The 57,671-nt window shown below is 46.8% G+C and carries 42 protein-coding genes and 21 pseudogenes; 40 read left to right on the top strand and 23 right to left on the bottom strand.

Annotated elements, in window-relative coordinates:
* Positions 1-196: 196 nt before the first annotated feature.
* Together ACQUTI_RS24405 and ACQUTI_RS24400 are read right to left on the bottom strand one after the other, a co-directional pair.
* The gene (locus ACQUTI_RS24405; RefSeq protein WP_080861635.1) at positions 197-1,753 is read right to left on the bottom strand and encodes an EAL domain-containing protein; all 1,557 of its coding nucleotides are present in this window, start codon (positions 1,751-1,753) and stop codon (positions 197-199) included.
* Positions 1,754-1,998: 245 nt separating this feature from the next.
* Positions 1,999-3,027 (bottom strand): annotated as a pseudogene (locus ACQUTI_RS24400) (integrase core domain-containing protein).
* Positions 3,028-3,940: 913 nt separating this feature from the next.
* Here ACQUTI_RS24400 and ACQUTI_RS24395 point away from each other — a divergent pair.
* From ACQUTI_RS24395 to ACQUTI_RS24385, 3 genes are read left to right on the top strand one after another with little or no spacing between them, the layout of a single operon-like run.
* On the top strand, positions 3,941-5,347 hold the full coding sequence (locus tag ACQUTI_RS24395) for a purine-cytosine permease family protein (protein WP_032413280.1): 1,407 nt from the start codon (positions 3,941-3,943) through the stop codon (positions 5,345-5,347).
* 36 nt (positions 5,348-5,383) lie between these two features.
* On the top strand, positions 5,384-6,973 hold the full coding sequence (locus ACQUTI_RS24390; RefSeq protein WP_080861633.1) for a class I adenylate-forming enzyme family protein: 1,590 nt from the start codon (positions 5,384-5,386) through the stop codon (positions 6,971-6,973).
* On the top strand, positions 6,970-7,962 hold the full coding sequence (locus ACQUTI_RS24385; RefSeq protein ID WP_004118901.1) for a thioesterase, FlK family: 993 nt from the start codon (positions 6,970-6,972) through the stop codon (positions 7,960-7,962). The genes ACQUTI_RS24390 and ACQUTI_RS24385 overlap by 4 nt, the downstream gene beginning before the upstream one ends.
* A 117-nt stretch (positions 7,963-8,079) precedes the next feature.
* On the opposite strand, the pseudogene ACQUTI_RS24380 reads toward ACQUTI_RS24385, so the two are convergent.
* A pseudogene (locus ACQUTI_RS24380) lies at positions 8,080-8,187 on the bottom strand (antirestriction protein ArdA); the annotation flags it as partial.
* A 401-nt stretch (positions 8,188-8,588) separates the two neighbouring features.
* On the opposite strand from ACQUTI_RS24380, the pseudogene ACQUTI_RS24375 reads away from it, so the two are divergent.
* Positions 8,589-8,938, top strand: a pseudogene (locus ACQUTI_RS24375) (IS1-like element transposase); the annotation flags it as partial.
* 11 nt (positions 8,939-8,949) lie between these two features.
* Here ACQUTI_RS24375 and ACQUTI_RS24370 read toward each other — a convergent pair.
* The 5 genes from ACQUTI_RS24370 to ACQUTI_RS24350 form a co-directional block, all read right to left on the bottom strand.
* Positions 8,950-10,178, bottom strand: a protein-coding gene (locus ACQUTI_RS24370) for an IS3 family transposase (protein ID WP_428923394.1) whose coding sequence is annotated in 2 segments (ribosomal slippage) — positions 8,950-9,863 and positions 9,863-10,178 — 1,230 coding nt in all. Because the reading frame shifts where the segments join, the coding sequence is not laid out codon by codon here.
* Positions 10,179-10,424: 246 nt separating this feature from the next.
* The gene (locus ACQUTI_RS24365; protein ID WP_428923393.1) at positions 10,425-11,264 is read right to left on the bottom strand and encodes a fumarylacetoacetate hydrolase family protein; all 840 of its coding nucleotides are present in this window, start codon (positions 11,262-11,264) and stop codon (positions 10,425-10,427) included.
* Between the two features lie 203 nt (positions 11,265-11,467).
* Positions 11,468-12,751 carry an MFS transporter gene (locus ACQUTI_RS24360; protein ID WP_080861627.1) on the bottom strand — a complete coding sequence of 428 codons (1,284 nt, stop codon included), beginning with the start codon at positions 12,749-12,751 and terminating at the stop codon, positions 11,468-11,470.
* Positions 12,752-12,765: 14 nt separating this feature from the next.
* Positions 12,766-13,932: a M20 aminoacylase family protein gene (locus ACQUTI_RS24355; protein ID WP_080861624.1), complete on the bottom strand. Its 1,167-nt coding sequence runs from the start codon at positions 13,930-13,932 to the stop codon at positions 12,766-12,768.
* A 48-nt stretch (positions 13,933-13,980) separates the two neighbouring features.
* Complete coding sequence (locus ACQUTI_RS24350) at positions 13,981-15,204, bottom strand: MFS transporter (protein WP_428923392.1); 1,224 nt, start codon at positions 15,202-15,204, stop codon at positions 13,981-13,983.
* A gap of 294 nt (positions 15,205-15,498) precedes the next feature.
* Between ACQUTI_RS24350 and ACQUTI_RS24345 the strand changes: the two genes are divergently transcribed.
* From ACQUTI_RS24345 to ACQUTI_RS24325, 5 genes are all read left to right on the top strand, one after another.
* The gene (locus tag ACQUTI_RS24345; protein WP_428923391.1) at positions 15,499-16,410 is read left to right on the top strand and encodes an AraC family transcriptional regulator; all 912 of its coding nucleotides are present in this window, start codon (positions 15,499-15,501) and stop codon (positions 16,408-16,410) included.
* Positions 16,411-16,534: 124 nt separating this feature from the next.
* A complete protein-coding gene (locus ACQUTI_RS24340) occupies positions 16,535-18,016 on the top strand; it encodes a glycoside hydrolase family 1 protein (protein ID WP_080861616.1) in 1,482 nt (493 codons plus the stop codon).
* A gap of 5 nt (positions 18,017-18,021) precedes the next feature.
* On the top strand, positions 18,022-18,891 hold the full coding sequence (locus ACQUTI_RS24335) for an ROK family protein (RefSeq protein WP_080861614.1): 870 nt from the start codon (positions 18,022-18,024) through the stop codon (positions 18,889-18,891).
* 306 nt (positions 18,892-19,197) lie between these two features.
* A complete protein-coding gene (locus ACQUTI_RS24330; protein ID WP_428923390.1) occupies positions 19,198-20,868 on the top strand; it encodes a carbohydrate porin in 1,671 nt (556 codons plus the stop codon).
* A 22-nt stretch (positions 20,869-20,890) separates the two neighbouring features.
* The gene (locus ACQUTI_RS24325; protein WP_428923389.1) at positions 20,891-22,465 is read left to right on the top strand and encodes a sugar hydrolase; all 1,575 of its coding nucleotides are present in this window, start codon (positions 20,891-20,893) and stop codon (positions 22,463-22,465) included.
* Positions 22,466-22,486: 21 nt separating this feature from the next.
* Here the strand turns inward: ACQUTI_RS24325 and tnpA are convergent.
* Positions 22,487-22,764, bottom strand: a pseudogene (gene tnpA / locus ACQUTI_RS24320) (IS66 family insertion sequence element accessory protein TnpA); the annotation flags it as partial.
* Between the two features lie 80 nt (positions 22,765-22,844).
* A pseudogene (locus ACQUTI_RS24315) lies at positions 22,845-22,997 on the bottom strand (ATP-binding protein); the annotation flags it as partial.
* A gap of 65 nt (positions 22,998-23,062) precedes the next feature.
* Between ACQUTI_RS24315 and ACQUTI_RS24310 the strand changes: the two are divergent.
* The 4 genes and pseudogenes from ACQUTI_RS24310 to ACQUTI_RS24295 form a co-directional block, all read left to right on the top strand.
* A pseudogene (locus ACQUTI_RS24310) lies at positions 23,063-23,209 on the top strand (transposase); the annotation flags it as partial.
* Positions 23,210-23,291: 82 nt separating this feature from the next.
* Positions 23,292-24,400 (top strand): IS3 family transposase gene (locus ACQUTI_RS24305; protein WP_428923388.1). Its coding sequence is split into 2 segments (ribosomal slippage): positions 23,292-23,553 and positions 23,553-24,400, totalling 1,110 coding nucleotides; the frame shifts between segments, so codons are not numbered across the junction.
* 733 nt (positions 24,401-25,133) lie between these two features.
* Entirely contained in the window at positions 25,134-25,382 is a 249-nt protein-coding gene (locus tag ACQUTI_RS24300; RefSeq protein ID WP_080861606.1) for a type II toxin-antitoxin system Phd/YefM family antitoxin, read from the top strand.
* Positions 25,372-25,656, top strand: a complete 285-nt coding sequence (locus tag ACQUTI_RS24295; RefSeq protein ID WP_109266705.1) for a type II toxin-antitoxin system RelE family toxin — start codon at positions 25,372-25,374, stop codon at positions 25,654-25,656. The genes ACQUTI_RS24300 and ACQUTI_RS24295 overlap by 11 nt, the downstream gene beginning before the upstream one ends.
* A 15-nt stretch (positions 25,657-25,671) precedes the next feature.
* Here ACQUTI_RS24295 and ACQUTI_RS24290 read toward each other — a convergent pair.
* A pseudogene (locus ACQUTI_RS24290) lies at positions 25,672-27,015 on the bottom strand (ISNCY family transposase).
* 797 nt (positions 27,016-27,812) lie between these two features.
* On the opposite strand from ACQUTI_RS24290, the gene ACQUTI_RS24285 reads away from it, so the two are divergent.
* On the top strand, positions 27,813-28,001 hold the full coding sequence (locus ACQUTI_RS24285; RefSeq protein ID WP_225545487.1) for a hypothetical protein: 189 nt from the start codon (positions 27,813-27,815) through the stop codon (positions 27,999-28,001).
* A 180-nt stretch (positions 28,002-28,181) separates the two neighbouring features.
* Here ACQUTI_RS24285 and ACQUTI_RS24280 read toward each other — a convergent pair whose 3' ends face one another.
* The 4 genes and pseudogenes from ACQUTI_RS24280 to ACQUTI_RS24265 form a co-directional block, all read right to left on the bottom strand.
* A complete protein-coding gene (locus ACQUTI_RS24280) occupies positions 28,182-28,652 on the bottom strand; it encodes an RES family NAD+ phosphorylase (protein WP_080861602.1) in 471 nt (156 codons plus the stop codon).
* Positions 28,649-29,092 carry a type II RES/Xre toxin-antitoxin system antitoxin gene (gene parS / locus ACQUTI_RS24275; protein ID WP_032413443.1) on the bottom strand — a complete coding sequence of 148 codons (444 nt, stop codon included), beginning with the start codon at positions 29,090-29,092 and terminating at the stop codon, positions 28,649-28,651. The genes ACQUTI_RS24280 and parS overlap by 4 nt, the downstream gene beginning before the upstream one ends.
* Positions 29,093-29,192: 100 nt before the next feature.
* Positions 29,193-29,869 (bottom strand): annotated as a pseudogene (locus ACQUTI_RS24270) (DUF4113 domain-containing protein); the annotation flags it as partial.
* A 2-nt stretch (positions 29,870-29,871) separates the two neighbouring features.
* Positions 29,872-30,414, bottom strand: a pseudogene (locus ACQUTI_RS24265) (DUF969 domain-containing protein); the annotation flags it as partial.
* 197 nt (positions 30,415-30,611) lie between these two features.
* Here ACQUTI_RS24265 and ACQUTI_RS24260 point away from each other — a divergent pair.
* The 12 genes and pseudogenes from ACQUTI_RS24260 to ACQUTI_RS24205 form a co-directional block, all read left to right on the top strand.
* Positions 30,612-30,971: pseudogene (locus ACQUTI_RS24260) on the top strand (winged helix DNA-binding protein); the annotation flags it as partial.
* A 2,124-nt stretch (positions 30,972-33,095) separates the two neighbouring features.
* On the top strand, positions 33,096-33,470 hold the full coding sequence (gene mobI, locus ACQUTI_RS24255) for a conjugative transfer protein MobI(A/C) (protein ID WP_428923397.1): 375 nt from the start codon (positions 33,096-33,098) through the stop codon (positions 33,468-33,470).
* A 121-nt stretch (positions 33,471-33,591) separates the two neighbouring features.
* Positions 33,592-33,828 (top strand): hypothetical protein, encoded by a 237-nt coding sequence (locus tag ACQUTI_RS24250; RefSeq protein ID WP_428923387.1) that lies wholly within the window; start codon positions 33,592-33,594, stop codon positions 33,826-33,828.
* Positions 33,829-33,972: 144 nt separating this feature from the next.
* Positions 33,973-34,380, top strand: coding sequence for a hypothetical protein (locus ACQUTI_RS24245; protein WP_428923386.1), 408 nt, complete (start codon positions 33,973-33,975; stop codon positions 34,378-34,380).
* Between the two features lie 329 nt (positions 34,381-34,709).
* Positions 34,710-35,213: a TraI domain-containing protein gene (locus ACQUTI_RS24240; RefSeq protein WP_230354602.1), complete on the top strand. Its 504-nt coding sequence runs from the start codon at positions 34,710-34,712 to the stop codon at positions 35,211-35,213.
* 211 nt (positions 35,214-35,424) lie between these two features.
* Positions 35,425-35,707, top strand: a pseudogene (locus ACQUTI_RS24235) (IS3 family transposase); the annotation flags it as partial.
* 151 nt (positions 35,708-35,858) lie between these two features.
* A complete protein-coding gene (locus tag ACQUTI_RS24230; RefSeq protein WP_225545483.1) occupies positions 35,859-36,110 on the top strand; it encodes a hypothetical protein in 252 nt (83 codons plus the stop codon).
* A gap of 129 nt (positions 36,111-36,239) precedes the next feature.
* Positions 36,240-36,590, top strand: coding sequence for a putative holin (locus ACQUTI_RS24225; protein WP_428923385.1), 351 nt, complete (start codon positions 36,240-36,242; stop codon positions 36,588-36,590).
* A gap of 162 nt (positions 36,591-36,752) precedes the next feature.
* A pseudogene (locus ACQUTI_RS24220) lies at positions 36,753-37,124 on the top strand (PLP-dependent aminotransferase family protein); the annotation flags it as partial.
* A gap of 438 nt (positions 37,125-37,562) precedes the next feature.
* Positions 37,563-37,802: pseudogene (locus ACQUTI_RS24215) on the top strand (acetamidase/formamidase family protein); the annotation flags it as partial.
* Positions 37,803-37,850: 48 nt separating this feature from the next.
* A protein-coding gene (locus tag ACQUTI_RS24210; protein WP_104895297.1) for an IS3 family transposase occupies positions 37,851-38,950 on the top strand; the annotation gives its coding sequence in 2 pieces (ribosomal slippage) (positions 37,851-38,103 and positions 38,103-38,950; 1,101 coding nt in all).
* A 261-nt stretch (positions 38,951-39,211) separates the two neighbouring features.
* Positions 39,212-39,748: a hypothetical protein gene (locus tag ACQUTI_RS24205; RefSeq protein WP_032414401.1), complete on the top strand. Its 537-nt coding sequence runs from the start codon at positions 39,212-39,214 to the stop codon at positions 39,746-39,748.
* A gap of 137 nt (positions 39,749-39,885) precedes the next feature.
* Here the strand turns inward: ACQUTI_RS24205 and ACQUTI_RS24200 are convergent.
* Positions 39,886-40,162: pseudogene (locus tag ACQUTI_RS24200) on the bottom strand (IS3 family transposase); the annotation flags it as partial.
* Positions 40,163-40,506: 344 nt separating this feature from the next.
* Between ACQUTI_RS24200 and ACQUTI_RS24195 the strand changes: the two are divergent.
* A pseudogene (locus ACQUTI_RS24195) lies at positions 40,507-41,247 on the top strand (tyrosine-type recombinase/integrase).
* A gap of 821 nt (positions 41,248-42,068) precedes the next feature.
* Here ACQUTI_RS24195 and ACQUTI_RS24190 read toward each other — a convergent pair.
* The gene (locus ACQUTI_RS24190; RefSeq protein ID WP_428923384.1) at positions 42,069-43,079 is read right to left on the bottom strand and encodes a RepB family plasmid replication initiator protein; all 1,011 of its coding nucleotides are present in this window, start codon (positions 43,077-43,079) and stop codon (positions 42,069-42,071) included.
* Positions 43,080-43,819: 740 nt separating this feature from the next.
* Between ACQUTI_RS24190 and sopA the strand changes: the two genes are divergently transcribed.
* Positions 43,820-44,986 (top strand): plasmid-partitioning protein SopA, encoded by a 1,167-nt coding sequence (gene sopA, locus ACQUTI_RS24185; RefSeq protein WP_023287153.1) that lies wholly within the window; start codon positions 43,820-43,822, stop codon positions 44,984-44,986.
* A complete protein-coding gene (locus tag ACQUTI_RS24180; RefSeq protein WP_004117790.1) occupies positions 44,986-45,957 on the top strand; it encodes a ParB/RepB/Spo0J family plasmid partition protein in 972 nt (323 codons plus the stop codon). Before sopA ends, ACQUTI_RS24180 begins: the two co-directional genes overlap by 1 nt.
* A gap of 854 nt (positions 45,958-46,811) precedes the next feature.
* On the opposite strand, the pseudogene ACQUTI_RS24175 reads toward ACQUTI_RS24180, so the two are convergent.
* The 3 pseudogenes from ACQUTI_RS24175 to ACQUTI_RS24165 form a co-directional block, all read right to left on the bottom strand.
* A pseudogene (locus ACQUTI_RS24175) lies at positions 46,812-47,040 on the bottom strand (type II toxin-antitoxin system Phd/YefM family antitoxin).
* A 78-nt stretch (positions 47,041-47,118) separates the two neighbouring features.
* Positions 47,119-47,762, bottom strand: a pseudogene (locus ACQUTI_RS24170) (DUF4113 domain-containing protein); the annotation flags it as partial.
* Positions 47,734-48,620 (bottom strand): annotated as a pseudogene (locus ACQUTI_RS24165) (IS3 family transposase); the annotation flags it as partial. The pseudogenes ACQUTI_RS24165 and ACQUTI_RS24170, both read right to left, overlap by 29 nt.
* 66 nt (positions 48,621-48,686) lie before the next feature.
* On the opposite strand from ACQUTI_RS24165, the pseudogene ACQUTI_RS24160 reads away from it, so the two are divergent.
* A pseudogene (locus ACQUTI_RS24160) lies at positions 48,687-49,692 on the top strand (IS110 family transposase).
* A 224-nt stretch (positions 49,693-49,916) separates the two neighbouring features.
* On the opposite strand, the pseudogene ACQUTI_RS24155 reads toward ACQUTI_RS24160, so the two are convergent.
* Positions 49,917-50,033 (bottom strand): annotated as a pseudogene (locus ACQUTI_RS24155) (transposase); the annotation flags it as partial.
* 133 nt (positions 50,034-50,166) lie between these two features.
* Positions 50,167-50,564 (bottom strand): annotated as a pseudogene (locus tag ACQUTI_RS24150) (transposase); the annotation flags it as partial.
* A gap of 74 nt (positions 50,565-50,638) precedes the next feature.
* Between ACQUTI_RS24150 and ACQUTI_RS24145 the strand changes: the two are divergent.
* The 8 genes from ACQUTI_RS24145 to ACQUTI_RS24110 all read left to right on the top strand — a co-directional run bounded on the left by ACQUTI_RS24145 (position 50,639) and on the right by ACQUTI_RS24110 (position 54,905).
* Positions 50,639-51,202, top strand: a complete 564-nt coding sequence (locus tag ACQUTI_RS24145) for a hypothetical protein (protein WP_225545462.1) — start codon at positions 50,639-50,641, stop codon at positions 51,200-51,202.
* Positions 51,189-51,431, top strand: a complete 243-nt coding sequence (locus ACQUTI_RS24140; RefSeq protein WP_080861588.1) for a hypothetical protein — start codon at positions 51,189-51,191, stop codon at positions 51,429-51,431. Before ACQUTI_RS24145 ends, ACQUTI_RS24140 begins: the two co-directional genes overlap by 14 nt.
* Before the next feature lie 47 nt (positions 51,432-51,478).
* On the top strand, positions 51,479-51,943 hold the full coding sequence (locus ACQUTI_RS24135) for a hypothetical protein (protein ID WP_080861586.1): 465 nt from the start codon (positions 51,479-51,481) through the stop codon (positions 51,941-51,943).
* Positions 51,944-51,952: 9 nt separating this feature from the next.
* Positions 51,953-52,360, top strand: coding sequence for a hypothetical protein (locus ACQUTI_RS24130; RefSeq protein WP_032409750.1), 408 nt, complete (start codon positions 51,953-51,955; stop codon positions 52,358-52,360).
* Between the two features lie 42 nt (positions 52,361-52,402).
* Positions 52,403-53,362, top strand: coding sequence for a DNA replication terminus site-binding protein (locus tag ACQUTI_RS24125; protein ID WP_080861584.1), 960 nt, complete (start codon positions 52,403-52,405; stop codon positions 53,360-53,362).
* Positions 53,359-54,117 carry a hypothetical protein gene (locus ACQUTI_RS24120; RefSeq protein WP_225545463.1) on the top strand — a complete coding sequence of 253 codons (759 nt, stop codon included), beginning with the start codon at positions 53,359-53,361 and terminating at the stop codon, positions 54,115-54,117. The genes ACQUTI_RS24125 and ACQUTI_RS24120 overlap by 4 nt, the downstream gene beginning before the upstream one ends.
* On the top strand, positions 54,114-54,437 hold the full coding sequence (locus ACQUTI_RS24115; RefSeq protein WP_080861579.1) for a hypothetical protein: 324 nt from the start codon (positions 54,114-54,116) through the stop codon (positions 54,435-54,437). Before ACQUTI_RS24120 ends, ACQUTI_RS24115 begins: the two co-directional genes overlap by 4 nt.
* Before the next feature lie 150 nt (positions 54,438-54,587).
* The gene (locus ACQUTI_RS24110) at positions 54,588-54,905 is read left to right on the top strand and encodes a hypothetical protein (RefSeq protein WP_004026552.1); all 318 of its coding nucleotides are present in this window, start codon (positions 54,588-54,590) and stop codon (positions 54,903-54,905) included.
* Between the two features lie 65 nt (positions 54,906-54,970).
* Here the strand turns inward: ACQUTI_RS24110 and ACQUTI_RS24105 are convergent, their stop codons facing one another.
* Positions 54,971-56,107 (bottom strand): tyrosine-type recombinase/integrase, encoded by a 1,137-nt coding sequence (locus tag ACQUTI_RS24105; RefSeq protein ID WP_080861576.1) that lies wholly within the window; start codon positions 56,105-56,107, stop codon positions 54,971-54,973.
* 176 nt (positions 56,108-56,283) lie between these two features.
* Between ACQUTI_RS24105 and ACQUTI_RS24100 the strand changes: the two genes are divergently transcribed.
* Complete coding sequence (locus ACQUTI_RS24100) at positions 56,284-56,538, top strand: Hha/YmoA family nucleoid-associated regulatory protein (RefSeq protein ID WP_004213836.1); 255 nt, start codon at positions 56,284-56,286, stop codon at positions 56,536-56,538.
* A gap of 86 nt (positions 56,539-56,624) precedes the next feature.
* Complete coding sequence (locus ACQUTI_RS24095; RefSeq protein ID WP_225545464.1) at positions 56,625-57,581, top strand: hypothetical protein; 957 nt, start codon at positions 56,625-56,627, stop codon at positions 57,579-57,581.
* Positions 57,582-57,671: the final 90 nt, after the last annotated feature.

The following is a 57,671-nucleotide window of genomic DNA, read 5'->3' as shown; positions in this document are numbered from 1 at the left end:
GCTCTGCTTACATATTCTCCCTCGAATACTGTCGCAAAGAAGAGATCGCAAAAGTTGAGATTGCTCCGTTGTCAGCCTGCCGTTATGAGTAACCTCATCCTGTTTTATTAATAGCAGCAAAATCCAGTCTCCATATGTGATAAGATAACCATCATTTACTGACACTCATTAGTGACTAGTCTTCCTTGCAATTAGATTAAGCTTTCTTATCTAAGTATTTTTTTAACTCCTCAATGTTCATAGGCTTTGCATAAAAATACCCCTGAACATACGCATCAGGAAAGTTAGCCACTAGGTATGAGAGTTGCCCCTCTGTTTCAACACCTTCAAATATGATTTCATTATGCGTTTGGCTAAGTATTGAAACAATTTTGTTCAGAACATTAGCATTAATTGAGTCTGTACAGATTAAGTTCGTTATGAATTTGTCGATTTTAATTTTATCAACTTCCAGCTTGGATAACCAGTTTAAATTGGAATATCCAGTGCCAAAATCATCAAGGGCTATTTTATAGCCCAACACTCTTAATTTAGCCAAACTCTCATTTATTAAGGATGTACTATCAGAACGCCTCTCCGTTAGTTCAAGAGTAACGAACTTAGGGCTAACTTTATATAAATTGGTTGCTTTTTCCAGCACCTCATGGGATAATGGTGAAAATAGATCGCTTGTATTAATATTAATACTCAACTCAATTTTATGAGTATTTATCAATTCGTGCATTTCCTTTATTGATTTGTAAATTACAAACCTTGTGACGTAACTTATAAGCCCATGCTTTTCAGCAATAGAAATAAAAATATCAGGAGATACTCGCCCGTATTCATTGTCATACCATCTTAATAATGCCTCCACACCTATCACTTTATTATCTTTGATGGATAGAATAGGTTGGTAAACTATATTTAACTTATCAGTTTTCAATGCCTGATTGAGACGAAATACAATAGTATCTTTCTTAGATAAGAAAAGATTAATGCTTACAAACATTAATAACCCCAAGGCTAACGAAAGAATAAATAATAATAAATTTATTAATATAGGCATGTCGAATACGCTTTGGATATACATGCCCGATGTTGCGCATAAATTAAATTCATAATTGCATTTTTCTGAAATTATATATCCAATCGGTTTGGGGGTGTAGTGCTCCATTTTATAAAGGTCGTTAGTGTTGTTCCCAATGAAGAAGATATGAGCTTGATGTTTCTCATCACTAACTATTGCACTTATTTTTTTATTTTCAGAATCTAATGAAAACCTAGCAAAAATGAATGGTGAAGGTATGATTGCTAAATTATTTATAACGTATACATTATTACCTCCTAAGATCCCAGGTTTTACATCAAGCAACCAAAAACCATTGCCATACTTTACACTATTATAATTGTTGTTGAGCTTTTCTGGTGCTAGGTCATCACCCCACAAAGCCGTACACAAGAGCGTATCTTGATTAGCATAAGCAATGTCTTTAATATAACGTTGAGGCCAGAGAATTTCACGCAGCTTTTTTATGTGTTCTTTTGTGCAAGCTGCTGATTCATTTACACTCTTGCTTTTACCTTCCACAAACTCTATTTGCTCCATTAATAAAACACTTCTTTCTAGAATGGATTCTGCAAAACCCTCAACATCTCTCTTGTTGAGAATATAAATTACAGCCTTTGTGGATAGGTAGAACATAGAGAGTGTGAAGGTTATACAAATTATTACCGTTACGTATTTATTATTTTTTTTATTGCTATTCATCATGGTATTTTCTCTGCTCGCGAACTAATCTTAGTTTAGAGCAGTTATTGAATGGTTACAAAGATTTTGTGATGCCAAAAGATAGTGTCGACCTGCTCCTCGTGGATGAATACACCCGGTAGGAGTACTGTCCTCATAAGTTACAGGTGATGGCCAGTCCCAGTATCAGATACAACCATCAGTTTGTAATGTCGGTTGGTTGACCCTGGCCCCGAATATGGGCCAGTCGTAATCAGGAATAACAGACTTCATGTTGACTGCATATTCTGCCAACAGGCAGACTTCTCTGCGAATTTGGATGGCGTCATCCAACCGGGTATATAATACGGACGCCTCTGGTTATAGTATATGCGCCAGGCCTCGATTCTACACTATGCAACCTCCAGAGACATGTACCAGTCCTTGTTCAGTCATTCCTGTCGCAGACTGCAGACTGCCATTGAACGACTCCACTGTGGCATTGTCCCTCGGTGTTCCCGGCCGGGAAAAGTCTTTATGGCCCTCCCCTTCATACACCAACTTGCCCATCATTTTCCAGCAAATTCAGAGCCGTTATCAGTTTTCAGCAACTGTGGTAAGAGACGTGTGAGGGCAATGGTGTTCATCTCTACGATCTCCGTTGAGCGCAGATTCTGGCCCACGCAGATCCCAGTAGATTCGCGTGTGTAGAGATCAATGACTGTCAGCTGGCGTAACCGATGCCCGTCAAATAAGGCATCAGACAAAAAGTCCATGCCCCAGGCATGATTCGGATACAGCCCCTGCTCGCTGTAGAGTCGGTAAATACGCTTAAGTTTATCCCGCCAGCCCTCCCGCCTTAGCATAACGTGAACCCTCCGGTAGCAATAGTGAACCCGTGTCTGGGTGATCCCACTGATACGCGAGCGCAATGCGCTGTCGTCTGTCGACACAGAACGGTAGCGTAGAGAGCTGCGGCTGACCCGTAGCGCAAAACAACACCGCCTTATAGCGTACCTGCAGGTCACGGCCCCATTCGCGCAGACGCGCCAGCGTCAGTTCTTTTTTGCCAGCACGTCTTCAGCATGGCCTTGTCGAGGCTCAGAACGGCAACCAGCATCTTCAGCCTGAGATTCTCATCCACAAGCTACCGCATGTGCTTCAGTTCGGTAGGAGATGTTCCTCCATTTTTTTCGTCACGTATAAAACGTGGGATCATAAATACCCTGCTTACGGCAGGCCTCCGGCACGGACGTCACCGGATCAGCCTGCTTCAGGGCAAAAACAATCTGCTCTTCGGTGAATCGTGATTTTTTCATCGGCACGACCTCACCACACTCCGTTCAGGGAGTGTAGAACATGCCGGCATTATGTTTCTGAATGGTGCAGGAGTTCGAGTCAGGGTCAACTCAGTTGTACATACATCACCAGTTTAACGGTTGCCAAGATGGAGTGATATTTTTATAAAACATGAGGATATAATATTTTATTTAAATGAATAGCTAATGGAAAACTTCATTGCTCAATTGTGGTGCAAATGTTAAGTGTTTATCCCTGTAATGGGGCATGTCATGCTTACATTTTATCAACAATTGACTTCTTTGAGGATACTTTACAAAGCTCCTCTCTGGTAAAACCAGCCGACAAAAAAATAACTGCCTTAAATTCAATTTGTTATGTTTTGGTGCGCAATCATGGCATGGCTAATGCAGGTTGTATATGCAGGCCTGTACATTAAATCTTTCTTACAGCTTATACTTTATGAGAAAAATCCAACAACCAAAGTAAAGGGGCGGTTATTACGATGAGTACCTTCAATCACAGAATTAAACATGATGGCTCTGACTTTGTGGTGGTTGATAACCAGAACCCGAGACTGCCGAGTACTTCAGGCGGAGGAAAAAATACATCACGATCGAAGATGATACTACGTCATGCTTAATTAATATCTGAGAGTAGTTAATTTCTGAGGTATTCGAATCAATGATATGAGGTTTATCCCATGAGGAGTAGTGGCGTATGTCGTCATAACACGTTCATCGTCAAGGTATCGGCACCCTAATTTATCAGGGCACTGCAAAAAAACGGGTATTAAAGACTGAATCGCAGAAAGGCAGAGGTTTAAGTCTTCATGTTGATGACAGCAGGCGGCCTATAGCAGAACGAGTAAATGTTGCTAGCAGGCAGCATACCGTTCAGATTATATGCTTGTAATTTTCAAAGGATTCATCTATGAAACATTCCACTAGCACTGTAAAGCACACGGTTATAGAAAGACGGTCAATCGATTATGTTCCTGATAATGAGCGCTTCGGCAGCGCTATGGGACAGTTTACATTATGGCTAGGGGTTAACCTTAATATTACCGCTATTGTGACCGGCGCGTTGGCCGTTGTATTAGGCGGCGATGTTTTCTGGTCATTAATCGGTTTATTTATAGGTCAGATATTAGGCAGTATCATAATGGGGCTACAGGCCATACAAGGGCCAGCTACAGGACTGCCGCAAATGATTCGAAGCCGTATGCAATTTGGTGTTTATGGCGCGGTCATCCCTCTTTTACTGGTAAGTTTTTTATATATAGGGTTCTCTGCTGGAGGCACCTTGCTGGCAGGACAGGCAGTGGCTAAAATTTTGAATGCAGCAGAATGGCAGGGTATCGTTTTATTCGGTGTCATCACGATCTTGGTTGCCACCTTAGGCTACCGCGCCATACATTCTTTAGCACGGATCGCGAGTGTGGTCGGCATCATTGCATTTATTTACATGTTCGTTGCATTATTAGCTGGCCATAATATTAGCAGTCTTCTAGAACAGAGAAAGTTTATTCCCAACCAGTTTATCCTTTCCATTTCACTGGCGGCGGCCTGGCAAATTGCTTATGGCCCCTATGTCGGAGATTATTCACGTTACCTCCCTACGGATACATCAAAACTGAAAGTGTTCTTTGCCGCAGCCTCAGGAACAACGCTGGGCTCTCAGGCAGCCATGACATTTGGTGTTTTTTCCGCCGCTATTGCCGGAGTGGCATTTACCGGACATGAAGTAGAATTCGTTGTAAATCTGGGGGCATCCGGTCTCGTCGCATCTTTGCTTTACTTTGTCGTAGGCTTCGGAAAAATAACCATGATGACATTGAATGCGTATAGCAGTTATATGTCGAGTGCGACGCTGGTGAATGGTTTCAGAGGAAAAGCAACCGTCTCTGTCGGTCATCGATTTATTTATGTATCAGCCATGATTTTGTTAGCTGTTTCCATTGCGTTATGGGGCTCGGGAAGCTTCATTCACGCTTTTTCTTCTTTTTTATTATTTCTACTGACCTTTATTTCTCCCTGGAGTGCAATTTGTCTGGCTGACTGGCAGTGGGGGCATCGTTCAAAATGCGACCTGCAGGCATTAAACGATCCACAAGGAATATATGGCCGCTGGAACTGGAGTGTAATTTCCATTTACTTCATTGGCTTATTAATGGAACTTCCTTTTGTTTCCAGCAGTATTTACACTGGTCCGATTGCAAGCTTGTTGGATGGCGCAGATATCTCTTGGTTAGTTGGCCTGATTGGCACCGGCATAGTGTATTACATTTACAGCAGAATATTGCCCCCCGCTTCTATGAAAATACAGGCTGCTGATTAACAGTAACAATAATAATCCCAAGAAAAGGATCCATACATGAAATATATCGTTGACCCATTTTCCGAAAAAAAGTCACTTAATACGCCATACCGTTTACTGCGTCATTATGCAGAAAAATGGCCTGATAAAGAAGCGCTGGTATTCGATGCTGGTAATCAACGAATGACCTTCAGAGGTTGGCTTGACAGTGTCGACAAGTTGGCGCTAGAGCTAAGTCGTCGTGGTGTAAAAGCGGGTGACCCTGTGGCTCTGTTGGCAGAAAATCGTATTGAGTGGCCAGTTGCCCAGATTGCAATTTCGGCCTTAGGTGCGATACTGGTGCCTGTTAATACACATTTCCGTGATAATGATTTACGCCACGTTCTCGATCACAGCCAAGTGGTTGCCATCTTGCTGTCCGAACGTTTTCGCTCCAGCGAATATTTAGCCATGGTACGAGCGATTCATCCTCAACTCCCTAGCCTAAGAGACATTATTAACTTCGATGATATGGAATATGAAGCAGTAATGCGCCAACCCGTTTTGGCTGAACTGACGGAGTGGGTATGGTCCCCGAGAGAGTTGGCTAGCATCCAATATACTTCTGGTACTACTGGACGGCCTAAAGGCGCAGAACTCTGTATGGAAGGGATAATGATGAATGCCTGGGGCACCGTGCAGCGGCTGGAAGTGACGGCGATGGATCGCTGGACATCCATTATTCCGCTCTTCCACTGTGCAGGTTGCATCATGAATATTCTGGCATGCCTGACAGCTGGTGCGACATATTTGGGTATGCGTGCTTTCGACGCCGGACAAATGCTTTCGCTGATAGAACGGGAGCGCTGTACAGTTCTTACGGGAGTCCCCACGTCCTACTTAGCGATGTTAGAGCATCCGGACAGACCATATTTCGATCTCTCGTCTTTGCGTACCGGTACCTGCGGTGGTGCAGACTGCGATCCGAGACTTCTGGAACAGTGCGCGCGGGCGTTTCCTATTAATGGGTTGGTTCAGGTTTACGGGCAGACGGAAGCCAGCACACTGATAGCGTTAGATTACTGGCAAAGTCCCCAGCGCTTTGCCACTGCTGGCTTGCCCTTACCTGGAGTTGAAGTGCAGGTCTGCGATCCGAATACCGGAGTGGTACTCCCCCACGGGGAAATCGGCCAGCTACAGGTTCGTGGGCCAATGGTCATGTTGGGATATCATCGAGATGCGGAGGAAACCGCTCGCTGCATCGATCCTCAAGGCTGGATGAATACGGGCGATCTCGGTCGGCTAAACATCGATGGTAGGGTCGAACTGGTAGGAGGACGCCTGCGCGATATGATCATTCGCGGTGGTGAAAATATCTATCCTGTAGAGATAGAAAATCTGCTGCGTGAGCATCCGTCGATCACTGAAGTTGCAGTCTTCGCTCTACCCGATAAATTTTACGGCGAAGTGGTAGCCGCCGCTATTGAGTCCACCAAGCCGTTATCCAAAGATGAAATAAGAAAAGCCTGTGTTGGAAAAATAGCTGGTTTTAAACATCCTGCTCGGGTCTTTACCATCGTAGAATGGCCGATGACGTCAAGCGGGAAGATCCTAAAACGCATGTTGAAAAGCGCAGCCCTTGATGGGCAACTGAAGGAGCTTTTATGAAAATGAGTGTGACAGGCTATCCACATACATGCGTCTTCACCCCTGGGCCGCACCAAACAGCAGCTGCAATTGGCAACACGGGTGTGAAAGTGGTGTCGACACCAGCGTTGATCGCTCTATTGGAGGAGACCAGCGCCGATGCTGTAGCAAAAGACTTACCGTCCGGCTGGGTGAGCGTGGGAACCCATGTCGACGTACATCATCATAAACCCGCCTGGCCTTATCAGGAGGTTCGCTGTACGGCGACGTTAATTAGCGCAGATGAGAAAAGGTTGCAGTTTTTCGTACAGGCGCATCAAGCGGGAGCATTGATCATGAGCGGTAAGCATGAACGTGCTCTAGCGCCACTCAGCCGTTTTGAACGTGCTGATGGTAAACTGCCAGAGGGAGCTCCGCTGGAGTTTTTCTTTGATTTTCACAGCCCTTGGTGCTACCTCGCCTTCCCCCGTCTAAGAGAAATTGCCGCTGCGTACGGAAGAATGATAGTACTACGTCCCTTCCATCTGGCTAATTTGATTGACCGCATAGGTGGACGTAGACCGTTGGATGCCTCGCCAGCGTTTGTCAACTGGTTCAAACAAGATATGCAGGACTGGGCGCGCATTCGCCGGCTGCCACTGAGTTATCATCCTAAGTTCCCGTTGCGGCCTTCACGTGCGCTGCGAGCTACCCTGTATGCAGTTGAAGAGGGGCTGGGAGAAGCATTCGCCTTCAAGGTGATGCAGGCGTATTGGTCACAAAGTCTGGATATTAGCGATGTTGCCATCTTAGGCGACTTAGCCACTTCAGTAGGGCTGGATAAAAATGCGTGCATCTCCTCCATCGGCGATGAAGCCCGGAAGCTAGCCATAGTATCGAACACAGATGAAGCTATTGCTCGCGGGGTATTTGGTGCACCAGCAGTGTTTGCCGATGGCAAACTGTTCTGGGGAAATGACCGCCTTGATATGATGGACACTTGGCTGGCATCTGCGGGAGAGCGCTGCTGAGCCACCGACGGAGAGAAGTAGGCTAACGCTTGCTTCTCCCAACTATAGACTCAGACCAGCATAAAAGTTGGGACTTCCTATGTTAAACCCGAAAAGGAGATAAGGTCGGTAAACCACCCTGCTGTCAAACTCCGTTAGGTCAAACCATTTGCCGAAAATACTACCGCAGTTATAATTGTGGTGAATGCCGACCTAGGCAGCAGGTGTGGTGGTCGTGTTGCCCATAAAAAACCTCCGTGGTCAATATCGTCTGGGATCCGGCTTATACTGTGCCGACACAAGTGACGGGAGAACAACGGAGGATGCAAGGGCGTCACCGAAGCCGCTGCAGAGTAAATAGCAGGAGGAGGCTGGGCGGTTTGACGGCGAAAATTGAACCTGAAAACGATGGGAAGATGGCGGTTAGGGCCTTTGAAATAAATGTGGCCGGGTTAAGTTGACAGCGTTTATGCTCCCCTTGCATCAGTCGTGGCCCAGCTATAGTAGCGGCACGTCTGTCAACGTTAAACGGGATGAATGTGGCGCGTAGCAACATCGTTTTTATTGCGTCGTTGATATTCACAAAATCCTGGGTAGTGCTACCAACTTATTGATTTTTGTGTTGGATGGTGTTTTCGAGGTGCTTTATGGCTTCCATTTACGTGGGATCGCCATCTTGTGCTGTGACTGAAGGCGTAGACCGTAACGGCAAAAGTACTGCCGGTCATCAGCATTATCTCTGCAGGCAGTGCCGTAAGCCATGGACACTCACTTTCACCTATACAACCTCACAGCGCAGTACACACCAGAGGAAAATCATTGATATGACTATAAATGGCTCTGGATGCCGTGCCAGTCCACACATTATCGGCATCGGTCTGAACACCATTTTCCGTCGTTTAAAAAACTTAGTCCCCAGTCAGTAACCTCGCGGATAAAGGCTGGCTGGGGTGTTATTGTCTGCGTAAAAAGGGAAGAGCAGAGGGGCTACGTCGGGTGGGTTGGCTCCTATATTTCCATACACTTTTTATCACTTAACCCATTACTGGTTCGCCGCCGCAGATATTCCCGTGGCGAACGATACCCCAGTGCACTGTGCGGATGCCATTCGTTGTAATGTTCGAAGGCCTCCGCGAGGTTCTTTACCGCTGTTAACCCGTCGGGTTTCGGCATGATGCTGATGTAATCGCGCTTCATCGTTTTCACGAAGCTCTCTGCCATCCCGTTGCTTTCCGGGCTACGTACCGCCGTATGTTTAGGCTCCAGTCCTACCATTCTGGCGAACTGACGCGTCTGATAAGAACGGTAGGCTGAACCGTTGTCTGTCAGCCACTCAACGGGGGATGTCGGCAGGCTGTTACCGAAGCGACGCTCCACGGCACCCAGCATGACGTCCTGCACGGTTTCACTGTCATATCCACCGTTACTGGCCGCCCAGTAAAGTGCCTCGCGATCGCAACAGTCCAGAGCGAACGTGACCCGCAGTTTTTCACCGTTATCACAGCTGAACTCGAAGCCGTCAGAGCACCACCGCTGGTTACTTTCTCCAACGGCCACTTTCCCTGTATGCGCCCGCTTCGAGGGCGGTATTTCCGGTTTACGCTCAAGCAGCAGCGCATTCTGACGCATGATGCGGTATACGCGTTTGGCATTGATCACCGCCATGTCGTCAGTTTCTGATTGTCTGCGCAGCAGTGCCCATACCCGACGATAACCATAGGTGGGCAGATCGTCGATAACGGTATGGATAAGGGGCAGCGCGTCAGTATCATCAGGCTTGCGCTTGCACCGACGATCCTGCCAGTCCTTCAACCGACGGGCCATGGCATGCAGTTGCGCACGTGAGACCCGGAGGCAACGACTGACAAGGCTTATTCGCCATCCTCCGGCAACAAGGGCTCGTGCGCTATCCACTTTTTTTGTCGGCCATATTCAACGGCTTCTTTCAGCAGCTCGTTTTCCATGGTTTTCTTGCCCAACAGGCGCTGCAGCTCTTTAATTTGCTTCATCGCAGATGCCAGCTCCGACGCGGGCACAACCTGTTCTCCTGCGGCAACGGCTGTAAGGCTGCCTTCCTGATACTGCTTACGCCACAGGAACAGCTGACTGGCAGCAACGCCATGCTGACGGGCGACCAGCGACACGGTCATTCCGGGCTCAAAACTCTGCTGAACAATGGCGATTTTTTCCTGAACACTTCGCCGTCTGCGCTTCTCTGGACCTAAAACATCAATCATTCGGACTCCAACGACTAGTCTAAAAACTAGTATTAAGACTATCACTAATTTAAGTGATACCAACTGTCTGGAGATTCATGGGGCCAGTCTATCCGGGGTAACCGCTATCCGCAACGTCCAGGTAGCGTTCTGCCAGCTCAGTCAGCAGCTGGCAGAGCGCCGGTAAACATAGACCGTCCTGCTCAGCGACAATGTCCTGCACACCTGGCGGATGCTCATGGCAAGTTGTGCCGTCATATAGTGACGTCAATATCCATCGCTAATAATTGGATTGATTAGACGCCCTATTCGCGAGATTTCAACCTCGACAACATCGCCGGGCCACATAAATAACGGAGGCTGGCGTTTTTTACCGACTCCGCCTGGTGATCCGGTCAAGATGACATCTCCCGGTGAAAGTGCGGTGAACGTACTGATATAGGCAATCAATTTAGCGATAGAATGGAGCATATGACGGGTGTTGGATCGTTGAACTTCGTGGCCATTCAGGCGGGTGACAATCTCCAGACACTGTGGATCCGGAATTTCATCTGTTGTGACAAGCCATGGACCAAATCCTCCGGTGGAAGGCCAGTTTTTCCCAGCGGTAAACCAACTATGTTGCCAGTCTCTAACAGAGCCATCCATATAGCAGCTATAGCCAGCTATATGGCCTAGAGCATGAGCTTCAGAAATATTCGACCCCGGACTGCCAATCACCAACGCCAACTCACCTTCATAGTCAAACTCATCACTTAAGGAAGGTTTACGTAAGCCGCAGTGATGGCCAGTCTGTGAATCAGGGAAACGAACAAATAGTGTCGGTGCAGAGGCCTGTTCGTTAAATTCATCCCGCTTTTCCTGATAATTCAGGCCAGCGCAAATAATCTTATTTGATTGCGTGATTACGGGCAAAAAAGTGATCTCTTCCAGAGGATAATCCGCGGATTTCGTCGCGAGCATGCCGGTGTTCAATTGCTCCACATAGGGGAGAAAAGTTCGTAAATCAGAGCACTGTGGAAAAATAGGGTGTAAATCTATTACCCCATCCGCGGCGAGCAAGCCATATGAAGAACATCCCTCAACAGAAAAACTCAATAACTTCATAGTGTTCCTTTGTAAAAAAAATACTCAAAACTAATAAATTAAATAATTGCAACGCAGTTTGTGGGATTTCATTTCTGCGAAATGACTTTGCAAACTGTGGTTCAAATGGTGTTATTTAAAAACAAAAACACAGCCACGTTGAAGGATACAGAATGTTGACTGACATTATACTCGTCAGTCAAGGGGGGAGATACGACACAATACTATTCTTTTTCTTTCGCTAGCAATAATCCCAACAATGAAATTGCTCCACATACTAAAATATAAATTGCCGGAGCACTGTTATTACCTGTCATCTTAATCAGTAGGCTGCAGAAAAACTGAGCAAACCCGCCAAAGATCACAGTACTGATACTGTAGGTAAACGATAACCCGGTGGCCCGAAACTCCCTTGGGAATATAGTACCTAGCAGTACTAAAGATGGGACTGTGTTAAAAATCAGTAAAATAGTTAGTAAAACGATTACTGCTGCCATTACGGGCGCAACCGGAAAGGACTCAATCAATAAGAATGCCGGATAGATAGTGATGAGCATCACGATTCGAGTCATCAGCACCATCTTTTTATAACCAAACCGGTCGCACACTTTACCCGCCAGACCACAAAAACAGATTTGAATAAATCCGGCGACACAACCCAAGAAGATACCATTGACCATACCGACATTGAGTTGTGAAATTGCATAATTGGCCATATAGTGCAGAATCACATAGTTTGCCGAGGTGCCGCCAATGGAAATTAGTATACCGGCGGCCAATGAGACTTTGTGGCGTACAGCCATGGTCAATAATGAGGCATGCTCCTTCGTTGGTGTATACTGCTCTGGCAGCGTATTACGAATGTATTGCCCCACTGGGATCACTAACAGTCCGATAATAAAAGGAATACGCCATCCCCACCCGCTTAATTGATCAGTTGTGAGAAGAGCAGTTAATCCCAGACCGACTAGTGCACCCATTAACACGCTGAGTCCTTGGCTGAAAAACTGCCAGCTGCTGTAGTAGCCGCGGTTTTTTTTTGTTGCGAACTCCATCAGGTAAGACGTGGATGCGCCAAGCTCGCCACCGATGGCAAATCCTTGTAAGAGTCGAGCTATGACGATTAATACAGGGGCATAAATCCCGATGCTCTGGTATGTTGGCGCCAACACAAAAATAGCTGATCCGATTGCCATAAGCCATAGTGTTAAGGTGAGGGCGGCTTTACGTCCATGTTTATCCGCATATTGCCCAAGAAACACGCTTCCCAACGGACGCATAATAAAACCCACACCGTAGGTGGCAAAAGCCATTAATAACGACGTTCCCGCACTTTCAGCAGGAAAGAAATGCTTACCAATAATTGTTGCGAAAAAACTGAAAATGGTGAAATCATAAAATTCCAGTCCGTTGCCAATGGTAATAGCGGCAATGGTTTTAGCTCGAGGATGTTCTTTTGTCAGTGACGTGGATGGGTTGTGCACATCATCATTAAGTGAATGGCTCATATGAATCCTATTAATTAACTAAGTAAGGTATTAACCAGTGCAATCCAGTAGCTGGCACCAACTGAAATACAGGTATCATTGAAATCATATTTGGGATGGTGAGGCATAATGTCATCACCATTATCACCATTGCCAATCAGCAGATAGCTCCCCGGACAGGCTTCAAGCATAAATGCAAAGTCTTCACTTCCGGTCGATGGAACCATATCGGGAATCAGGCAATCCTCACCGAAAGTGCTGATAGCCACATCGCGTGCCAACTTGGTTTCCTTATCGTGGTTGCATAACACTGGATAACGACGGTGATAATCGATGGTTATGGTCCCTGAATAGGCTTCAGTAATAGCCTGGCTTAATGTAATGATCCGCTCCTGTAACCGATCCCTGGTTTGACTGTTCAGCGCTCTGACGCTGACAACTATTTCGGCAGTATCGGGTACGATATTGGCCGCTGAACCGGCATGCATTTCACCCACACTGACTATAGCCATATCCAATGGATTGATGTTGCGCGACACGATCGTTTGCATCGACAACACGATATTGGCGGCAATGACTAATGGATCCACAGTCTTATGTGGAACTGCGGCGTGTCCGCCGTGGCCCTGAATCGTCATCGAAACGGTATCCGAGGAAGCCATAAACGGTCCGCTCAGGAACCCCAGTTTGCCAAGTGGAAGACCCGGCATGTTATGCATCGCGTACACCCCGTCACAAGGGAAGAGGGTAAACAGTCCATCATCAACCATTTTTTGTGCCCCACCTTTGCCTTCTTCCGCAGGTTGGAAGATTACGTTCAGTGTGCCGGTAAACTGCGGTTCACTAGCGAGTATTTTTGCCGCAGCAAGCAGTATGGCAGTATGGCCATCGTGTCCGCAGGCGTGCATTTTCCCAGGAATTGTGCTCTGATAGCTAAGGGCTGTTTTTTCTTGCAGCGGTAGTGCATCCATCTCAGCCCGTAACCCAATACGGTAACCTTCTCCGCGGCAAATCTGCCCAACAACGCCAGTTCCCCCCAGTCCCCGATGAACGGTATAACCCCAAGAACCGAGCAGGTTGGCAACCAAATCACTGGTTGAAAACTCTTCGAATCCTAATTCCGGATACGCGTGTATGTGATGTCGTATTGCAATCATTTCACTTTCAATTTTCTTAATGCCGGGGTGAATAGTTAATACCATGCTTTCCTCGTTGATGATTCTTTATCAGTATTCTAATAACAATTCGATTTATACGATTTCTGACGATAACGTATCTTTTTTTTCTTGAATCTTCAGTTTAATTCCGAACAGACACACTATCCCACCAAACAAAATGATGGCGGCAAGTGTGTAATAGGCATAGCCAAACGAATTTCCTGAGCTGTCGATAATAAATCCTAAGAGTGTTGGCGCGACGAACCCGCCGAATGAAGAGATAGCTGTAATCACCCCCATGCTAGTACCAATAAATTCCTCGGCAATAATTTTATGTGGTAGGTTTTTGATAGTGATAAAAGTAAACATTGATGTCAGCATACTAAGCGCAAAGCTGGCAACCACCACAATGACCGAAGAGGATAAGGTGAACATCAGGAAACAGGCAGCGGTAATCACAGAACTAATGAAGATGAAAATATTTTCACAATTATTAAACAGCTTGCTGCATAAAAAACCGCACAATAACGGCGTGATAATCCCAATGAATGCATTGATGCTCTGGATATAGCCAATGTCAATCAACGACAAATTGAATTTCTGCTTCAAAAATGAAGGGAACCAGATGCTACCATTTAGTACTAAATTGAAGGCAAATACGCTGACTGCGAGAATAATGACATTACGGTCTGTCAGTAGTGTGAGAATGCTTTTCTTGCGGCCCGGTGTCGATGCCTTTTCATGATTTTGTGGTTGCTTGATATTTTTTAGGGTACAGAGGATCAATAACCCTGAAATAATATAGCAGACAGCAACGAAATAATATGCGAAAGTCCAGTCAATAGTTATTAAACGTGCTCCCACCCATGCTGCTATACAGCCGCCAATGCTACCACCCATAAACCAGATCGACTGAATCATTACTCGTTGTTCGCGACTGTAATTCAGGGCGATAGCTTTTGCCGATGCTGAAGGGATACTGCCATGGCTGACACCAAGTAAGAAGCGAATTAGAATAAAAAGGATAAGTACAGAGCAAAATGGGAACAGAAAACAAAAAATGGCTGCACCTACCATACATCCGACAATAACCTTTTTATAACCGAATAAATCAGAGAGGATTCCTCCTGGCAAACTAATTAATGCATAGCCCAGGGAATAGGCACTCATTAACATGCCCGCCTGAGTTTTTGATAAATTAAATTCATTGCCAATCGGAATGATGGCTAATGAAATAAGGCCTTTATCAATCCACATTGTGGTATACGCCATCATAAGTATAATTAACACATGATAGCGTTTAATATAATCTGGCATTATGTATACCTTTTTATGAAGAATAGGAAGTGCGAGACAAAGTTGTAACGATTCCAAAGTGGACTCGCAAGGGTATCTTAATGACTTTTTTATTGTCAATAGGTGACATTTACGCTGTCATTTATACGAATAAAATGAAGGGAATTGGTGATAATCCGTTGTATTTTATCGTGTTTTTTCTCCGCGCCCTCAGCATTGAACGATGCCGACGCCTTGTCATTGATATTTATTTAGTTTGTCACATATGTTTAACTATAGTTCTCCATCACCGATCTGTTTCTATTATGAGGTTTTATGATAAAGTTACTGCATGAACCCATGGCATTTGATCCAGAATTAGGGGTCCGTTACCGCCACATTGACTATCGTGGACGACAATGCCCGAAGCACTGGCATAATTACTTTGAGTGTTTACTGGTCACGGAAGGACGGCTTGAGTTCTATCTTGAAGGAGATGTTCATCAATTGAATGTCGGTGATTTTGTCATTATAAACCCTTGTGAAGTTCATGGTAGCTATAGCCTGGATCCATTCAGCAAGGCCTATATGCTTCAGTTTCCTGAATCGATGTTTAATGCTGTACAGGGTAAAAAGGTCAAACGCGTCAGGAACGCCTTTATCAGGGCACAAGACGAGTTTCCACCACGTTTCCTACACACGATCTCAAACGCTTTTCTGGCGCTAGAGAGGGCTCAGTTGGAGTCCGGAATCGGATATTATTTACAGATGAAAAGCATCATTTATAGCTTTTTACACTGTTTGATAGACCACTGTGTGGTTGATATAATCAGTGCGGGAACTGCCAGGACAGATAAACATCTGGTCCGTCTGAATAAAATCATGTGTTATATCGAAAGTAATTATCACCTTAAAATTACGTTAGAAGACTGCAGTCAACAGATCCATGTTGATTCGACCTACTTTTCTAGGTTCTTTAAAAAGTATATGGGTGAAAATTTCAGTCGTTATCTCAGTGTATATCGCATGAACCATGCTTATAACGACCTTATTACGACCGATCTCAAGATTACTGAGTTATCAGAACGCAACGGATTTACCAACTATAAGTATTTTTTATCGCTATTTAAAGAATTGTATGGATGTACGCCGCTGGAAGTTCGTCAGAAAATGTATATGTATGAAAAATTTGATGCTGTGACACCTAAAAGCAAATCTGGCAGCTTTCAGCAGATGTATTGCTATTAATAACGTAATAGTCATGTAGATACCACAAATAAGTCAATAGTGTGTCTTTATGGAAATCACCTTTGGCATAATATAAGAACGGACACGATGTTTTTATTGGTTTTTAGCCGTTAAGGGGTTTTTTATGCATGTTAAATTTCCTGACTCTTTTTTGTGGGGCGGTGCCATTGCGGCCAACCAGGCTGAGGGCGCCTTTGATGTTGCTGGTAAAGGACTCTCTATTGCCGACATGGTTTCATTTGATACCAGAATGAATCGTGATGAAATATATAAAAATCGGCGTGTGAACAGTGAGAAACTGTCTATCGCGCTAAACCAACCTGATCAAGAGTTTGTGGTATATCCTAAACGTTATGGAATCGATTTTTACCACCACTATAAGCAAGATATCGCACTGCTTGCTGAAATGGGGATAAAAATATTTCGCACCTCAATCGCCTGGACCCGCATTTTCCCACGTGGTGACGAACTGCATCCGAATGAAGAAGGGTTGGCATTTTACGATCGCTTATTCGGCGAGTGCAAAAAACATGGCATGAAAATATTGGTGACCATGCATCACAATGAAATGCCATTCACCCTTGTCGAAGAGTACGGCGGATGGAAAAACCGTGAGCTCATCGGTTTTTTTGACAGATATGCCCGCAGCATACTCACACGTTATAAAGGCGTGGTTGATTTTTGGGTACCTTTCAATGAAATGAATGCCTCACGTTTTAATCCATATAACGGCGTTGGTTTGGTCTATGACCGTGAAGAAAACTATGAGCAGGCCTGTTTTCAGGCGGTTCATCATCAGTTTGTAGCAAATTCGCTGGCAGTCAAAGCCTGTCGCGAGATCAGTCCAGAAGCTAAAATCGGTGGAATGATCGCACGGTTCACGACCTATCCAGCGACCTGTAAACCTGAAGATGTGATGAAGATGATCCATGACGATCAGTATAATAACTTCTACTACAGCGACATCATGGTCCGTGGTTTTTATCCTGAATATATGCAGCGCTATTTTGAGGAGCGCAATATTGTGCTCCAGCAGGAAGTGTCAGATAAAGCTACTTTAGCGCAGCATACGGTCGATTTCCTGTCATTCAGTTACTACATGTCAATTGTCTCCAGTCATGAAGGTAACCTTGAAAAAAGCTATGGTAATTTGATCCGAGGTAACCGCAACCCCTATCTTGAAGAGTCTTTATGGGGATGGCAAATTGACACCATTGGATTACGTATTACTCTGAATCAACTGTATGATCGTTACCATATTCCACTTTTTATTACTGAAAATGGTCTAGGTGCAGAGGATGTACTAACCGAGCAGGGCCACGTCCATGATGATTATCGTATCAGTTATCACAAAGGCCATCTCCAACAGATGGCAGAAGCGATCCGCGATGGTGTCGAACTGATTGGCTACACCAGTTGGGGCATCATCGACATTATTTCCTGCGGATCATCTGAGATGAGTAAACGCTATGGATTTATCTTTGTTGATCAGGATGACACCGGAAAAGGTTCTGCCAAACGTTATCGTAAAGATTCCTTCTACTGGTACAAGGCTGTTATTGAAAGTTGCGGCGAGTCGCTCTACAAGGATGATTGTGGGAGATAATTTTCATGATTAACCTAGCAGTTGATATCGGCGGGACCTACATCAAATATGCGTTGATTGATGATCGCTATACGATCATCAGAAAATGGAAGGTTCCAACACTGAAGTTTGATGATAAAGACCGATTCTATGATTATCTTTGCCAGAATATGAAGGATATCGATAACATTTCTCGCATTGGTGTCAGTGCCCCTGGACTTATTGACAGCGAATCTTACGTCAAATCAATAGCTGCGCCGAATGTGAAAATAATGTTCGAAACATCCATTCGAGCAGAAATAGAACGTCGAGTGGCAAAACCAACCACAGCGATCAATGATGCAAAAGCTGCTGGAGTTTGCGAGTTTCGTTTAGGTAACGCACAGGGAACCAAAAGTGCAGCATTTATTATTATTGGAACTGGCACTGGCGGTTGTTTATGTGATGAGAACGGCGTCATCAATGGTGCGGATAGTTTTGCAGGTGAATTTCATTTTATTCCTTACTGGGATAATAAAAGCCAACAACTTTTGAAATTAGGTAATCATTCCTCAATTCGCGGCCTGCAGAATGCTTATCAGCGACTATCAGGTTCTGATGCACTGAATAGCGAGAGAATCATTGAAGCTAGTCGTAAGGGGGATCCTCTGGCGCAACAAGCGGTCGATGAGTGGTTACATCATGTTGCATTAATGACCTTGAATGTTCTTTGTTTTTATGACCCTGAGGTCATCTGTTTTGGTGGGGCAATCTCCAAAGCGGATTGGTTTATTGATACTGTCCGGGATAAAGTCAGTAGTATGACAGAGAGTCATGTTAAATCACAAGTATTTACCACTCGTTTATTAGCTTGTAAATATCATAATGATGCTAATCTAATTGGTTCATTGTTATAGTATTTGAATATAGAGCTAAGCTTTTTATTCTATAAGCCATGTGTATTGATACATGGCTTTTTTTATCATGAATTTTATTTTCTTACATTCTTATTATCACTGTGCTTTCAAAAAATGTCAAAATAGCCCATCAAACAAGACAAGTGTCTTACTTGTACTAATCCACTTTACCCTTATTATATTTCTTGTAAGTTCAAAAAACGCACTTCGGTTTGCGTGTCGTACCACTTTATACACCCATTCTCGATGGCTATATAAATCTAAAAAATTATAAATATATTACTATTTGTTAATGAGGGTTCTTACATGTTGTTCAATAAGACTTTAATAGGTTCATCACTTATTCTGTGCCTGATAAATACTGAAGCTTTAGCACAACCATTGACTGTTGAGCAACGACTCGCCGCATTGGAAAATAATGAAGCCACTAGTCAAAAAAAACTGAAGGAGACCCAAAGAAAGCTTGATGGTGCGTTAAAGGAGCTGGCTGTTTATAAAAAGAAGAGACGTTTGACTGCGTTATCTGCAAGCGATCAGGAAATGCAGTCGCGAGACCACCAGAACGGTGATGATGCAGTTCCATTTCGCGCTCAGGTGTATCGTAATATCGATAAAATGGATGAGGCAGAGGATAAGATAAAACCGAAAGGTAGTTCACAGGAAAAGCATCAACAGCCGTTGCTCAAACCCAGCGATATGAACATTGATCAACTAGCAAAAGCGATTGAAAATGAGATCGGTTTTTCATTTCATGGTTATTTTCGTTCCGGGTGGGGAACTTCAAGCAACGGTAGCCCGGAATCCTGGGCAAATGGTTCTTTAGGCCGTTTTGGTAACGAACATGGCAGTTGGTATGATCTGCAGTTTAACCAGAAATTGTATGATAAAGATGGCCGCAGTGCAAAAGCGGTTGTTATGATGGATGGTAATGTTGGCGAATCATACGTAAAAGAACCTTTTGATTCTGATAGCGAAAACATCATGCAGTTTTCCGATATTTATGTCACGACCAAAGGATTTATTAGCGCGATACCGGATGCGGTATTCTGGGTCGGCCGACATAAACTCCGTGGGCAAGAATATAAAATGCTTGATTTTACCTATCATAAAGGCGCAAGTGCTTCAGGCATCGGCTTAGAAAATGTGCCTCTTGGCAAAGGAACATTTGCTATCGGTTTAGGTCGTGAAGATTTAGACAATTATTCCAAAGACAAAACAACTACTCAACAGGTTAATACTAATGCCTTTGACATCCGATTTAGATCATTTCCATTAACAGAAAATACCAGCGGAGATTTTTATGGTCGTTACTCTATGGCGAATAAAAGTGATAGCCAAAAACGAACCCAGGACTCTGGTGAATATTATGATGTTAAGAGTGCATGGATGTTAACCGGAATTATTAATCATAAACAGGAACGTAATGGTTTTACCGAATACAGTGCTCAGGTAGCAAATAACTCTTTAGCAAGTAGCTTTGCTAAAGTTTACGGCGGGTCGACTAACTTCGGAACGGGACGTTATTACTACGGTAACCATACCAATGGCATTAGCTGGCGTTTGGGGGAGCAGGGTGAGTTTTATCCGACACAAAACACTATCGTCGCTCACACCTTACTGTATTCTCATGGTAATGATGTTTATACTTATGAAACCGGTGCCCATACATCATTTGATAGTATCCGTGCGGTGGTACGCCCTGCTTATATCTTCAATGATTATAACCAGTCGGGTATTGAGTTTGGTTATTTCAATCAGAAAAACACTAACTCAGGTGTTTCACTACGAGAGTCAGGGATGAAAACTACTTTATTCCATGACTTTAAATTAGGTACCAGTGCGTTTAACTCAAAAATGGATATTCGTTTTTATGCTACCTGGTTGAAAATTCTCGATAACTCCATCGATGATTATACATTCGCGGACGAAAAGCATGACCAAATTAGCTTTGGCGCACAAACTGAAATCTTTTGGTAAATAAGACTAGTCGAGAATCAAAATGATGAAAATGCATACTAACCACGATAACTATATGACGGCTTATGATATTGCGAACTCATTAACTCCTACATTAAATGTGACCAGGGTTAATGCCATGAACACGGTAATTGCTCAGTCTGAGCCGACTACGTTACTGGGTTACACCATGGTCAATGATGAAGCCCATCCATTGGCCCATATTAAGATTACCCCCCTCCAGGAGAGGGAGAAAATCATTATAGATTTCGGTCGACATGTTACGGGGTATCTCCATTTTACGCTTGGTTGGAAGGGGCGAGGTAATGATGCCCCGACGCGATTACGTCTGGTGTATGGCGAAGTTCCATCTGATGTCGCGGAGTCGTTCTATCCCTATGATGGAAAACTCAGCGCAGGCTGGTTGCCGGACGAAGTGATAACTATCCAGCATCTCCCACAAGCAGTTGTGATTTCCAAGCGTCACGCTTTCCGCTATGTGAGTATTGAAATACAAGCGGCATCACGCAATTTCGGTCTTACCTTTAGCGATATTTACGTGAACGCTGTCAGTTCAGCAGGTGATGATCTCCATAAACCAGCAACCTATGACAGTGCTTTATGGCAACGAATTGATGATATCAGCCTGGAGACTCTCCGTGAATGTATGCAAACCTGTTTTGAAGATGGGCCGCGTCGGGATCAACGCTTGTGGATGGGCGATTTACGTCTTCAGGCGCTCACGAATTATATTAGTTTTGAACAGAACGATTTAGTTAAGCGCTGTCTGTATCTGTTTGCAGGTTCATTGAATGAACAGGGGTTAATGACCGCCTGTGTTTATGAGAAACCCGAACCGCAACCGGGTGAAGGATGTATGCTGGATTATGCGGCCTTATTTGGCCCCACGTTAGCCGACTATTATCAGGCAACAGAGGACAGAGATACCGCAGATAGGTTGCTGGCGGTGGCCATCAATCAGCTCAACATTATCGGTATGCATTATGTTGATAATACGGGGTGTTTTCACGTGCCAGAAAAGCCGTCTTGCTTTGTCGACTGGCAAAAAGGGTTAGATAAACAGGCGGCCATGCAGGGGATTATTATTTATAGCTGCCGCCGTGTGATTGCACTGGCAGAGCAGCTAGGCAACCGTGAATCCTGTCACTCTTTACAATACCTCTTGGAAAAGATGTTGATTGCCGCTAGGACATTTTGGGATGAAACGCAGCAATGCTTTATAAGCGGGCCGCAACGACAGTTGTCCTGGGCATCACAAATATGGCTAGTATTAGCAGATGCCGCATCTCGGCAGCAACAGCAGCAGGCTCTCACCGTGGTAATGCATCATCCGGACGCCGTTCCCCCCATGACCCCATATCTATATCACCATATGGTCTCTGCACTGGTGCATTGTCAGTTACCTGAGCGGGCAAAATCGCTGGTCTTGGAGTACTGGGGGGCAATGGCTGAGGGGGGGGTTGATACATTTTGGGAAGCATTTTCGCTCAGTGATTATGCAATTTCACCTTACGGCAGTAAGCATATTAATAGTTATTGTCACGCCTGGAGCTGTACGCCTGCCTATTTCATTCGACATCGTTTTACCCGAGCCTGAGCTCAGAAAAACACCGCTGCCTACGGCTGCCCGCTTTTGGTCTTTCGTCAGTACTTTCGCCCCAGAGCCACCTGAAGTGCCTCCTTATCAAGCATGGCTTCGGCAAGCAACTTCTTGAGTCTGGCGTTCTCTTCCTCAAGCGGCTTCAGGCGCTTAACCTCGGGTTCCTCCATACCGCCATACTTCTTGCGCCAGGTATAAAAGGTGGCGTCGGAAATGGCGTGCTTACGGCAGAGCTCACGGGCAGAAACCCCGGCTTCAGCCTCGCGGAGGATACTGATGCGTATTCTGGTGAAGATGAACGGTGATTCCGGAGGAACGTGAACGCGTTATTTCCTAACGCGCCCTGACTTCTTTTTATTACACCGACCGTTCACTTTCAGTCAACCTGTGCCAGTCGTTTTCTCATCGATTCGCCTTTCATATCCAGCCGCTGGGCGTTATGCATCAGCCTGTCCAGGATCGCATCAGCAAGCGTGTTATCTCCCACGCAGCCGTACCACTCCTCCGTGGGCAGCTGGCTTATGGTAATCCCCCCTTAAATTAACTGACGTCAAAAGTAGAATTTTCTCGTACGATATGCGCAGGAGATTCTTTATGAAAACATCAAAATTCACCGACAGCCAAATCATGTCGATTCTTAAACAAGCTGAAGCCGGAGTACCAGTTCCAGAACTGTGTCGCGAACATGGCATGAGCTCCGCGACGTTTTACAAATGGCGGGCTAAATTCGGAGGCATGGACGTATGACCCTGACCCAAGATCCTGCTCCATTCAGAAACAGAATTCCGGCATGATCTACACTCCCTGAACGGAGGTGGTGCCGATGAAAAAATCACGATTCACCGAAGAGCAGATTGTTTTTGCCCTGAAGCAGGCTGAACTGGGGACGTCCGTGCCGGACGTCTGTCGCAAACTGGGCATCTCTGATGCCACGTTCTATACGTGGCGCAAGAAATACGGCGGGATTTCTCCTTCGGAGCTGAAGCACATGCGGCAGCTTGAGGAAGAGAATCTCAGGCTGAAGAAGCTGGTTGCCGATCTGAGCCTCGACAAGGCCATGCTGCAGGATGTACTGGCAAAAAAGACCTGACGCTGGCGCGTCTGCGTGAATGGGGCCGGGACTTGCAGGCACGCTACGGGGCCAGCGAGCGGCAGGTCTGTTTTGCGCTACGGAGCAGCCGCAGCTCTTTCCGCTATCGTTCTGTGGCAGCAGACGACAGTGCGCTACGCCTGCGTATCAGGGAGATCACCGAAACCCGGGTCCACTATGGCTACCGCCGGGTTCACGTCATGCTCAGGCGGGAGGGCTGGCGGGATAATCATAAACGCATTTACCGGCTCTACAGTGAGCAGGGGTTGTCCCTGCGTCTCAAACGCCCGCGCCGGAATAAATCGGCACAGCGTCGGCAGCCCCAGCCTCAGGGGTTGTATCCGAATCATATCTGGGGCATGGACTTTGTCTCTGACGCCTTATTTGACGGGCGTCGGTTACGTCTGCTGACGGTCATTGATCTCTACACCCGCGAATGTCTGGGGATCTGCGTGGGCCAGAATCTGCGCTCAACGGAGGTCGCAGAGATGCTGAACACCATTGCGCTCAGACGGTCCTTACCACAATTACTGAAAACCGATAATGGCTCTGAATTTGCAGGGAAAATGCTGGACAAATGGGTATATGAACGAGGGATCCGTATAGACTTCTCACGCCCGGGAACACCGACGGACAATGCCACTGTGGAGTCGTTTAATGGCAGGCTGCGGCAGGAATGTCTGAACGAGAACTGGTTCATGTCCCAGGAGGATGCACGGTGCAAAATCGAGGCCTGGCGCATACACTATAATCAGAGACGTCCCCATTCAGCGCTGGGCTGGATGACGCCATCTGAATTTGCCGAGAAGTCTGTCGGTTGCAAGAATATGCAGCCAACATGAGGCCGGTTATTCCTGATTATGACTGGAGCATATTCGGGGTCAGGGTCATATGAAGACATTACTAACATCGCGGTGTATTAATCAACGGGGAGCAGGTCAGTCGGCTGGGTAATTGCTTTCCTGGGATCAACGGTTCTCTCCACTTTCGTCGCCAGTATACGATTTTGAACCAGGGGAGATTTATCATCATTCCGGGGTGCTATGGCGGTAAAAAACGAAGTGCTAATTCAGTATGACGCTCGTCAGGTGCAAACATCCGATCGGCGCGTGATAGCTAGCCAGCGTTTCGTGATACACCACTTATAAGCGGTAGCTCGATGAACTAGGTCGTTGAAGCCTTTGGCATGGCCAGCGACAGGCTTGGCTCAGACATACTTCGCTGGCTGGGACACATTAGCGCGATGAGGTCACCTTGAACATAAACGCATTACGCGCACAGCTCAGAAGGCGTGAGAGCGTTTCTGACGGAAACCGGGTAAAACAGGCAACACCCCCCCAAAAAAACCGCCAGAAACGCAGGAGATGAATTTTACCTCACTGCATATAAACGCACAAAAGTGCTTAGCCTCTGATTACAATACATTTGCCTCCCCTACCCCCTGTTTCTGCAACTTTTCTCAGTAAGTCATATCACGCTATCCAGCCTTGTTACCGGATAAGCCCCAACAAAAAGCACCTTTAAAGGTGCGTTTAAATGATCTACAATTAACACTCAAACTGAGGAGGTAACATTATGGCATTTCAGGTTCTGACCACTACGGCAGCCAGCATTACTGAGCTTAAACGTGACCCTATGGGTACTTTTCACGCCGGGGATGGCGCTCCGGTAGCCATTCTTAATCGTAATGAGCCTGCTTTCTACTGCGTGCCACCGGCACTCTATGCCCAGTTGATGGAACTTCTGGAAGATGAAGAACTGGGACGGATGGCTGATGAGCGAAGTGGAGAAAGGATTATAGAGGTCAATATTGATGACCTATAAGCTGGCTTTCAACGAATCCGCTCTGAAAGAATGGAAGAAGCTGGGTCATACACTACAGGTGCAGTTCAAAAAGAAGCTCAAAGAGCGCCTGGAGAACCCCAGAGTACCAGCATCACAGCTACATGGACGTAAGGACCAGTATAAAATTAAACTACGTGGTGCCGGATACCGCCTTGTCTATCGTGTAGAGGACGACATTGTCACAGTCACTGTTATCGGCGTAGGCAAACGCGAAAACGACGACATTTATAATGCAACACTTAATCGCGATTGACTAATGCTCTAAGTACTATTTTGGCGTCGTATCCGGGCCAGCTTTCTTTCTGGGTAACGTTGGCGGCTTGACATCATCTTTGCTCTGCGTTCGCCGCGTCATCCAGGGATGGTCAGCAGCAGGTTTGACGTAATATTTTGAGCGCAAATTATACCTCGCATTATCCACACGCTCATTTACGCTCTTTTCATCATCAAGCGGTATTGGCTCAGGCCCATCGACATATTTTTCGTAGCCCAACGGCCGGCTTTCATTAAGCACCGTTATTTCACCGTTAAAGTTTTCGCATACCGTGACAATCGCATGCCTGAGACGTTATCCCTGCCCTTCTGAACGGATCTGATATGCACTCGTTTTATACTGAAAGGTCAGATTCTTGGAAAGCACCCGACGGGACTGATAACAAAGTATGTAGTTAAGTTCTGCCGGAGAATGAAGAATCTCCCCGTGGGCGTTACCATTTTCACGGGGGACTGAAGCGAAGCGAGAGTTGTAATCCTTCACAAACTCAGACAACCACAGGTTAGCTGATTCGATATCACTGATATTGCGAAGACGTAATTCTTTAACCAGTCTGTCCTGTAACGTCTGATTGGCACGCTCAACCCGGCCTTTAGCCTGAGGGGTGTTAGCGTGAATTGGCTCGATCCCAAGAGTTTTAATTGCACGGGTAAATTGCGTTAGCTCGCCTTCACGTTCCGGGTTATTCACACGGAAAATACTGTGTCTGTCAGAATACAGGGCAAGAGGACGCCCATATTTGTCGAGATAATCACGTAACGTTTCCATGTAAGCGCGGGTCGTTTCTGCAGGAGCGAAGCGGAGCGCCATAAGCGCACTGGTGGCGTCATCAATAAAGACAATTAATGTACAACGAGGCCCTCGCTCTTCAAACCAGTCATGCGGAGAACCATCAATCTGGATAAGTTCGCCATAGCATGGCCGCCGTTGCCGACGCTGATAAATGCGGGCAATTTTTCGGCGTCGCTCACGCCATAAACCTTCCTCAACCATCCACTTGCGCAAAGTTTCGGCCGACAAAGCCAGCCCATGAATCTCCCGTAACTTCTCACAGGCAAACGTGGGGCCGAAATCCGGATATTTATCTCTGACAAGTGAGATGACGAGAGTCCGAAATTCCGACATAAAAGCATTATTGGGACGTTGTCCTCGGCGACGAGAAATCAGTCCCTGAGGACCTTCAATCCGGTAGCGCTGAACGAGACGTTTCACCTGCCGGATTGATATGCCTATACGGTCCGCGGCCTGCTCCTGGGTGATCTGGCGGCTGACTGAATCCCGAATTATCTGGAGACGGTCAAGTTCTTTAAGGCTCATGCTAATGGTCTCTTTTGTCATGAAATATCCTGCCAGAGAATCTACGGGGACATTTCAGAATGGGTCAAAAGGGACATTACTGCATAGGATTAACATAGCCTTTTTCTCCTTGCCTTACGGTAGCTAAGAGGCTACGCTGTTGGTGTCTAGTCAAGCAGATGGCCTCGTGTGGTTGGTTAATGAAAATTAACGTCCTACGGGGCTTTCTTCTTTCTGCCTCACAACAACAAAACACTCAAATATCATGAGGCAAAAAGCCTCAAGCGCCGACACCATTATACCCTGTTCACTCCCATCCTCCCAGGGGCAATAAGATGGTAAGCAGATAATTTTTAAGATCATTTTCGCCGTGTATATGCCATACACCCCGGCATTTTCTGGAGTTCAGTCATGAATTTTCCCTCTGTCAGCAGGCTCCGGTTACCACTTCTGCGCCGCCCAATGTAACGGTTCTGTGCAGACGCAATGCAGTGCCAGGACAACCCCCTTGTTCGTCAGCTGCGCCCATGTCTGATGTTAACGAAACAACTCAGCTACCTGTTTGAAGATTTACGCCAAAATAGAGGTGTACGCCTATGACAAAATTCTCCAGGCAATATCAGATATCAGTAGCGTCATGTTCGAAAGAGATTTTTAAAGTAGCTATTCCTGATTGTATTTCTTTGAAAATTTAATGAAGGTAAAGTTATTTAGCAAATTGACGCTCCACTAGAATAGGTTATTATTACTTACAAGCGTTCTGAACTATTAGCAATTTTACAGGCTCAACTATGCCTGTAAAAATATCTTTGCATCGGTATTGTTTTAAGGAATCAATTATGACACTCACTGCATATTACCAATTAAGGAATACAAAGTCCTCAGATCTTGGTTTCGAATTGCTGACCAGTGAGCCGGGAGCCTTTATTGTGCTGGAAGAATGCAGTTATGAGAAACCGTATGAATTGCCGGTTATGGGCATAACGGGAGTGCAGGCGATCGTTCGACTGCGTTCAGCTGCACGATGAATAAAGCCAGTAGCCTGCATAATTACATTGGAGCAAAGCTGGATTACAACGTTTATGAAGAAACTGCCTGAATCATCCTGTAATAGCTGTGTGTAGTCTTTGCCCGCCGCTGGCGGCTTTTATTATGTGGCACCGGGCAGGAGCGCCAGGCATCATGACAGCGCCCTCTCCTCCTTTGCTTCACTTCCTGTCAGGTTTAAGACGACTATCAAACCGGAACGGTACCTGTTGAGCCATCTGCTCGATCCCGTAAAAATCAGAGTGCTCAGGATTTAACAGATAATTGCACTCTACCGGCGATAAGGCTGAGGGAACACGCAGTGCAACCGAGCTCCTGGTAAATGACCAGGCATCTCCGTAATCAGCCAGTTCCTGAGGCGCATCCTCATCAGCCCAGTTGGCCGGTAATTCATCCATATTTGCGCTTTGGATCAATTCATCAGGCACATCGATACTCAGTAGCGTGAAAGAGTCCATTATCTGTGCCGCATGCAGGTGTACCAGCGTCTCCAGCATCGTTAGTGATGCCGTTTCGGAGACATATGCCATTGACACCCCCACGCTATTCCAGCGCCCACCAGCCTCTTTCGCACCATATCCGGTCCAGGCCGTAGAAAGATACTTTGTTTTCGTCAGCCTGTAGAGGATCACGAGTACACCCCATGCTCCAGACGCGTAATCAGCTTAATGACCTCATAGGCTCCCGTTTCGGATGCCATCAGGTCTGCTGGCACTTTCCAGCTCAATGCCCGGTTAGGTTCGTTCAACCACTTCTGTGCGGCTTCCCTGTCGCCTTCAAACAAATCTACCGCCCGATCAATGACGCGGATAATACGTACCAGACGTTCACTTTGTTCCGGGTTAAAACGAGCCTTCACACTGCGGCTAAATGTGGTTGACGGGATACCGGACATTTTTCTCAGGTCATTCTGGGTTATTCTGGCCCAGTCAGTTATCCGATTCGCCACCTTCCCGTCCAGACCTTCATTGATTTGGCCCAGAAGCGCTACGCCATCAGCATTATTTAACCCGGCAACCTGCCAGAGGCGCTGTGGTCTGGCTGGAGTTGAGGACAAACTAAATGTTTTCATAGCCAACCTCCATTTGGTTCTTACATTATACCCAAATGGTAACACTAGAGCAAATATCAACCACCAGCAGACGGAAGGCATTTTTCCTGATTGCGATACCTCAGAGTGTAGCGATCGGTATCGAGTCCCACCTCGTTGTGTAGGCTGGAGAGAGCATATATCTCTTCATTGACCACGCCGGTGCGATGCCCCGACCGGCAAACCATACTTTGCCTTTGCCTGAGTTGTTTATCGTATCCAGTACGTTCATGAGCGCGTCACTGTTTGCATACGACCTCCCTTCATCAAATAACGGTAGCTGAGTAACTCCGCAGTGACGGAAATCATTGAGCATGACACCCGCCTTTGCATAGTTATGTCCGTCTTTCCAGATTTTATCCAGAACCCGGCCCACCGCCACGATAATGTCCCACGTATCACGTGACGGAATGCAAAGCTGTTCGCTGGAAACTTTGCTGTAATAGGGTTCATGTTTTGAAAAAGGCGAGGTTTTTATGAAAGCTGATACCTGGCCGCAGAACTGACGTTCCTGGCGCAAGTTTTCCGCAGCACGTTAAGCATACTGGCACATTGCCTGCCGCATGGATTCATACGTTGTTATACGCTGCCCAAAACTTCTGCTGCATATTATCTATTGTTTTTGTGGTGGGGCATCCTCCAGGTCGATACAACTTTCCCCCGTAGTTCCCTCACTGTTCGTTCAAGAACTACGGTGAAGTTTCATCTTATGAATACAGGATTTGCCCTAGCCAGCTCTAGCGCAGTGGTTATGCCCATTACGCGTCAATTAGCAGCACTGCGCCAAAAGCAATAAAGATATCTTCTCCGAAGAAAACTGCGATGTTGTCACACGTGGCGGCATGGGCTTTGATTTTGTCGCGAATATGCTGTGGGACTTCGCCGTACTCGTTCAGCGCCGCTCCTTCGGCCATCAGGGCCAGCAGCGGACGCACCGTCTGGACATGGCCGCCCAACGACATCAGCCCCAGCGCGGCCGTGGCTTCACGCGCAACAAAATAAAGCATCAGAATACGCGCCGAAGTGGCACTAGCGATCTTCGCCACCCAGGCCTGGGCGCGCTCCTTAAGCCCGTAATACTCCAGCAGACCAATGTCAGGTAGGATCAGAATGAAGGTGGCCAGCGAATGGCTCTTCACGAACTTCTCACCGAAGGTTTCCAGCAGCATGCCGAAATCCATACCGACCAGCAAACCCGTCGCCATCCCCGTTACCACGACCACCACCAGCGGGTTGAAGCGCAATGCAAAACCAATAACCACGATCGGTATCCCGATCAGCGGCAACAGTGTAGTACCGTACATAACGTTTACCCTATCGAAAGTGAGCGTTGCGCGCCGGCGGCTATTTTTTAATTTGCGGCGAGCGATGTTGTGTTTTTCGTCAGGTTTGGTAAACCTGCGATAAAAAGCTACATCTTTACCTCAACAACATGCATACAAATTATCAATAAAATATTCTTATTTTATTGATAATTTTACATTCATTGCTAAGGATCGTTATGACTTCAGAAAAGAGTGCTAACCCCCATCACGACGATATCAACGACGGCCGGATCGTTTCCTCCCGCCATCTGGTGTCGGATCGCTGCGCGGAGCTGTCGGAGCTGGAATATGCGCTAATTATGGCCAGCAACGCATTCAACAAATGGATGGTGCGCTGCATGACCGCAGCGGGTGAACCTGACATGGGCGCCTTTGACGTCTCCCTGCTACATCATGTGAACCACCGCGATCGCAAGAAAAAGCTGGCCGACATCTGTTTCGTTCTCAACGTAGAAGATACCCACGTGGTGACCTACGCCCTGAAAAAGTTGGTTAAAGCGGGCTACGTGACGAGTGAAAAGGTGGACAAAGAACTTCTCATCTGACGGCTTCGTTATTCCCGTCGATACAAAAGTGATATGGCAGATGATACTTGCGGTGTGTAAAGCTGATTTTCCATGTATTATTAATTATTTTTATTCGAAGGGAACAAAGGACTGAGAATAACGCATAATAGCAACTTGTCATTTTTTTGCACTGCATGTTGGGCAGGAACAATACCTGTCCGGTGCATGTATGAAGGGCTTTTTACATGGCAGGAAATAGTCTTTACAGTCAGCTTCCGGTATCCCGCCGAGAATTTCAACAGCCCTATTGACTTTGGGTGAGTAGTATTCCAGTGTATACCCGCATTTATTAAAAATCAACAATTATATTAAAATACATTTCTCTTATTGACCCTGTAGGGTTTTACGTGTCATATCCGAAAATGTGAATAGCATTGTTCACAACGACACTTTAGAGCAACATGGCGTATTTTTCACCGAGCCATTTACCTACATTTTTTTGTATTTATCCCTTTTATCCACTCCAAACTATCGACAACTTTACGACCATGCAGAACTATTATTGGCATCAAATTCCACTAACTTTATTGCACTTATCAGACTATTTAACTAGCTTACTTCGCTCTTTTTTTAAGCCCATTACCCGCATTCTCCTTAACGTATATCTGGTCCTGTTCTGTCGACCGGCAGGAAAAACCACTTCACTTCATGTTTTCAGAAAACTTAACTTTAACGAAGCATGCTCGGACACTGTTATTTTCCATCCTGAGTTAACCTTAATCAAATTACAACATCAAGGATATGAAGTCTGTTAACTCATATAACATCCAGACATCGCCAAATAATTTAATCTTCTCACATGAATCTTTAAGAGAAAATTCGAACCGTAAGTTTTTCATATTTCCCATGGGGATGAAACCTTCCAGAACATCAGCCATAATCTCGTAACCTCATGCATATACTTTGTGATCACGTCGCCCGGTATCATAGGTTATAAACCGGGGAAAGAGAACCACATTTGTCACCTCCACAAAGGCGGACATTTCTGTATCGAGGAGCATCTGAAAGCGTCATTAGACAGGGCCAAATAAGCCCTAACATAAGCTGGTTTAAATCTGGCCAGACTCCATAGATTGACCAGGAAATTCATCTGTATAGAGACGATGTTTTTCCTGAATAACTCAATATCGACGGGTTTATAAACAGACCGCTTCCCGCTCAATAATTCGCATGGCTCATTTGTTTTCATTTCGGTACTGTCAAAAGGTCTGCCGTACGTTTCAAACTTCAGTAACTGAGAGTCATCCAGGATTAATTTTATTAACTCATCCCATAAAACAGGCTTCCCGTTGACACGGGAACTAGCAGGCTACCTGGCCTGGCCAGGCTTCTGACAGGGCAATTCTATTTAGACGCGCATCAGTGGCAGGATGGAAAAACCGCTCCAGCAGGTTCCCCGGTATATAGCGGTAGTCCGACGCGAGATCACGAGGCAACATACTGACTAGTTTTTTCTGACTCCGTATCAACTGCAACTCCGAGCGGAGAAACGCCTTAATGACCGTGTCAGTCTGTACGTTGGGTTGTACGTCCATACGCTCTCCAGAGTACTTTTAAATCGCGCTACATACGGTTACTAAAGGTCTGTTATTATATCAAAACCATCTCAGAGATACTACAGAAAAAAACAAGCACTAATATTATTAGATACTAAATTATAAAAAAGCCCTGTCCTTTTACCTTGTACTGACACTTATAACATTAGGCACTTTTTATAGAAACTGCACAGTTTTGCTCGGTTTCATTAGTACCTTTTCATCAAAAAATTACTAATGAGGATAAATTTTCATTAGTACTTTTTCCTGTGAAAGGTACTAATGGCAGGACTGGACGCCTACACTTTCATTAGTACTTTTTTTGCAAATAGTTACTTATGTATAAGGGTACCTATTACTGGTTCGCAAAAAAGTTACTTTTCCCATCTCCACGGTTGCGTGGAGTGGTTTTCCGGGGATGGAACGCACACCGTGCGGGCCACAAGCAGAGGTTGTTGGACGAGCTCACAAGAAAGTTATTTTTTTGCCAGCGGCATGAGCACAAAAAAAATTTAAAAAAAATGCAAACACCCCTGTTAGTTTAGAGAACTCTTTCTGGATTCCTGTAGTCTCTGTTGCTGGAGGAGTTGATATTAACCCGATAATTACGGCACATCAGGAAATCGTTATCGAGAACTCGGTTCGCTATATCGAGCTACTGAAATCAGAGGCATCAAAAATTCTGGATGAATACTGGAAGGCCTGGAAGGCGCGGAATCAACTGATATCCCAGACCACGTATGCAAACGGGGGAATATTTATATCCAGTCGTTTTGCTCCTGTGCTGAGAAAGGTTGGATCATCGCAAAAGCTGACAATTGTATGGAAAGATTTTTCGCCCAGGTTCAAAAACAAAATTAAACATCATGGTGTGGTTGTTAAACCTGTACTCGTAGGTTACAGCGTTAGTTGTTTTAAAAATACCCTGGACTAGGAACTGGAGATGATCCAGGAAACAGAAAAAAAATTAAACCAATCCGTGAACTACTCGCGGAATACCATCAACAAAAACTGGCCGACATCAAAAGACTGGAAAAACTGAAGAGGTTAATATAATGGCTGGCAACGCATCCCCAAAAACTGAACCGCGTAATCAACGAAACGCTGGAAATAACCCTCTTTTATGGAGGGCTATTTCAAAATTAAAGCCACTTTTAAGTGAGTTCTATACACACTTTCATGAAAAAAACAGAGCCTGCCTGCGCCAGTTTAATGCCATCTCCAATGCAATTTATAATATTTTCCGCCTGGTAGAAGGTGACCAAGCGATAAGTACTAAAGTTCAGAAATGACTCTCCGGTGTTTACGATGAACTGTCGGGTAATGTAAATACCCTCAATGAGCAGATTGACAAAAATGTCGCTGGACTACTTCTGGATGATTCATCATACGAAGGGTTTGACTATGGTATATTTGAAATTCGCTGGAACCACCCATTGTTCTATAAATTGCTGGATATTATCCAGACCGCCAACGTTCTGACTCGTCAGGCACACCAGTTGTGGTTATGCGGTCAGATATCACAACAGGTTCATGACCGAATTATCCTGCAACTCCTGAGCTCACTGCAGGTTGCGATGGACAAGATTACTAAAATACTGAACGCTGAAAATCGTGTGAATGGAAAATACGACATATTACCATTCATCCAGAGCATTAAGCGGTTTAAATCGGTGGAACTTTTTATTGCCAGTCTCGAAACGAAGGCCCTTGCTCAGTTCGGTTACATTGACATTTCAGCTGATACTGGCAGTGAGCAGATATTAAAACCAGAGGAAGTGACAGGCTCTGGTAAGCCATCTGACAAAACACAATCTTCTGCTACTCCTGTTTCGGCACAATAACTCACAGGTTGATATGAGTATTATATCTAGGCTTTTTTTTTAAAATCAGGGACTCCCTCTTTGGAGTGTATGACCACGACATTATCTTTGATACAGATGATGAGTACGATATCCCGCACACGCCTATCAAGGATGTGCAAATATACCGTGATTATCCAAGTAATCCTGCGTGTATAACGTTATTTTCAGAGTGCGCGATTTTATCCGTACATGCAAACCGGTTACAGTAAATCAATAGATATATCGGTCTGCCAAATTCAGACCTGAGTGAGAAGGCCTATACCTTCACTAATCTGGTCATTAAGCCATTGATGTAATATACATGCTGGATACATCTTTTACCTGCGTCTGAAAACCATCACCATGCCGGTACAGGGGAACTACTAACGAACAGTTTAGAGACGGCTTTCCTCGCTTTAAAATTTGCGTACAGCACTGAATTACTCCCCATTGGTCTACAGGATGAAGAACTGATCCGAAAAGGTCATTATCTTTATGCAGCCTTTATTTGTTGGCTTTTACATGACGCAGGCAAGATATTTGATGTCGACGTTATTTCCTCCACCCCGGACGTTAAAATCACATGGAGTCCACTCTCATCCAGTCTGATGGGCAGGGCAAAGTCAAACCGTATTTTTTCCTATGAAGTTATATGGCTTAAAAGGCAGGCTAACGAGCATTCCGTGCGGGCACCTGTATTCCTTGAACGCTGCTTAAACGATACGTGCCTTAATTATTTGAGCGACGTAATCAAGGAACGGTTGTACGATAAAATGCTGTCGGCATTAGGTAATTGTACAACCAGTGATGATTTTATTTCTCGATGCATGTGAACGGCCGACTGGCATTCCACCGGCGCCGATACCAGCTATCGGTATGATAAACAATTCGCTATTCGGGCATCAGATACTAATGCCCGAGCCATCGCGATTCTGAAAGACAATATCAATACTCTTAATATCAATGGTTTCAACTCATCGTCAGTACGCCATGATAGAAACTCACAGCCTCAGGTACATATTATGATTATTGTTGGCTCTGTTTACATCTCAGGGCAGCCAGTACGGCAGTGACGACTGGCTGCGCTTTTGCCGGACTAATAACCTGGCACCGAGCATGAACAAGCGTGGCAACTGCCAGGATAATGCGGTGGCCGAATCGTTCTTCAGTTCGCTGAAAAAGAACGCATTAGTAAGAGAACATACCAAACCCGGATCTGGCCCGGGCGGATGTCTTCGATTACATTGAAGCGTTCTACAACCGGGCCCGGTGCCACAGTCACCCCGGCGGCGTCAGTCCGGAGGCCTTCGAACAGGCCTCGTCGTGAGGACAGAATTTGTCTACAGGCATGGGGTCAGTCCACTTGTTGCCCTTGGGTTAGTGGCTAGTCTATCAGCTATTAATCTGGTGTTGGGGCTCCCCTGAGGACTCGATTTCACTTCGATCTGGCACGTCAATTTGTAGAGATCGAGAAGTCGATGATGAAAACCGAACCCGCGGAGGAAAACATTGCTGAGATCACAGATAAGCGCCTAACCATCGGAATGGATGAACCTCCAGTTCTCCGTGTTCTGGATGCGTTGTGTTATAACGAGAAGCGTCGAGCTATGAACTATCCCAATTCAGAAATTGTTAACATCGGCTGGTTCCAGCGTAAGATGGCTCTTTTTATTAACGTTCACAGCGATCAACTGAAGAAAATAGGTAATACACTTCAACAACAGAATTAACCTTCAGGAAGCCCGATATCTGTCGGGCTTTTTTCTGCCCGGGAGCAAATTACTCTGCACCCCATTCTGACACACACTATCTCCTGATCTATTCAGCCCACGGGCACATTCATCTTCAGGAGTCACCTCATGTTGTTACTTCACGAGGTCCGTCACCAGCGGCTGCGCAACAGGATCATCCTTGCCGTTGCGCTGCTGGCCGCTATCGCTTCCATTTCGCCCGAACAGCTCGGCATCACGCTATACAAGCTGTCTCTGGTTTCCATCGGTGCCATTCTCGGCTACCACCCTGATCGAGCACTGTTTCCTTACGCCAGCCCGGGGAGCTATCTGATAGAAGATTGGAAAGAGAACCTCGGCAAGCCGGTGCCAGTGAGCCGCAATGAGCCTGAATACCCCGTTGCAACGGGCTATGAGCTGATTTTTCCGCCGTTCTGCTGCGATGTGCACCGATTGTCGCGGCGATCTGCTTCGGCGTGACGATGGGGCTCTAACGATGATCCGACTCGCGCAGTCTCTCATCCTGCTTAGCCTGCTGAGTGGTTGTCACCCGTTCTTCGCTGCCAGCATTCAGGTTGAGGCCCAGCAATACCAGCGCGAGCTGACCCGCAATGTACGCGCTGTCTGGGGGTTTAATGCCCCAGTACCATCCCTTCAACCCAGCAGGCGGTCTTTAATTTTTTGCGAAGGCCATTACCACTGCCAGGTACGGCGGATGCTGCAGATCTATCAGCGTAATATGGAGATCTACACCTGCTGGCTGCAGGAGTTTTTCCCCTGCGGCATCTGTGTTAGCCGCCCGAAAGGCTGCTTTATGTTATGGTTCGAGCTACCGGAGCAGGTGGATATGGTTTGCGTCGCGAAGCAGTTGTGCCGGCTGAAGATCTTGGTCGCGTCAGGATCGCTGTTTTCGGCATCCGGGGAGTATCGAGCAACTGCGCCCTGCCGCCAATCGAGAAGCATAAAGAGTTGATGGTGAAGCTGGGGGAAGGGGTGATGGTCGCGATGGAGTGATTTTCCGCTGAAGCTGTATTCACCGGAGTAATGGGTTTATTACCCTACCCCAGCTCGTTGCTAGGTAAAAGGTTGCTATCTTCTTCTCTGCTCAGTCGCAGTGCTGGCGAGAATAGTAAGCGTTATTGATAATTACTATGGATGTATCTAGCGGGCCTCCAATTTAATTATAATAGAAATAATATGCTGTAAAATAAAAAATGGTAAGTAAAAATAAGGAATGAACCATGGCGAATAAGATAACAAACCAAAAATATAGGGTTCAGCGCTTGATCATATTAAATACAACTAACTATAAAATTTTTATTTTAAATAATAATCAGCGCAAACACTCTTAGGTTACTCATAATTGCCTTTCTGCAACATTCCCGATACATTCATCCTTTCCCCTACGGGAAACACTAAAAAAGACACAACAATATTACCGGGATGAATCTAATGAAAATACCCAAAGATCGGATGGTTTACGCCATGTCGCGCGATAACGTTCCTGTCGCCACCGTCAACAGTGGAAGTGAAGTGTTATTCGAAACCTGCGACTGCTTTTCCGACCAAATCACCTCTGCCGAGACCGTGTTCAACGAGTTAGACTGGCAGCGTATTAACCCGGCCTCCGGGCCGGTCTACATTGTAGGTGCCGATCCGGGTGATCTCCTCCCTGAAAACAGTGCCAGGCTAAACTGAAGTCTCCGGTCTTTCTTCCATCTCACAGAGAGGCACATCGCCATGAAAAAGACCCGCTATACCGAAGAACAGATAGCATTTGCGCTGAAACAGGCCGAAACCGGCACTCGGGTGGAGGAAGTCTGCAGAAAGATGGGCATTTCTGAAGCCACATTTTACAACTGGAAGAAAAAGTTTGGCGGCATGGGCGTGACAGAGCTGCGCCGCCTGCGCCAGCTTGAGGAAGAGAATCAGCGTCTGAAACGTCTGGTGGCTGATTTAAGTCTGGACAAGGAGATGCTGCAGGAAGTTATCAAAAAAAAGTTCTGAGGCCGGCTCAGAAGCGTCAGGCGGTGCATTTTCTGCGGGAGGCTTACCGTATCAGTGTCCGGCGGGGATGCGGACTGCTGATGCAGAGCAGAACCGTTTACCACTGGCAGAGCCGGCGGGATGATCGGGCGATAACCCTGCGTATCCGGGAAATAGCGGAAACCCGGATCCGCTACGGTTGCCCGCGTATTCATATTCAGCTGCGGCGGGAAGGCTGGCCTGTTAACCACAAGAAAACACACCGGATTTACTGTCTGGAAGGCCTCAACCTGCGCAGAAAGCGCCCCCGCAGGCATGTCAGTGCAGCACATCGTCAGCAACGTCCGGTCCTGACCGGTGTCGATCAGTGCTGGAGTATGGATTTCGTGTCGGATAACCTGTTTAACGGACGACGTTTCCGGGCGCTGACTGTAGTGGATAATTTTAGTCGGGAGTGTGTGGCGATCCATGCCGGAAAGTCGCTGAAAGGTGAGGATGTGGTCGGTGTGATGGAAAGGTTGCGGGTGCTGGGCAAGCGCCTGCCGGTACGTATTCAGACAGATAACGGCAGCGAGTTTATCTCGAAAAGTCTGGATAAATGGGCGTATGAGCACGGTGTCACAATGGACTTCTCCCGCCCCGGAAAACCAACGGATAACCCGTTTATTGAATCATTTAACGGCAGTCTGCGGGATGAATGCCTGAACATTCACTGGTTTCTCTCGCTGGAAGATGCGCAGGACAAACTCGACAACTGGCGCAGGGAATATAATCATGAGAGAACGCATTCATCATTAAATGACATGACTCCGGCTGAATTCATCCGAAGTCTCCGGAAAGACGAGGATCTCTGATTTAGCACTGCACTGAATTTGGGCTAGGCTCAGAAAGACGAAGCTCTCTGATTTAGCACTGCACTGAATTTGGGCCAGGGTCAAAGTTAAAAAGGAGCACACTAAAAGCCTTAGCTCTACAGAGGTTCCTCCTAGTGCTCCCTCGGGAGACTATCTAATGCTGGAGACCAGTGCTTATATTTTTGCGATGAAGCAACCTAGAGGGTATACCTAAATTGGTCTGGTGAAGAATTTAATCAACGAAGGTGAAGGACATATTTGGTGGAAAATATAAATAACGATGTACCACAGCATCAACCTTACCGAAATGAAAAGGTATTTAATTCCGGTAAGACAGCTCTTGAGCTCAATTTTTCTGAGACAAATGGCAGTGTGAATCTTATCCTTGCGGGGCCTTTAGTATCGAAGCCGGGAAGTTTTGACTGGACTGGTCAAAAGGCCTTTTCAACAAAGCTGAGTGATGATGAAGTGATCACCTTGTGTATGGCGTTTCTTCGCCTTACTCATGAGGCTGTTCTGAAAGATAAAAAAACAAAGCACCATAATAAGCAAGTCTACAAAAACGTAAAAGTTACTTTTGATGGTAAATCCACAGCAATGATGGAGGGGGGAGTTGTAGCTATCAACAAAGACGAGAGAGACATTAATTTTATACATAAAATTAGTATTGATCCTGCCGCTTGCCTTCGCTTAGGTCTTTTCCTCTTGTCCGTCATACTGGCCCGAAATCCAGGGGTCCCATCTGACGCAGTTCTAACGTGCATGCGTCTTAATGCAAATGCTCAACTACAAAAGTAACTTTTCTATCTTATCATTCCCGTTTTACGGGAATTTCAAAAAAAGATACTTCCCTTAATGGGGAAAATACGCTCGGTTCATAGGATACATTAGATGTAACTATGGACTGACCCCATGCCTGTAGACAAATTCTGTCCTCACGACGAGGCCTGTTCGAAGGCCTCCGGACTGACGCCGCCGGGATGACTGTGGCGCCGGGTCCGATTGTAGAACACTTCAATGTAATCGAAGACATCCGCCCGGGCCAGATCCCGGTTTGGTATGTTCTCTTACTAATGCGTTCTTTTTTCAGTGAACTGAAGAACAATTCGGCCACCGCATTATCCTGGCAGTTGCCACGCCGGCTCAAGCTCGGTGCCAGGTTATTGGCCCGCAGAAGCGGTGCCAGTCGTCACTGCCGTACTGGCTGCCCTTACACAACCACAGACGGAACATGTTAAAGATCATTCCTGCCGATCGAATCTGGAAGGTAGCCGTTTCTCGTTTTCATTAATGTCAGTGTCAACATATCTGTTTGTCCTGGCATTACCCCATTTCTCCCAAAAACCGTAAAACGCCCCTCAGTCCGCGTCGTGCCTGGCTTCAGCGTGGATCTACGCTGAAATAGGATCCTTTACGTATTTTGGTTTTACCCGCAATAATGTGGGATAAGACAACAAAAGGATCCGCGCGCTGCGATTTATTGTCATGGCAGGATCAGCCGCTTCAGGCCAGAATAGCTGTATCCAAACCCGTTGTGCGCTATGTGAAAATAACTCATGAACAGCATCATTCCCCTGCAGAATTCACCAGATCGCGTCTCCCTGCTGCCGATCCGCCCCGGGCGTTGATTTTGCGACCGCGGTGGCACTCCGGCGGATGGTCACCTCAACAGGTGCCACGCCGGCTTACCTCCTGGCGCCGGAAGTGAGCGCCCTCCTCTGGTATATGCCGGACCAGCGTCACCACATGTTGTTCGCCACCATGTGGAATACCGGGAGCCGTATCGGTGAAGCCCGGACGCTCACCCCGGAATCCTTCGACCTGGATGGTCTGCGCCCTTTTGTTAGGGTGCTTTCGGAGAAAGTGCGGGCGCGCCGCGGGCGGCCGCCAAAAGATGAAGTGCGCCTGGTGCCGCTGACGGATGGCAGTTTTGTGCGTCAGATGGAAAGCTGGATGGTCACCACCCGCCCCGCCGGCGGGAGCCGTTCTGGCCGGTCACGGATGAGACAATGCGCAACTGGCTGAAACAGGCGGTGAAGCGGGCTGAAGCTGATGGCGTGCATTTTTCGATCGCCGTGACGCCGCATACCTTCCGGCACAGCTATATCATGCACATGCTTTATCACCGGCAGCTCAGGAAGATCATCCAGGCGCTGGCCGGGCATAAGGATCCGCGCTCGATGGAAGTCTATACCCGGGTATTTGCGCTGGACATGGCTGCCACCCTGGCCGTTCCCTTTACCGCTGACGGTCGAGATGCCGCGGAGATCCTTCGCTCCCTGCCACCGGCCGGCTGAGATTGTCGGGCAGGCGGCCGGGGCTTTGCCACTTAGTGAAGGAGATAAAGACAAACGCATTCCAGACGAGGCAGAGTCAGTCAGTCGCTTCTGAGTCTCTCACCGCGCCGGCTGCAGAAGCGTTACGCTTATCCAGTATGACCCGGGCATCATTCCGTCCGGGTCTGGAGAGAAATATTCATACCGCATCCCGTGTCCCCTCACCTTCTCATTGCACCATGACATCATTCGTATTAAGGAGCCGCGGTCCTCTGGTGACCAGCTGACATCTTCATACCGCAGACAATAAAACTTACTGCGATCCGGATATCAGCAGGTTACAGGGGATATGCCTGAGGGCCTTTCCAACCGGGTAAGCCAGGTCGTTATTCAGTATATCGTCGGTGACTGCGTCCCGGGCCATTTCTGACAGCCATCAGGTTTCCTCTTCATGATTGCAGATATCAGTGCGAAGCTGGCTGAGGGTACGACAGGATTAACGAACTTCGGAGGACTGGTTTTAGCAGCTCTTGTATGGCAATGCCGGAATCAACGCTCTGCTGAGTGGCTTCATTCAGTGCGCACCGGGGATTTACTGAAATATTGACTGTGGGATGCAGTCACGTGGAGAGCTCTCAATTGGTCGGGTAACACCCTCGTCAAACTTGCATGCTGCAGTCAATATCAGCATATTCTGGCCATAAATGACATACCGCAGTCAATATTGTCCGATCTTTACCTGCAGGAAGGAGAGCGAATATTGACTGTAGTATGCGTGATGCACCTCACAGTCAAAAACTAATTGCGTATGCATACGGCAGTCATGGTAATGCATATCGCAGTCAATTTTCCGGCTTCATCGCCGATAGCGCTTCAGCAAGTTTCTGCGGATCGATGCCTGCAGCCTTCAGTGCCTTGATGACTTCGTCATAATTCTGCTCCGGCGCCTTCTCTTCTTCCTCCTCGCGCGGTACCTTCACCGTCCCGCTGATGAGTTTGGGATTGCGATAATGAACGCTAAAGTAAGTCGCCCGGCCACGTTTAAACTCGGTGTAATCCAGATAGCCGATATCCCGAAGTTGCTCCATAGCCTTTCGGACCGTGTGGTTCTGCGTATAGACATTTGAGGTAAGATTCAGCCGGTCCCGCATACGTTTCATGGAGATAGGTGCGGGATTCTGGGGAAGGCTCTCGATGTAGGTATACAGCGCCTGGGCAGATTCCTTCCGCTGCAGGGCGTCAATGGCTTTCAGCCGAAGCAGGACCCGCCTGTCCATATGGTAAAGCTCAAAGAGCTTGGGTTCAGCCTTGATCTCCACGATATCCTCGTTGATGTCATAATAGGCTGACTGCACCAGATGGGTGGTCCATCCTTTGGTCTCGCTCTGGAACTTCAGGGTAACCGAGGCGAGTTTAAACAGGGAATTGCTGATGCGATCCCGCATTTTCTTGTTTGAGCGCCGTGAGTCAAATCCACACATCTTAACGAATTCAACGAACGACAGTTCCAGGGTGTCACTTTTTACCCCATACTCAGACATCGAGCGAATGATCCCGAGCCAGACTTTAAAATCCGTGTCCATATCAAGACGCGAACCGGTGATCTTAACGTCGGTGTACCCTTCGCTTTTGGCGATGGACAGCTGTACGAGCTCCTCAGTGGCATCTGTGACGTTTTTACGGTTTGCCTTACTCCTGGAGGTTGATTTCAGGGTTGGAACGAAGAGACCGAGCCTCATGAGCGCTACCGGCTGCACAGTACTAGTACTGTTGACATCCAGCTTAACAACTTCGCCGGTTGTCTTGTCCACTTCCTGAAGATTGAGAGGTAAGCTGTTATTTTCGCTCGTCATCTTGATCCTCAACGGTTATCCACAAAAGAATGTCGTTATACGTATCGCAGTCAACGGATATACATACTTCAGTAAATACCGTTGCATATCACAGTATTAGATTTCGCATACAGCAGTCAACTTTTTACATTCCACAGTCGATCCAGTATGACGTTCAAGCCAGTTACAGCGCCTGCTGCAGCGATCCGGGGATCTCTTTAGGATCTCAATATGATCTCTTTGGGATCAATTACTGGATCGAAGCAATGAATAACGTTAATCCCCAGCCAGATCTACCCCACCACATTCAGGGTTCTGCAAAGGTAATCTCAATGCCGCATGAGTAACTCTCCCTGATTTAACATTAAATATTGACTGCGATATGTAGAATCTTCTTTTGTTGTTGACCAGCCCTCGGCTTTTAGTTTCATACCATAGTCAATTTTTCACATATCACAGTCAACTTCATGAAGATAGACTAATCCGGAGAAGTATCCGGCATCGTAGCGTTCGTGCTTTGTGCAGTCTCTGTGCTTTTCCACTTCCTCGCCGCGTTCTCACTGCGTGAGATCGCTTACTGCGGCGAGCGGCAGTGAGAAATATTGACTGCGGTATGTGATTGAGCCTCTCTTCTCCGGTTTACAGCTTTCATTACAGTCAGCTTTGCAATTTTCAGATGACTTTGCGATTTTATTGTTGCTTTGCAAATAATCCCAAGATTTAATAAAATGATGCAAAGCGATGATTAAAGGATGCTCAGAATGGGACTGATGGATATACTTAACCAGTGCATTACTGCTGGACATGAGATGACGAAGGCTATCGCCATTGCGCAGTTTAATGACGACAGTCCGGAAGCAAGGAAGATCACCCGCCGCTGGAGAATTGGTGAAGCGGCGGATCTGGTTGGCGTTTCTTCTCAGGCAATCAGGGATGCAGAGAAAGCCGGCCGGTTACCTCACCCTGATATGGAAACCCGTGGCAGAGTTGAACAACGTGTTGGTTATACCATCGAACAAATCAATCATATGCGGGATGTGTTCGGTACCCGACTGCGGCGTGCAGAAGATGCTTTCCCTCCGGTGATCGGGGTTGCGGCTCATAAAGGGGGGGTTTACAAAACCTCCGTTTCTGTTCACCTAGCTCAGGACCTAGCCCTGAAAGGACTCCGTGTTCTTCTCGTTGAAGGCAATGACCCACAGGGAACGGCTTCTATGTATCACGGATGGGTGCCCGATCTTCATATTCATGCTGAGGACACTCTCCTGCCCTTTTATCTTGGGGAAAAGGATGATGCCAGCTACGCTATAAAGCCCACCTGCTGGCCTGGCCTTGATATCATCCCGTCCTGTCTGGCACTGCACCGCATTGAAACTGAGCTGATGGGGAAATTTGACGAAGGCAAATTACCTGCTGACCCGCACCTGATGCTCCGTCTGGCCATTGAAACGGTCGCTCATGATTATGACGTGATTGTTATCGACAGTGCACCCAACCTTGGTATCGGTACGATAAATGTTGTATGCGCTGCTGATGTATTGATTGTCCCTACTCCAGCAGAGCTGTTCGACTACACCTCCGCACTGCAGTTTTTCGATATGCTTCGTGACCTGCTTAAGAACGTGGATCTTAAAGGCTTCGAGCCAGATGTCCGTATTCTGCTTACCAAATACAGTAATAATAACGGCTCGCAGTCCCCGTGGATGGAAGAACAAATTCGGGATGCCTGGGGAAGCATGGTCCTTAAAAATGTTGTGCGCGAAACGGATGAAGTCGGTAAAGGTCAGATCCGTATGAGAACCGTTTTTGAACAGGCTATTGATCAACGTTCTTCAACAGGTGCCTGGCGTAATGCCCTCTCTATCTGGGAGCCTGTTTGCGATGAGATTTTTGATCGTCTGATTAAACCACGCTGGGAGATTAGATAATGAAGCGTGCCCCTGTCATTCCAAGACATACCACACATACTCAATCGACTGAAGATACCTCATCACCGGCGCCGGCTGCGCCGATGGTGGATTCATTAATTGCGCGCGTGGGTGCTATGGCCCGCGGTAATGCCATCTCTCTTCCGGTATGTGGACGGGAAGTAAAATTTACCCTTGAAGTGCTCCGGGGAGACTCTGTTGAGAGCGCTTCACGCGTATGGTCAGGCAATGAGCGCGATCAGGAACTACTTACCGAAGATGCTCTGGATGATCTCATTCCTTCATTTTTACTGACTGGTCAGCAGACTCCAGCTTTCGGCCGCCGGGTTTCCGATGTCATTGAAATTGCAGACGGCAGCCGTCGCCGTAAAGCCGCAATCCTGACGGAAAGTGATTATCGCATTCTGGTTGGTGAACTGGACGATGAGCAGATGGCAGCATTGTCCCGACTGGGTAACGATTATCGGCCGACGAGTGCTTATGAACGTGGTCTGCGTTATACAAGCCGGCTGCAGAATGAGTTTGCTGGAAATATTTCTGCACTTGCCGATGCGGAAAACATCTCTCGTAAGATCATTACCCGCTGTATCAATACGGCCAAACTGCCTAAATCCGTTGTTGCCCTGTTTGCACATCCTGGAGAACTGTCTGCCCGGTCAGGTGAAGCCCTTCAGAAGGCTTTTGCAGATAAAGAAGAATTACTGAAGCAGCAGGCTGAGACTCTCCACGATCAGAAGAAAGCGGGACTAATCTTCGAAGCTGAAGAGGTCATTAGTCTTTTAACATCCGTACTGAAACAATCTTCCGCATCAAGAGTTAATCTGAGCTCACGTCATCAGTTTGCTCCAGGGGCAACAGCATTGTACAAGGGCGATAAAATGGTGCTTAACCTGGATAGGTCCCGCATTCCTGCGGAGTGTATAGAGAAAATAGAAGCCATTCTTAAGGAGCTTGAGAAACTAGGAGTTTGATGCGGACACGCTTTAGTCTACGGTTATCTCCCTTTACTTCATTTCCTTTCTCACAGGCCAGAAAAAATAACTGGCCTGAATACTCTCTATGGGACCACGGTCCCACCTGTATTATCGATTAGGTTTCAGCCTGGGACCACGGTCCCACCTGTATCGTCTTTTAGGTTTTCAGCCTGGGATCACGGTCCCACCTGCATCGTCGTTTAGGCTTCCAGCCTGGGACCACGGTCCCACCTGCATCGTCGTTTAGGCTTCCAGCCTGGGACCACGGTCCCACCTGTATCGTCGTTTAGGCTTCCAGCCTGGGACCACGGTCCCACCTGTATCGTCGTTTAGGTTTCAGCCTGGGACCACGGTCCCACCTGCATCGTCGTTTAGGTTTCAGCCTGGGACCACGGTCCCACCTGCATCGTCGTTTAGGTTTTCAGCCTCGGGCCACGGTCCCACCTGTATCGTCGTTTAGGCTTCCAGCCTGGGACCACGGTCCCACCTGCATCGTCATTACATTATTAGTTTGGGACCGTAGTTCCATCAATGCCTGTCACGAACAGGTATTGGCATGGCGCCGGTGACCCGTTGAGCGGAGTAATCACGCAGCAGGACTGCTATTACAGGCGATGGTGAAAGCTCTGTTGGGAAATGAACGAAGCATGCATGTTGAGTGAAATCTGCAAAATTTCGCAGGGTATGCGGCTTAATTTTAAATTTCCGCCAGCATTTTTAAAGCCAGTTGCCGCCGCTGCGCATAGGCCGGTCCTTCGTTCGGCCGGTAACCAGTTCCGGTCGTTTTTACGACCTTGGGATCATCTCGTCAGCAGTGTCTCCACTGTGATGTCGTTTGTCACGTTGTCCGATCACAAAATATACTGGTTTTGACGTTCTGTTATCAATTGCGCCAAGTCTTTTTCGTCCAGAAGATCGAGCATTTTTTCATACAGTACCGCAGGCACACAATAAAAAAACAGGCCGGTTGCTGTCAATAATAGCGACCGGGTAGCCGCAGCCGGCACCGGCGCTGGCCACCGGATCGTTTTTAAGTTCGCTGACGCTGGTAGTTACATCACACAGAATGATATTTGTCATGGTTCCCCCCTGAGACAAGTCATCTGCATGATCGGTAAAGTATGATCTGGCGGCAAGTTCCGTCTGTCATTTCGCCGGTCAGAAACGGGCAACCGGCAGCTCCTTCCAGCGGGTGGTATATGCCGATGAAAGCATCTCACGTTTCATCGGCCATTCCGGGGCTATTCCTCTACCGGCAAACCATACTTTACCCAGCCCTGAGTTGTTGATCCCGTCCAGAACCATCATCAGCTCAGCACTGTGAGGCCGTGGCGGGCGTTCGTCGAACAGCTGCAGCTGCGAAACGCCAGACCCGGTGAAATCATTCAGCATAACTCCGGCTTTGGCATACCGGTGCCCATCCTTCCAGATACGCTCCAGAGCCGTTGTGGCGGCAGCAATGATGTCCCTGGTGTCCTGAGTGGGTGTAAGCAGTTTCTCCGTGGCCACGTTGCCGTAGTAAGGCTCTTTAACGGCGAACGGAGACGTTTTGATGGAAACGGAAATATGCCGGCAATACTGGTGCTCTTTACGCAGCTTTTCAGAGGCCCGCTCAGCGTGCTGACAGATAGCCTGGTGGAGCGACTCGTACTCCGTGATCTTCACACCAAAACTGCGACTGCAGACAATTTGCTGTTTCGTCGGAGGGGCTTCCTCAAGCGAAAGGCAGCTTTCCCGTTCAGTTCACGTACCGTTAGCTCAAGGACCACAGAAAAATTTTTGCGGATGAAGGTCGAGTTTGTCCTGCGCATCTTCCAGCGACAGGAACCAGTGAATGTTCAGACATTCATCCCGCAGACTGCCGTTAAATGATTCAATAAACGGGTTATCCGTTGGTTTTCCGGGGCGGGAGAAGTCCATTGTGACACCGTGCTCATACGCCCATTTATCCAGACTTTTCGAGGCCGTTATCTGTCTGAATACGTACCGGAAGGCGCTTGCCCAGCACCCGTAACCTTTCCATCATACCGACCACATCCTCACCTTTCAGCGACTTTCCGGCATGGATCGCCACACACTCCCGACTAAAATTATCCACTACAGTCAGCGCCCGGAAACGTCGTCCATTAAACAGGTTATCCGACACGAAATCCATACTCCAGCACTGATCGACTCTGGTCAGGACCGGACGTTGCTGACGATGTGCTGCACTGACATGCCTGCGGGGGCGCTTTTTGCGCAGTTGAGGCCTTCCAGACAGTAAATCCGGTGTGTTTTCTTGTGGTTAACAGGCCAGTCTTCCCGCCGCAGCTGAATATGAATACGCGGGCAACCGTAGCGTATCCGGGTTTCTGCTATTTCCCGGATACGCAGGGGTTATCGCCCGATCATCCCGCCGGCTCTGCCAGTGGTAAACGGTTCTGCTCTGCATCAGCAGTCCGCATCCCCGCCGGACACTGATACGGTAAGCCTCCCGCAGAAAATGCACCGCCTGACGCTTCTGAGCCGGCCTCAGAACTTTTTTTGATAACTTCCTGCAGCATCTCCTTGTCCAGACTTAAATCGGCCACCAGACGTTTCAGACGCTGATTTTCATCCTCCAGTTACCGCAGACGCCACAGTTCGGTCACGCCCAGACCGGCGAATTTCTTCTTCCAGTTAATGGGATGGACTACCTCCTCCCGCTGCGGTTAACTGTACGAAATGTGCTCACCAGGATAATCACCATGAATATCGTATTTCTGGGTATTGATCTGGCTAAAAATGTTTTTCAGCTCTGCGGGTTAAACCAGGCCGGCAAACCGGTTTATACGAAACAAACTGGCCGAAAAGAATTGCTCCAGACGCTGGCAAATATTCCTGCATGTCTGATTGGGATCGAAGCGTCCACCGGGGCATTTTACTGGCAGCGTGAGTTTGAGAAACTGGGGCACAAAGTAAAGGTCATCAGTCCTCAGTATGTAAAACTCTTTGTCCGCGGGCAAAAAAAATGATGGTAATGATGCACAGGCCATCGCAGTGGCTCTGATGCAACCGACAATGCAGTTCGTGCCACCAAAAAGCCCCGAACAGCAGGATATCCAGGCTTTACACCGGGCAAGGCAGCGTATTGTCAATCGCCGCACTGCTACAGTCTGTCAAATAAGAGGGCTGTTACTTGACCGGGGGATCCCCATTGGCAGTGCTGTCTCCAGAGCTCGCCGGGCTATTCCTCTTATCCTTGAAGATGCAGAAAACGGTCTAAGTTCCCGTATGCGCAGAACAATTGCCGAGCTCTATGAGCTCTTTAACGATCTCGGGCGTCGGATCCATTTTTTTGATAAGGAAATTGAAACAGTATTCAGGCAATCAGAAGCCTGTCAGCGTATCGCCAGAGTTAAAGGCATTGGCCCGGCCATTGTTGCTGCTATTGGCAAAGGAACTGAATTTAAGAATGGCCGCCACTTTGCTGCATGGCTGGGTCTGGTTCCACGCCAGCATTCGAGTGGCGACAGACAAGAGCTGATGAATATGACGAAAAAAGGCGACAAGCATCTGCGGACACTTTTTATTCATGGTGCCCGCGCTGTCGTCAGAGTTGCCACGAATAAAGATGATGGCCATATGAATCAGTGGGTTAACCAGTTAAAGGAACGGCGCGGATTTAATAAAACGACCGTGGCGGTCGCTAACAAAAACGCGCGAATAATCTGGTCGATGCTGAGAAATGAGACCGAATATCAGGTAGTGTGAAATTAATCCCCTGCCAGAAAAAGTTGCAGCGCACTGAAAAATGGTGACAGGTTGCACCTGCACAATCGGAACCTGATTTTTATACTGGCCTCAGAGCCCGTCCAGTTGTTGAGGCGATTGTGTGCGAATTACCCATTTGGCACAGATTTTCCTGATGCCGGATAGATGTAAGCAACAACCCAAAACCAGATTAAGTACTTGCAAAACGGAGGTAGTCCATAGATGTAAAAAGTGGCCTCAGAAATACCCATCTTTCTGCAGACTTCCTCCACCCGAGTGCCGGTTTCGGCCTGTTTCAGCGCAAATGCTATCTGTTCTTCGGTATAGCGGGTCTTTTTCATGGCGATGTGCCTCTCTGTGAGATGGAAGAAAGACCGGAGACTTCAGTTTAGCCTGGCACTGTTTTCAGGGAGGAGATCAGTTTCAGCCATCAGCCGGTATTCTTCCGGCGTCAGGTTATTCAGGGATTCGGGGGGCGCTCGCCGTTATATGCAGCCACGCATAGTACCCGGCCCGGGCGACATTCAGTACCCGATACATCGTCATGACACCACATACAGTGCAGTGCTCATTGATAAAGCGGTACTTCAGCCGGGCTCCCTTGCAAAGTACCGCGCGGCCTTTTTCAGGATATCCCATTTTTCTTCGGTTCGTTTTAGCTGCGCCCGGAGTTTCAGGGTCTCGCTTTTAGCTTCCAGTATACCCCGGGCATACTGCTGGCTGTTATCAGGTTTGATAGCCCGTAGCCACTTGTAGAGGCTGTGTGCAGAAACACCCAGACGGTCAGATACTTCGGCGACGGAATAACCGCATTCCGTTATTTGACGGACGGCTTCTTCCTTAAATTCAGGTGTAAATCGTGGTGTGCCCATAGGCTCCTCCTGTGCTCACACTATAGGGCAGGATCATCTACCGGGGCGGGGTCAGTCCAGCAATAGTCGGCGTAGTGGCTATTATAGCCGTTGCATCTACCTGGTATCCAAAAGACCGTAAAATTAATTTTTATATTTTCCTGTTGAGTATAGTTACTTTTTTGGGACTAGTTGCTTTAGGGTTTCTCAACTGGTTTATTGAAGGCTCAGTTTATGGGGCCCTTGTCAGCTGCGTATGTATTATTTTCCTTTGCATGACACGGCTCCGGTTGATTGTGTATCGGTATAACGTCAAGTCGAGTGTTAAACGAATTGTAGCTTCTGTTAAGGAGGGTAAAAGAGTTGCTTTCATTGCTCACCAAAATTTAGAGTTGAGGGATGTCGTGGTATCAATGTTCAGCTCAATGCTTCCAGAACAGTCGCGCGTAATACATGGCCCATTTGGTTTTGGCATGGATACTGAGATTGAATTTATTAAGAAGCGAAACAGTGCTGACGAAGGTTATCTCGTTATTTTTCTTAATCAGCAAGACTCTTACTCATGGTTAAAACTTATCGCGGGTGATTCACCTGAAAAAGCAATTGCGTACAATTTTGACTTCATTCCTGATCTGGAGAGTGAAAATGAAACTAAATGAGACGTCTGGCGCATGTGAAAATGTGCATCTAAATACATTTGTCATCGACCCGGCAACAGCCCGACGTTTTGAGTGCGTTAAAGAGATGGTTCGTAAGCAGGGGTTCAATAATATCACGGAGCCAGAAATTATTGATGCCATATTGTCTGAAATAACAACAGCAGATGCTGCCGGAATTTTTATTGAGTACAAGTTAAAAACCACAAAACCTCTGCTTTCTACAGATTAGGGCTTTACTGAGCTTTTTTATATGTTTTCATATTCATAAATGAGAAAATGAGAACCAGTAAATTGAATATGATTTTAAAAGAAGAAATCGTTTTGGGCATCTACAGCTGGCTTCAAATGACTCCAGTCAGCATGCTGGTAAGGAACATAACCAGCGATCAGGGAGGGGATTACGCAATCGTCCGCTTTACCGTCGATAGCCGGGGGGTTCAGATGGGGCCTAAGGCTCAGGGCCAGCTTCTCTGTTCATTCGGATTCAATGTTAATGAATCCTGTGAGGCCGACACAAAAGACGGTCCAGCCCTCATAAAGGCAGAAATGATGAACGGCGTTATGCAGCTGGTACCGGAATGCATTGAGCTCACTGACAGCCAAACCCAGGCAATCAGGAAAGAAGTATCCGTGTTTAACAGGGTCTGTGCAATGCAACTCCTGGGGGGGCATGGGAATGCAAGGTCTCTGTGGGAGAAAGAAATTCTTCCCCGGATGAAAGTGCGCAGACAACTACATTGAGGCAAGGCGATGAGCAAAGTGCATTGTATTAGTGGTATTACCTGGAAAAACTCTGATAGCGCGTCTTTCAAAGTATATGCCAGCATTGCTGCTGTATTCAGCCTTGGCCTGGTCACAGCTACCGTCAGGAACTATGAAATTCTACAACTGACTGTTCCGTATACCTGGTATGTTTTCTTCACTGCATTCTGGCTTCTGTTCCCGTCCTTTACGGTATCTTTCCGGGAGCGGGAAGGGCGTCTGTTTACCTCGATGGGTTTTTACGGGTTAAAACTGGTCACTCTCGACCGCCCTGTCTCCGATGGGTACTGGCTGGTCACGATGGAGAAAAACCGTTATCGCCTCGTCAGAGTATGCAGGGACGGGCGACGCCAGCCTGTATGGCTCACGTTTAAGTCTTTACCAGAGTTTGTTTAACGATTACCGTCGCACGTTCAGGAACACGATACGGGAGACGATATGAATACTGACTTTGCACATTACAACGAAGAGCAACTACGCAAACTCGGTGAGCTGCACAGTTTACTCCGTCACAGCGATATCGGCTCATCTTACCTTGCCACGCTCCCGGAGCCCCGTAGTGTTGAGGAGTTGAATCCTCCACAGGAAATCAATGTGACTCATTCGGTACCCGACGTCGACACTCTGGTGGATATTTACCGGCAGCAGCGGGTTGATAAAGTCCATGTCAGGGATGAGCATTATTCAACCAAAATCACCCGAAAATATCCCGGGTTCGTTGTGATCAGAAACAATCATGATCAGGTGATGTCGCTGGTGGGTGAAATCAACCGGCTTCGCGACCAATTTGCTGATGCTGTAAAAGCTATCACTCATTACCAGGACTCCCGGTCAGAAATTCTGCACCAGGTTTACCCGTGGCTGGTGACTTTACAGGTGTCCCGTAATATCCGGATCGTTACTGAGCAAATTCGCTCCCTGGGGTTCACCTGGCAAATCCCTGTCATTCATAAATTTACCCGGCTGGAAACGGTTATCGACCGCTTACGCAGGGAGATAACTGAGCTCCAGCCGGATATCAGTCTGACAAAACAGGATGTTGAACGGCTGAAACAGAAACGAACCGAAGAAATCATGATGCTGTCGTTGCTCAATGACGAAGTGAGTCATGACGATGAAAATTTGAGAAAATTTCGGCTCATCCGGGAAAGTAACTTTCCGGCTGTTAACGTCAATATCCGGTACACCAGTCCTGAAGATCCAGATGATGTTCATGGGCCGTACAAACTCAACTTTCGCGCGCCTTTACCATTAATTTTGTTCAGCGAACCGGGCCGGTTTAATCCGTTAAAAAATTACGTAAAAGGTGAAAGGCAGAAGCGCGGCGATTTTAATGAAAAATATCGTTCTGTCCTGCCCCGTATAGGGCTGGTGGAAGTCATCAGGGAGTCAAAATGAGCCGGATTCTAACCGGGATTTGTGAAGCTGATCCGGCCAGGAGGTTATACAAAGTGGCCGTCAGTAGGGGAAACACTTTTCTGTCTGCAAAAGAACGTTTCCGTGTACAGGTCTGTTTCAAAAATGCCATAACACATCCAGATGAAGATCGGCTGCTGGCCGAGCTGTTGACTGTTCATCACTTCCTGGCTGACACCTCTATTTTATGGCATATGGAGCAAAAAACTTATGCATGCACCACGACATGGGCCACCACGTCCACATGGCTGCCAGAGATATATCAGCGTCATGCCAGCACGCCCAATGTGGTAAAGATTATCAAATTTATGCACGCCCGGTTTCCAGGCCTTAAAACGGTTGCAGAAACAAATGAGCAGGGTTACGAACAGGCGCTTACCAGTGTGGATTTTGAAATTCCTTACTGGCCGGTGCTGCCGAAATTCGAATCTGATATAGGAACGATACAGGTAACGATTGCCGGGATGATCCGTTACACAGAAACGATGAGCAATAAAGATTGTAAAACCCCTCTCGACTTAATGATAAAAAGTTTTAAGTCAGGGTTGATCCCGATAGAGAAAATGCCGTTGAGTAAGACTGAAAGGCTTATGCCTCTGAATATCAACACCACTGGTAAGATATTTACGCACGCAACATGGCCGAGATGTCGTTACATTTTCGTACCGGATGAGGCGGGAATAATGAAACTGGTTAACGTGGTCAAATTAAGATTAAAACCTCTGGAGGAAAAATGACTTACGCGATTTTCTTGTTAGTATCTGCTGTTTGTGCATTCGGATTAAATTATCTGACAAACAAAATCTGTTCCGGTACGGGTATGATTAACCAGAGTGGAGGCTCTAATGTACACGCCTTACGGTGTATCACATCGTTCCTCCTTCTCCTTGTCTCACTCTGGCTTCCTGTCAAACCTGCCGTGATCAATCTGGCAGTAGAGTTTGCTGCACTGGTGAATTTCATTGCATCTGTCACTCTCTATACCGTTGCAAATTTCCGGGCAAAACGGAGATTAAAAAAACAAAGAAAAGAAGAAAAAGCTGCTCAAAAAGGATAATCCATGATATCGCCTCTCATTTTCATTCGTGAGACGCACCAGAACTGATTCAGGCACAGGGTAACGTATTTTCAGGTTTCCTGGCTGCCTTCACAATTATTCCGAACAGGGAGCAATGTCAGCCGTTTCTAAATATCATCCGGAGTTTTCATGAATAATAAAAGAACGATTACCACTCGAGAGCAGATTAAAATTAATGGGGAAATTCGTGAGAGAACAGCAACCCATATTGTTACTGGTGCTCATGGGTACGAAACCCTTTGCATAAGTGGTTATATTGTCGAACATAACGAGATGGGTGAGGTTATCCATAACAGCGAAAAATTAGCGGAAGATTTGTTACCTGTTACCTGCCCGACATGCAGGGTCATTTGGTATCACACCCATGAATTTACACTCGATGATTTTGACAGTCTTTCAGGAAAAGGGGATTTTGTTGTGACAGATTTGAAAGAACTGAATATCTGAAAAGTTCATAAGTGACCAGCGCTCAGAAACATGTTGCTAAGTGCTGGCGTTTCTCTCAGTAAAATCTATATGTCGTCCAGATGATTACGCATAAAGCTTACCATGGCTTTTTCACTGGCAAGATATCCACGGATATAACGGAAGACCATCTTTGGATCAGACCAGTTCCCCATCTCGGTAATCTTTTCCAGGGAGTACCCGGCCTTAAACAGCTCTATGGCTCCCCCCACACGCACACTGTGTCCTGTCCATGTCCGGTACCGCCCGGACTGTCGGTTACTGTCGCCGACCTTCCCGGCAATCCCCCAGAGGCGTGCAAATGCCTGGTTCAGTGAATTAGAGGACAGCATACCAACATCTTCCCGTGATACCTTTGATTCATTCTGTAGCTGCGTCAGTAACCCCTCACTGAATCCTGCTTTGACCAGCATCCTGTCTATGGATTTTCCCCGTGATAGCTTACTGCTGGTGGACGGGAAATATCGGTTTGTATGGATGTTTACAGGCTGAAAAAGAAAACGGTGCCCGAAGGTTTCGGTATCGGTGTATTCCACCGTCTCAATCAACCGTCTGACATGCTGACTGCATTGTGGTGAGAGCTGAAATGTCAGGTTACTTGAAAGGCTTGTCTTGGTCCGCATGACGTCCAGAAGGTAACAGGACGTGTCATTTTGCCATTTTAGGTCGCCGGTTTTAATCCTTCGAATTTCCACGTTACGCAGCAGGGTTTCAAACCCAACCCATATCATTGCAAGGTCCCGTATGTCTCTCAGGTCGTCGCTTTTATGCAGCGACCGGCGAAGAATATTGAGATCGGATATAAGAAATGGAAGGGCCTGACCGGTGACGATTTTTTTCTCATTCTCCCGCGCCCGCCATACCTGAACCAGTGCTTTTATCAGAACGTTGCGGAAGTCTGGAAAACCCAGGCTGCAGTTAACGCTTGAAAGGCATGCAATAAAATGAGAGATAGTCGCCATTTTAACGGATCCATTCAGCCCATTAATATAGCGCTCGACATCAACCGCTGTGACGGGGAAGGGGGTCAGACCGTGCCTGGCGCACCATGCAGACCAGACACTCGTGACCCTTAACTGACTTCTGGCCGTATTGTACCGGCGAAACCGCAAGAGCTTGAGTGCATCCAGAGCACTCATGTCATCGGTTCGTGAGATAGCAACCAGTTTGGTTTTATCTGTCATGGGAAGATCTCATGTCTTTTCACTGATACTGTTTTTATAACCAGTATAATAACATTGTTTTTTTTCAAATCCAGGCAGAACGTGAATTAATCAAATTGCTTCTCTTGCCTGTGCGTGGAACTCCGTTTACTGTTTTCGAAAATAGACAGTGTTTTTGAACATGCCCCGGAGCGTCGTTGTTGAAAAGCCCAAATGCGCACAGTAGCCTGAGAGAAGCCTATCTCCTGAAGTTCAGAAAGTGCAGTACGACTGAAACCCTTGACAGAGTGTTTGAGCGTATCCTGGATAAATTAAATGATGAAGGTGGGGATATAAATAAGATAACCAGCCTGAACGGAGCTTATGATCACCGCAGGGCTGAGATCTACATGAAAAAAAACTATGACAAAATACCTGCTTCCGTGTGGCATCTCATCCCCGATGAGATATGAATAATGTAAATTAGACGCTGTTATTCCAGGTTTGATAAAAACGGATGATGTAGAATTCCTTTATTCGTTTTTAACGAGGAATATTCATGCGACGTAATTCACAAAAATGGATACCATTTGGATTCGATACGGTTTCAAATAAAATTGTTGATATCGCCAGCGTTGAGAATGGCCTTTCGTGCAACTGTGTCTGTCTCATTTGTGGAACATCCTTGATTGCAAAACAAGGTAAAAACCAAAAATGGCATTTTAGCCACAGCACAGAAGTAAAAGGGGTTTGTAGTGAGCTCACTCTACAACATATAAAAAAATACATAAAGGTTAAAATACAGGAAAAAAAATACCTTGCTCTTCCACATCTTCTGCAAGGTAAGGAGAAAGGGATCGTTACCCTTAAAAATCTCGCTGGTGGTGGGATTGTTTGTGGCCTTAATGCTGACCTCATAGGGTTATGTAACGATACGACAATCGGGATATTCGTTAATGATACGTCGGAGGATATCCAGCCAAATCCAGACCTTTTAGCTCAAACAGGCCAGCTGGCGCTGGTGGAGATCGATGCCGTTCGGATAGAAAGTTTAATCACTCCATATCGTGAGAACGGGGAAGGCATAAAGATGATGGATGCGATAGAAAAGCTACTTTTCACCTCAGATGAAGCCAAGCGGTGGATCTACCATCCCTTAATGCAGACAGCACCACCACATACTTTACATCAGTACAAACGCCACCTGAATGCCAGCGGCAACCAGCTGCTTTCTATGATTCCGGTAGATCTACCCATGAATATGAATTCGTTGCCTCTGGCACCTGCACAGCAATGGCAACATTTACGATGGACAATAGAAATACTCGCTAAACTTACCCGGGCGGATATACCTTCAGGGAGTAGCGTTTTTGATGAACTGGTATCCTATGCACCGAGGATGCTGGATTCCTGGGAATCTATAAACGTACCCGCGTATGAACGTTGGTACGATTATTACATCAGTAAAAGGGGAGAGGGAGGACTGAATGAGGCGGTGACCTGCCCCCAGAGTTAGATACAACCGTCAGTTAGTAAGGTCGGTTTGTTTACCTTCACATTTTCCATTTCGCCACCGTGCTGCAAACTCTGATGGCGTCTGATAATT

This window comes from Klebsiella sp. 7-CIP_Kleb. (assembly GCF_050378655.1).
GTDB classification, from domain to species: domain Bacteria; phylum Pseudomonadota; class Gammaproteobacteria; order Enterobacterales; family Enterobacteriaceae; genus Klebsiella; species Klebsiella quasipneumoniae.
The sequence above is the reverse complement of the archived record's forward strand: the minus strand, read 5'-3'. Positions and strand labels throughout refer to the sequence as shown.

What these genes read in the sequence shown, in the direction of transcription:
- ACQUTI_RS24405 (WP_080861635.1), bottom strand. Translation starts at nt 1,753, where the DNA reads ATGATGAATAGCAATAAAAAAAATAATAAATACGTAACGGTAATAATT.
- ACQUTI_RS24395 (WP_032413280.1), top strand. Translation starts at nt 3,941, where the DNA reads ATGAAACATTCCACTAGCACTGTAAAGCACACGGTTATAGAAAGACGG.
- ACQUTI_RS24390 (WP_080861633.1), top strand. Translation starts at nt 5,384, where the DNA reads ATGAAATATATCGTTGACCCATTTTCCGAAAAAAAGTCACTTAATACG.
- ACQUTI_RS24385 (WP_004118901.1), top strand. Translation starts at nt 6,970, where the DNA reads ATGAAAATGAGTGTGACAGGCTATCCACATACATGCGTCTTCACCCCT.
- ACQUTI_RS24365 (WP_428923393.1), bottom strand. Translation starts at nt 11,264, where the DNA reads ATGAAGTTATTGAGTTTTTCTGTTGAGGGATGTTCTTCATATGGCTTG.
- ACQUTI_RS24360 (WP_080861627.1), bottom strand. Translation starts at nt 12,751, where the DNA reads ATGAGCCATTCACTTAATGATGATGTGCACAACCCATCCACGTCACTG.
- ACQUTI_RS24355 (WP_080861624.1), bottom strand. Translation starts at nt 13,932, where the DNA reads ATGGTATTAACTATTCACCCCGGCATTAAGAAAATTGAAAGTGAAATG.
- ACQUTI_RS24350 (WP_428923392.1), bottom strand. Translation starts at nt 15,204, where the DNA reads ATGCCAGATTATATTAAACGCTATCATGTGTTAATTATACTTATGATG.
- ACQUTI_RS24345 (WP_428923391.1), top strand. Translation starts at nt 15,499, where the DNA reads ATGATAAAGTTACTGCATGAACCCATGGCATTTGATCCAGAATTAGGG.
- ACQUTI_RS24340 (WP_080861616.1), top strand. Translation starts at nt 16,535, where the DNA reads ATGCATGTTAAATTTCCTGACTCTTTTTTGTGGGGCGGTGCCATTGCG.
- ACQUTI_RS24335 (WP_080861614.1), top strand. Translation starts at nt 18,022, where the DNA reads ATGATTAACCTAGCAGTTGATATCGGCGGGACCTACATCAAATATGCG.
- ACQUTI_RS24330 (WP_428923390.1), top strand. Translation starts at nt 19,198, where the DNA reads ATGTTGTTCAATAAGACTTTAATAGGTTCATCACTTATTCTGTGCCTG.
- ACQUTI_RS24325 (WP_428923389.1), top strand. Translation starts at nt 20,891, where the DNA reads ATGATGAAAATGCATACTAACCACGATAACTATATGACGGCTTATGAT.
- ACQUTI_RS24300 (WP_080861606.1), top strand. Translation starts at nt 25,134, where the DNA reads ATGGCATTTCAGGTTCTGACCACTACGGCAGCCAGCATTACTGAGCTT.
- ACQUTI_RS24295 (WP_109266705.1), top strand. Translation starts at nt 25,372, where the DNA reads ATGACCTATAAGCTGGCTTTCAACGAATCCGCTCTGAAAGAATGGAAG.
- ACQUTI_RS24285 (WP_225545487.1), top strand. Translation starts at nt 27,813, where the DNA reads ATGACACTCACTGCATATTACCAATTAAGGAATACAAAGTCCTCAGAT.
- parS (WP_032413443.1), bottom strand. Translation starts at nt 29,092, where the DNA reads ATGAAAACATTTAGTTTGTCCTCAACTCCAGCCAGACCACAGCGCCTC.
- ACQUTI_RS24250 (WP_428923387.1), top strand. Translation starts at nt 33,592, where the DNA reads ATGGCTGGCAACGCATCCCCAAAAACTGAACCGCGTAATCAACGAAAC.
- ACQUTI_RS24230 (WP_225545483.1), top strand. Translation starts at nt 35,859, where the DNA reads ATGATGAAAACCGAACCCGCGGAGGAAAACATTGCTGAGATCACAGAT.
- ACQUTI_RS24225 (WP_428923385.1), top strand. Translation starts at nt 36,240, where the DNA reads ATGTTGTTACTTCACGAGGTCCGTCACCAGCGGCTGCGCAACAGGATC.
- ACQUTI_RS24190 (WP_428923384.1), bottom strand. Translation starts at nt 43,079, where the DNA reads ATGACGAGCGAAAATAACAGCTTACCTCTCAATCTTCAGGAAGTGGAC.
- sopA (WP_023287153.1), top strand. Translation starts at nt 43,820, where the DNA reads ATGGGACTGATGGATATACTTAACCAGTGCATTACTGCTGGACATGAG.
- ACQUTI_RS24180 (WP_004117790.1), top strand. Translation starts at nt 44,986, where the DNA reads ATGAAGCGTGCCCCTGTCATTCCAAGACATACCACACATACTCAATCG.
- ACQUTI_RS24140 (WP_080861588.1), top strand. Translation starts at nt 51,189, where the DNA reads ATGAAACTAAATGAGACGTCTGGCGCATGTGAAAATGTGCATCTAAAT.
- ACQUTI_RS24135 (WP_080861586.1), top strand. Translation starts at nt 51,479, where the DNA reads ATGAGAACCAGTAAATTGAATATGATTTTAAAAGAAGAAATCGTTTTG.
- ACQUTI_RS24130 (WP_032409750.1), top strand. Translation starts at nt 51,953, where the DNA reads ATGAGCAAAGTGCATTGTATTAGTGGTATTACCTGGAAAAACTCTGAT.
- ACQUTI_RS24125 (WP_080861584.1), top strand. Translation starts at nt 52,403, where the DNA reads ATGAATACTGACTTTGCACATTACAACGAAGAGCAACTACGCAAACTC.
- ACQUTI_RS24120 (WP_225545463.1), top strand. Translation starts at nt 53,359, where the DNA reads ATGAGCCGGATTCTAACCGGGATTTGTGAAGCTGATCCGGCCAGGAGG.
- ACQUTI_RS24115 (WP_080861579.1), top strand. Translation starts at nt 54,114, where the DNA reads ATGACTTACGCGATTTTCTTGTTAGTATCTGCTGTTTGTGCATTCGGA.
- ACQUTI_RS24110 (WP_004026552.1), top strand. Translation starts at nt 54,588, where the DNA reads ATGAATAATAAAAGAACGATTACCACTCGAGAGCAGATTAAAATTAAT.
- ACQUTI_RS24105 (WP_080861576.1), bottom strand. Translation starts at nt 56,107, where the DNA reads ATGACAGATAAAACCAAACTGGTTGCTATCTCACGAACCGATGACATG.
- ACQUTI_RS24095 (WP_225545464.1), top strand. Translation starts at nt 56,625, where the DNA reads ATGCGACGTAATTCACAAAAATGGATACCATTTGGATTCGATACGGTT.